Source organism: Bartonella sp. CR84HXZ (assembly GCF_042194535.1).
Taxonomy (GTDB): domain Bacteria; phylum Pseudomonadota; class Alphaproteobacteria; order Rhizobiales; family Rhizobiaceae; genus Bartonella; species Bartonella grahamii.
Genome location: NZ_JBHIMY010000009.1, coordinates 1 through 57,671, shown reverse-complemented (window position 1 = coordinate 57,671; position 57,671 = coordinate 1). Strand labels below are relative to the sequence as shown.

At 36.2% G+C, this 57,671-nt stretch carries 44 protein-coding genes and 3 tRNA genes (1 of these 47 running past the window's edge); 10 read left to right on the top strand and 37 right to left on the bottom strand.

Annotated elements, in window-relative coordinates:
- Positions 1-216, bottom strand: partial view of an enoyl-CoA hydratase/isomerase family protein gene (locus ACFIKD_RS05650; protein ID WP_375647444.1) — the 5' end (the start) only. It extends 831 nt beyond the left edge of the window; only the first 216 of its 1,047 coding nucleotides appear in the window; it begins with the start codon at positions 214-216; the stop codon falls past the left edge of the window.
- Between the two features lie 25 nt (positions 217-241).
- Positions 242-1,054, bottom strand: coding sequence for a phosphatidylcholine synthase (pcsA, locus tag ACFIKD_RS05645; protein WP_375636099.1), 813 nt, complete (start codon positions 1,052-1,054; stop codon positions 242-244).
- 182 nt (positions 1,055-1,236) lie between these two features.
- Here pcsA and ACFIKD_RS05640 point away from each other — a divergent pair, with 182 nt between their 5' ends.
- The 4 genes from ACFIKD_RS05640 to ACFIKD_RS05625 all read left to right on the top strand — a co-directional run bounded on the left by ACFIKD_RS05640 (position 1,237) and on the right by ACFIKD_RS05625 (position 4,208).
- A complete protein-coding gene (locus ACFIKD_RS05640; RefSeq protein WP_375644827.1) occupies positions 1,237-2,463 on the top strand; it encodes a UbiH/UbiF family hydroxylase in 1,227 nt (408 codons plus the stop codon).
- Positions 2,464-2,788: 325 nt separating this feature from the next.
- A complete protein-coding gene (locus ACFIKD_RS05635; RefSeq protein ID WP_015856389.1) occupies positions 2,789-3,133 on the top strand; it encodes a hypothetical protein in 345 nt (114 codons plus the stop codon).
- Complete coding sequence (locus ACFIKD_RS05630; protein WP_375644829.1) at positions 3,111-3,467, top strand: hypothetical protein; 357 nt, start codon at positions 3,111-3,113, stop codon at positions 3,465-3,467. The genes ACFIKD_RS05635 and ACFIKD_RS05630 overlap by 23 nt, the downstream gene beginning before the upstream one ends.
- A gap of 213 nt (positions 3,468-3,680) precedes the next feature.
- Positions 3,681-4,208 carry a superoxide dismutase family protein gene (locus ACFIKD_RS05625; RefSeq protein WP_375644830.1) on the top strand — a complete coding sequence of 176 codons (528 nt, stop codon included), beginning with the start codon at positions 3,681-3,683 and terminating at the stop codon, positions 4,206-4,208.
- Between the two features lie 572 nt (positions 4,209-4,780).
- Here the strand turns inward: ACFIKD_RS05625 and ACFIKD_RS05620 are convergent.
- The 9 genes from ACFIKD_RS05620 to ACFIKD_RS05580 all read right to left on the bottom strand — a co-directional run bounded on the left by ACFIKD_RS05620 (position 4,781) and on the right by ACFIKD_RS05580 (position 17,346).
- Positions 4,781-5,719 (bottom strand): COG2958 family protein, encoded by a 939-nt coding sequence (locus ACFIKD_RS05620; protein ID WP_375647443.1) that lies wholly within the window; start codon positions 5,717-5,719, stop codon positions 4,781-4,783.
- A 442-nt stretch (positions 5,720-6,161) separates the two neighbouring features.
- The gene (locus tag ACFIKD_RS05615; RefSeq protein ID WP_375647442.1) at positions 6,162-8,912 is read right to left on the bottom strand and encodes a DEAD/DEAH box helicase; all 2,751 of its coding nucleotides are present in this window, start codon (positions 8,910-8,912) and stop codon (positions 6,162-6,164) included.
- 22 nt (positions 8,913-8,934) lie between these two features.
- Entirely contained in the window at positions 8,935-10,575 is a 1,641-nt protein-coding gene (locus ACFIKD_RS05610; protein WP_375647440.1) for a site-specific DNA-methyltransferase, read from the bottom strand.
- Positions 10,576-10,658: 83 nt separating this feature from the next.
- Entirely contained in the window at positions 10,659-11,060 is a 402-nt protein-coding gene (locus ACFIKD_RS05605) for an SUF system Fe-S cluster assembly protein (RefSeq protein WP_375647439.1), read from the bottom strand.
- Entirely contained in the window at positions 11,053-12,297 is a 1,245-nt protein-coding gene (locus tag ACFIKD_RS05600; protein WP_375647438.1) for a cysteine desulfurase, read from the bottom strand. Before ACFIKD_RS05600 ends, ACFIKD_RS05605 begins: the two co-directional genes overlap by 8 nt.
- A gap of 10 nt (positions 12,298-12,307) precedes the next feature.
- Positions 12,308-13,570 carry a Fe-S cluster assembly protein SufD gene (gene sufD, locus ACFIKD_RS05595; protein ID WP_375647437.1) on the bottom strand — a complete coding sequence of 421 codons (1,263 nt, stop codon included), beginning with the start codon at positions 13,568-13,570 and terminating at the stop codon, positions 12,308-12,310.
- Between the two features lie 11 nt (positions 13,571-13,581).
- On the bottom strand, positions 13,582-14,337 hold the full coding sequence (gene sufC / locus ACFIKD_RS05590; protein ID WP_015856380.1) for a Fe-S cluster assembly ATPase SufC: 756 nt from the start codon (positions 14,335-14,337) through the stop codon (positions 13,582-13,584).
- A 159-nt stretch (positions 14,338-14,496) separates the two neighbouring features.
- Positions 14,497-16,008, bottom strand: a complete 1,512-nt coding sequence (sufB, locus tag ACFIKD_RS05585) for a Fe-S cluster assembly protein SufB (protein WP_015856379.1) — start codon at positions 16,006-16,008, stop codon at positions 14,497-14,499.
- A 192-nt stretch (positions 16,009-16,200) separates the two neighbouring features.
- Positions 16,201-17,346, bottom strand: coding sequence for a cysteine desulfurase family protein (locus ACFIKD_RS05580; RefSeq protein ID WP_015856378.1), 1,146 nt, complete (start codon positions 17,344-17,346; stop codon positions 16,201-16,203).
- A gap of 161 nt (positions 17,347-17,507) precedes the next feature.
- Between ACFIKD_RS05580 and ACFIKD_RS05575 the strand changes: the two genes are divergently transcribed.
- From ACFIKD_RS05575 to ACFIKD_RS05565, 3 genes are all read left to right on the top strand, one after another.
- Positions 17,508-18,188, top strand: a complete 681-nt coding sequence (locus ACFIKD_RS05575) for an alpha/beta hydrolase (RefSeq protein WP_375647435.1) — start codon at positions 17,508-17,510, stop codon at positions 18,186-18,188.
- 316 nt (positions 18,189-18,504) lie between these two features.
- Positions 18,505-19,758: a tyrosine--tRNA ligase gene (gene tyrS, locus ACFIKD_RS05570; protein ID WP_375647434.1), complete on the top strand. Its 1,254-nt coding sequence runs from the start codon at positions 18,505-18,507 to the stop codon at positions 19,756-19,758.
- Between the two features lie 186 nt (positions 19,759-19,944).
- A complete protein-coding gene (locus ACFIKD_RS05565; RefSeq protein WP_375636110.1) occupies positions 19,945-20,430 on the top strand; it encodes a peroxiredoxin in 486 nt (161 codons plus the stop codon).
- Between the two features lie 336 nt (positions 20,431-20,766).
- Here ACFIKD_RS05565 and prfB read toward each other — a convergent pair.
- From prfB to ACFIKD_RS05550, 3 genes are all read right to left on the bottom strand, one after another.
- A protein-coding gene (prfB, locus tag ACFIKD_RS05560; RefSeq protein WP_015856374.1) for a peptide chain release factor 2 occupies positions 20,767-21,895 on the bottom strand; the annotation gives its coding sequence in 2 pieces (ribosomal slippage) (positions 20,767-21,825 and positions 21,827-21,895; 1,128 coding nt in all).
- Between the two features lie 168 nt (positions 21,896-22,063).
- Positions 22,064-24,529: a penicillin-binding protein 1A gene (locus ACFIKD_RS05555; protein WP_375628429.1), complete on the bottom strand. Its 2,466-nt coding sequence runs from the start codon at positions 24,527-24,529 to the stop codon at positions 22,064-22,066.
- 168 nt (positions 24,530-24,697) lie between these two features.
- The gene (locus ACFIKD_RS05550; RefSeq protein WP_375647433.1) at positions 24,698-25,927 is read right to left on the bottom strand and encodes an N-acetylmuramoyl-L-alanine amidase; all 1,230 of its coding nucleotides are present in this window, start codon (positions 25,925-25,927) and stop codon (positions 24,698-24,700) included.
- A gap of 588 nt (positions 25,928-26,515) precedes the next feature.
- Here ACFIKD_RS05550 and ACFIKD_RS05545 point away from each other — a divergent pair.
- Positions 26,516-29,146 (top strand): ribonuclease E/G, encoded by a 2,631-nt coding sequence (locus ACFIKD_RS05545; RefSeq protein WP_375647431.1) that lies wholly within the window; start codon positions 26,516-26,518, stop codon positions 29,144-29,146.
- A gap of 87 nt (positions 29,147-29,233) precedes the next feature.
- Here the strand turns inward: ACFIKD_RS05545 and ACFIKD_RS05540 are convergent, their stop codons facing one another.
- From ACFIKD_RS05540 to ACFIKD_RS05430, 23 genes are all read right to left on the bottom strand, one after another.
- Positions 29,234-29,845 carry an invasion associated locus B family protein gene (locus tag ACFIKD_RS05540; protein WP_015856370.1) on the bottom strand — a complete coding sequence of 204 codons (612 nt, stop codon included), beginning with the start codon at positions 29,843-29,845 and terminating at the stop codon, positions 29,234-29,236.
- A gap of 1,623 nt (positions 29,846-31,468) precedes the next feature.
- Positions 31,469-34,969: a transcription-repair coupling factor gene (gene mfd / locus ACFIKD_RS05535; RefSeq protein WP_375647430.1), complete on the bottom strand. Its 3,501-nt coding sequence runs from the start codon at positions 34,967-34,969 to the stop codon at positions 31,469-31,471.
- 5 nt (positions 34,970-34,974) lie between these two features.
- The gene (locus ACFIKD_RS05530) at positions 34,975-35,262 is read right to left on the bottom strand and encodes a succinate dehydrogenase assembly factor 2 (RefSeq protein ID WP_375636115.1); all 288 of its coding nucleotides are present in this window, start codon (positions 35,260-35,262) and stop codon (positions 34,975-34,977) included.
- A gap of 66 nt (positions 35,263-35,328) precedes the next feature.
- Positions 35,329-36,009, bottom strand: a complete 681-nt coding sequence (locus tag ACFIKD_RS05525; RefSeq protein WP_375647429.1) for an ABC transporter ATP-binding protein — start codon at positions 36,007-36,009, stop codon at positions 35,329-35,331.
- On the bottom strand, positions 36,009-37,277 hold the full coding sequence (locus tag ACFIKD_RS05520) for a lipoprotein-releasing ABC transporter permease subunit (RefSeq protein ID WP_375647427.1): 1,269 nt from the start codon (positions 37,275-37,277) through the stop codon (positions 36,009-36,011). Before ACFIKD_RS05520 ends, ACFIKD_RS05525 begins: the two co-directional genes overlap by 1 nt.
- An 11-nt stretch (positions 37,278-37,288) precedes the next feature.
- Positions 37,289-38,614 (bottom strand): proline--tRNA ligase, encoded by a 1,326-nt coding sequence (gene proS / locus ACFIKD_RS05515; protein WP_375647425.1) that lies wholly within the window; start codon positions 38,612-38,614, stop codon positions 37,289-37,291.
- Positions 38,615-38,816: 202 nt separating this feature from the next.
- Entirely contained in the window at positions 38,817-40,493 is a 1,677-nt protein-coding gene (locus tag ACFIKD_RS05510) for a ribonuclease J (RefSeq protein WP_375647423.1), read from the bottom strand.
- 46 nt (positions 40,494-40,539) lie between these two features.
- Positions 40,540-41,349, bottom strand: a complete 810-nt coding sequence (locus tag ACFIKD_RS05505) for a biotin--[acetyl-CoA-carboxylase] ligase (protein WP_375647422.1) — start codon at positions 41,347-41,349, stop codon at positions 40,540-40,542.
- On the bottom strand, positions 41,349-42,803 hold the full coding sequence (gene nuoN, locus ACFIKD_RS05500; protein ID WP_015856362.1) for an NADH-quinone oxidoreductase subunit NuoN: 1,455 nt from the start codon (positions 42,801-42,803) through the stop codon (positions 41,349-41,351). Before nuoN ends, ACFIKD_RS05505 begins: the two co-directional genes overlap by 1 nt.
- 17 nt (positions 42,804-42,820) lie before the next feature.
- Positions 42,821-44,290 carry an NADH-quinone oxidoreductase subunit M gene (locus ACFIKD_RS05495; protein ID WP_375644846.1) on the bottom strand — a complete coding sequence of 490 codons (1,470 nt, stop codon included), beginning with the start codon at positions 44,288-44,290 and terminating at the stop codon, positions 42,821-42,823.
- Positions 44,290-46,254 carry an NADH-quinone oxidoreductase subunit L gene (nuoL, locus tag ACFIKD_RS05490; protein ID WP_375644847.1) on the bottom strand — a complete coding sequence of 655 codons (1,965 nt, stop codon included), beginning with the start codon at positions 46,252-46,254 and terminating at the stop codon, positions 44,290-44,292. Before nuoL ends, ACFIKD_RS05495 begins: the two co-directional genes overlap by 1 nt.
- A 6-nt stretch (positions 46,255-46,260) precedes the next feature.
- Entirely contained in the window at positions 46,261-46,569 is a 309-nt protein-coding gene (nuoK, locus tag ACFIKD_RS05485; protein ID WP_015856359.1) for an NADH-quinone oxidoreductase subunit NuoK, read from the bottom strand.
- A 14-nt stretch (positions 46,570-46,583) separates the two neighbouring features.
- The gene (locus ACFIKD_RS05480; protein ID WP_273723185.1) at positions 46,584-47,204 is read right to left on the bottom strand and encodes an NADH-quinone oxidoreductase subunit J; all 621 of its coding nucleotides are present in this window, start codon (positions 47,202-47,204) and stop codon (positions 46,584-46,586) included.
- A gap of 93 nt (positions 47,205-47,297) precedes the next feature.
- Positions 47,298-47,789, bottom strand: a complete 492-nt coding sequence (nuoI, locus tag ACFIKD_RS05475; protein WP_375636121.1) for an NADH-quinone oxidoreductase subunit NuoI — start codon at positions 47,787-47,789, stop codon at positions 47,298-47,300.
- A gap of 14 nt (positions 47,790-47,803) precedes the next feature.
- A complete protein-coding gene (nuoH, locus tag ACFIKD_RS05470) occupies positions 47,804-48,850 on the bottom strand; it encodes an NADH-quinone oxidoreductase subunit NuoH (protein ID WP_375644851.1) in 1,047 nt (348 codons plus the stop codon).
- A gap of 21 nt (positions 48,851-48,871) precedes the next feature.
- Positions 48,872-50,941, bottom strand: coding sequence for an NADH-quinone oxidoreductase subunit NuoG (gene nuoG, locus ACFIKD_RS05465; protein ID WP_375638962.1), 2,070 nt, complete (start codon positions 50,939-50,941; stop codon positions 48,872-48,874).
- Positions 50,942-51,004: 63 nt separating this feature from the next.
- Positions 51,005-52,312 carry an NADH-quinone oxidoreductase subunit NuoF gene (gene nuoF, locus ACFIKD_RS05460; RefSeq protein WP_375636123.1) on the bottom strand — a complete coding sequence of 436 codons (1,308 nt, stop codon included), beginning with the start codon at positions 52,310-52,312 and terminating at the stop codon, positions 51,005-51,007.
- Between the two features lie 165 nt (positions 52,313-52,477).
- A complete protein-coding gene (gene nuoE, locus ACFIKD_RS05455) occupies positions 52,478-53,131 on the bottom strand; it encodes an NADH-quinone oxidoreductase subunit NuoE (protein WP_015856354.1) in 654 nt (217 codons plus the stop codon).
- On the bottom strand, positions 53,131-54,321 hold the full coding sequence (locus ACFIKD_RS05450) for an NADH-quinone oxidoreductase subunit D (protein ID WP_375647420.1): 1,191 nt from the start codon (positions 54,319-54,321) through the stop codon (positions 53,131-53,133). Before ACFIKD_RS05450 ends, nuoE begins: the two co-directional genes overlap by 1 nt.
- Positions 54,322-54,445: 124 nt before the next feature.
- A complete protein-coding gene (locus ACFIKD_RS05445) occupies positions 54,446-55,039 on the bottom strand; it encodes an NADH-quinone oxidoreductase subunit C (protein WP_375647459.1) in 594 nt (197 codons plus the stop codon).
- Between the two features lie 17 nt (positions 55,040-55,056).
- Positions 55,057-55,638, bottom strand: a complete 582-nt coding sequence (locus ACFIKD_RS05440; RefSeq protein ID WP_273787996.1) for an NADH-quinone oxidoreductase subunit B family protein — start codon at positions 55,636-55,638, stop codon at positions 55,057-55,059.
- Entirely contained in the window at positions 55,629-55,994 is a 366-nt protein-coding gene (locus ACFIKD_RS05435) for an NADH-quinone oxidoreductase subunit A (protein ID WP_005773599.1), read from the bottom strand. Before ACFIKD_RS05435 ends, ACFIKD_RS05440 begins: the two co-directional genes overlap by 10 nt.
- 298 nt (positions 55,995-56,292) lie before the next feature.
- Positions 56,293-56,369 (bottom strand) — tRNA-Asp (locus ACFIKD_RS05430).
- Positions 56,370-56,542: 173 nt separating this feature from the next.
- Between ACFIKD_RS05430 and ACFIKD_RS05425 the strand changes: the two genes are divergently transcribed.
- A tRNA-Val gene (locus ACFIKD_RS05425) sits at positions 56,543-56,618 on the top strand.
- Between the two features lie 868 nt (positions 56,619-57,486).
- Positions 57,487-57,576: transfer RNA gene (locus ACFIKD_RS05420), tRNA-Ser, on the top strand.
- The last annotated feature ends 95 nt before the right edge of the window (positions 57,577-57,671 follow it).

Below are 57,671 nucleotides of genomic sequence, written 5' to 3'. Positions count from 1 at the left end.
AACATCTCCACCAGCACAAAAAGCACGCCCCTCCCCTTCAATTAAAACACAAGAAACATTATCATCTATTTCCCATGTCCTGAGAGCTTTTTTTAAAGCTGAAACCATTCGTTGATTCAGAGCGTTTAATGCTGAAGGGCGTGTGAGCTTTATAATACCAGCACGCCCTTCTTTCGTAAAAGAAATATCATCATCTGCTCCAAAATCAATTTGCATCTTACACCCTTCTTAAAACAACTATTTATTGTTTTTTTATATTTTTTGCCCCAAGTTGAGGAAATATTTGCATGATTGCGCCAATACAATATATATAAAATCCTGTTACTGAAATTCCTATTTTAACCCAAGAGGGAGCCTCTAGTTGATAAAAGAATGCAGAAACACCAAAAAAACACCATAAGAGAAAAATTGGAAAATTAACTCTGCGTAAACGAAGGACTCTTACTGGATGGATAAAATAAATTGGCAAAAAAGATATAATCGCCGATAAAACAATAATGATAAAAGTAATCCACTCTCCCGGTCTTACGACAAAAAGCGTAAAAATCATCATATTCCAAACAACAGGAAATCCTTTAAAAAAGTTTTCTTTGGTTTTCATGCTAGTATCTGCATAATAAATAGCAGATGAAATAACAATAATTGCACTCAATGAAAACGATAACCCTACCCCCATAAAACCACTTTGATAGAGTGCAAAAGCAGGAATTAAGACATAAGTCACGTAATCAATAATATTATCTAACAGCTCTCCAGACCATGTTGGAAGAACGTATTTAACATCAAGTTTGCGTGCAATTGGTCCATCTATACCATCGACGAGAAGTGCAAGCCCAAGCCAACAGAACATAGCTGTCCATTCTTTTTGAGAGGCTGATATAAGAGAAAGAAACGCTAAAAATGATCCCGAAGCTGTTAGTAAATGAACAGAAAAAGCCTTTGCTTGTGGCATTGTTACTTTTTTATGGCGTAATAATTTAGCATTTGTTTTGATTTTCTTTGTTAGTTTACGTTTCAAGGTTTTCTTATCCTCGTTTTTAAAGTCTTCAACCATCTATCAATACGCCATTTTTTGCCGATGATATAACCCAGCATTTAAAAAAATCATAAAAAGGTTACTTTTTTATATCGCATTATTTATTACATACTATAATAGAAGAGCTTCATATAATAAAAAGAGAGTGATCATTTGGAAATGTTAAAATATTTTCTCAATGGATAAAGGTTCAAATCGTTGTGATATTTGAAAAGAAAGAGCATAAAGATATTGCTGTTATTGGTGCAGGTCCTGTGGGAATGTTGTCCGCACTGAGTCTTGCACATGAGGGGTTTTCTGTTTTTCTTGTTGGCCCCCCTGCTCATACAGATGAATTACGGACAACTGCTCTTATGATGCCTGCAGTACGCATGCTTCAAAAACTCAATATTTGGAATAATATTCAAAAATATGCTGCTTCTTTATCCTACATGAGAATTGTAGATATAACTTCTAGAATTGTGCATGCTCCTACGGTGCATTTTTCTTCTGCTGAAATTGGTGAAAAAGCTTTTGGCTATAATATACCTAATGTAAAATTGAACAGTGCTTTAGTCGATGCTGTTACACATACGCCCAATATTACAAGATTTGTTTCGGCAGCCAAATCTTTTCATCACACAAAAAACCATGTATGTATTACTCTTGCTGATCATAGAGTCATTCAAGCACCACTTGTTGTTGCTGCTGATGGACGTCACTCTCTTACACGTGCCGCAGCAGGAATAAGTGTCAAACAGTGGAATTATCCACAAAAAGCACTTGTTCTCAACTTTTCTCATGAGTTTTCTCATCAAAATACATCAACCGAATTTCATACAGAACATGGTCCATTTACACAGGTTCCTTTACCAGGGCGAAGATCTAGTCTTGTATGGGTTGTTCATCCTTCTCGTGCTGAGGAATTGTTGAATATAGAACCAAAAGAAATTGCAAAAATGATCGAAAACCAAATGCAATCAATGCTTGGAAAGCTAAGCTTAGAAACATCAATTCAAGCATGGCCGCTTTCAGGACTTCTTTCTTATCATTTTGCTGCTAATCGAACAATTTTAGTGGGTGAAGCCGCTCATGTTTTCCCCCCTATTGGGGCACAGGGATTGAATTTAGGATTCCGTGATGTCCAAACTTTGATTGATATTTTACTCAATAAAATGTCCAATTCTAACTCTGAAATGATTGTTGCGCATTATAACAAATGCCGCAAACCAGATATATTAATCCGAAGTGGAGCTGTTCATACACTTAACTCTGCTCTACTTTCTCATATGTTGCCTGTTCATATGATACGAAGCGTTGGGCTTGGTTTGTTACATAGTTTTTCACCATTACGTAATTTATTTATGCGCGAAGGAATGTATCCCGGTTGTGGATTCAAGGAAATTATGCAAATATTTCCAACAAAATCATCTAAACAGCTCTACTGAGCAATAATGGATAATAACGTAAAATAAACAAATAATAATAAGTGAATAAGGTATCAATAACCACAGAAAAATTATTTATATTTGAGCTTTTGTAATAAAACATGTAAAATTAGTAGTACTATACATCATTTTTTATTAAAAATTATTATATATATTTAGTATACTAATATAAAATAAGAAAATAAATAATAAAAAACATTTTTATTTAATCAATAGAGTTTCAAAACTTTTTATCATTAAGTATATTATTAAAAATAAAATCATCTTGGGAACTTGTTAGTAACACAGAGGTTAATGAAGTGTTGTTTCAACAAATGGTGACAAGATGAAACTAAATAAATTTTTGAAATTAAGTATTTTTTTTATAATGATTGTATGTGTCTCGTTGACAGTCACTACTTCAATCAGTGAGGTTTTTCATCTTCCTTATTGTCAAGCCTTTACCTATAGCTCTACTCAAAATGTCACTAAAATAGGTCAGAACTCATTTACTGCTTCACAAGTTAAAAATTGTCTTATGCAAAATGGTTTTGAGAATATTAAACGATTGCGTTTAGATGACAAAGGCATCTGGCGTGCTTTAGTAAAATTTAAAAAGTCCCATTTTTTCGTATCCGTTGACTATTCAGGAACAGTTAGCATTCAAAATGAAAGAAAAAAATATGATTGATTTTAAAACTTACAGCAACGTTTTTGTTCATAGCTGTAAGGAAAAAAAATTAAAAAAGTGCTGCCATTCTATTAAAGAATTTGCTTTCATTGGCGGTTTAAATGGTAGCATATCAGGAGCTATCGCAGCAACTCTTGCAACTTATGGTTATATTGCTCTTCCAGGATTTGGTCCAGTTATCGCAATGGGTATAGGAGTAGCACTTTCTGCCGGAATGATAATAGGAACACTGATAGGATCAGGAATGGGAGGAAGTGTTGGTATATGCTGTATTTTATGGGAAATTTATATGAATCATAATAATTCTTTCTCTTGTAAATTTCATAATGAATAAAAATTTTTCGTCATTTTTTCTATGAAAAATAATTAAGTCATCAACAAATTATATGTTCTGTTTTTGATGAAATAATTATCGTGTTATAAATGAAATAATATTTCTATGTAAATTATTTTTCTTAAATTTCAATTTAATACAATCATATATATTTAATAATATAGATTATTTTTATATATAAAATTTATTTAAATATAAGTATAAAGGAATTTTATGAAAAAAATATTATTATCATTATTGGTTTTTATGGCATTTTTAATTCATAAAAATTCTGCATTAGCACTATCAACACAAGTAAATATTTATAAATTAGAATATAATAATTCAAAAAAGGCTATTGGTAGCATTAAAATTGAAGAAAACACATACGGTTTGATTTTTATCCCTAATTTATCTACTTTATCAGAAGGGATGCATGGTTTTCATATACATGTAAATCCTTCATGTGATACAAAAGATGGCATAATTGGTGGAAGCGCAGGTGGACATTATGATCCGGAACATACCGGAAAACATTTAGGACCTTATAATGTCAATGGTCATCTTGGTGATTTACCAGCACTTTATGTTGATAAGCAAGGGTATGCTATGATGAGCGTTCTTGCTCCACGATTAAAAAAAATCTCTGAAATTAAAGGGCACTCTTTAGTCATTCATTTAGGAGCAGATAATCAATCAGACAAACCATTACCGCTTGACGGAGGTGGTGCGCGTTTGGCGTGCGGTATTATTGAAAAATAAAGAGAATATTGTGGCAAACTGTGTGAATATTTTATAAGAGTAAAGTTTTTTTTGAATGTTTAATTTGGATAACAAAAAACTTAATAATAATCAAAACGAAAAACAATGAAAATTAAAGAAATAGTAGTGTATATTCTCCGTAAGAAGACTTCAATATGAGGAAGTAATATTTTCAATATTTGATGTAAACAAAGCAAGAAAATTGCATTTCACTTTCTAAAATATCAAATTTGTAATAAATTATAATTATTAAGTCTAGTATCTAATGGAATTACGCCTCACGTACAAAATAGAACGGGTCTAAAACGGAATTTTTACTCTTCCCCTACTCAAGCCCACTCATGAGATGCATGCAAACAATTTTGATTGATACAATATCAATATAAGGTGGTCTTAAAAGATTGAATGCTAGGATATTTACCCCCCTCATTTAAGTTTAAAACAAATGAATAATTATCATTATAAATCAATATATTATATCAATATAATAAGTCAAATAAAATAGTTAGAGTATTTTTTTATCACTCTGAAAAAAAGGCTTTTAAACAATAGAGTCTTTTTTAAAATACCTCTCATGGATACATATGATCCCAGTCTAGTGGACGCATCTCGCCAGTTTGATAAAATTGACGAATGAGCTTAATATAATCAAGAAAGTCTTTGTTTTCCTCCACTAGTCTATTAGCAGTATCCCAGTCAATATCACTACGTTCTTTGGCAGGAATTAAAATCTCACTCTCGGAAGAGTTTTCCTTATTAAGTCTTATAAATCCAACTCCATGCAAACTTGAAAGCATTCGAAGCTCTTTTAATGTATCAACTCCTTCAATTTCACTAGCAACTAAATAACTTAAATTAGCCCATGACGAATTACTAACTGTTTGAAAAAATGCTTTTCGTAAATTTGAACGATTGATGAGAATTTTTACTTCAAAAGACCAAAGCTTCGTTTTTTTATCAAAATATTGCAAAACACAATCTTTGATTTCACGATTCCATTCACTGCTTAAATCTTGCATTCCTACGAGATCTGGATAAAGCCATTTATTTCCGCCTGCACCATGTTTATTACGAGAACATTTCTCATTAATGCGTTTGCTATAAACTGCAAATTCTGACCATAAAAATTTAGATAATAATGGATAAAGATCATGCTCTTTAACAGAGCCATCTTCTGTTCTACTCTTTGCATTGTCCTCTATTGCATCAATTTCAGCACTATCTGTTTGTTCAGTAAAATAATATTGTCGCGGTCGTCCTTCAGTGGTTTTAATTTCTGAATAACGCTTTTGTAACTGAGGGCGTTTTGCCCCTATTTCAGCAACAATTTGCTGAATAAGAGCTGCATCACTATTAAGGGGAGTAATTATTGCCGTTGAATTCTTTTGTTTTTGACGGCATTTTTCTGGGTAATTTTCAAATATCCATTGAGCAATTTCTCGAGCTGTAAATTTTTTTGTCGGGTTTTTCTTTAAAAAATTAAAAACAGTGTTTGTTAAATTTAAAGTCATATGAAAAACTCCCCCCTTTTATCCTCTGGGTATTTCATTATATTCAGGGTTTTTAAATGAAAGAACAATAAACTATTTAAGTTTTTTTAAAAAAGCATATTTATAAAATTACCCAATGAAATTAAAATATTTTTTTAAATTTGTGACTATAAACTCAAAGATCTTTTCACATAAGGAAAGTAAGATTGTACTTTTATCAAAAATTGTAAATGTGCTAAAAATCCCCATAAAAAATCATAATCTTGTGTAACTTTTCTATACATTTTTCCTTTTATTTTAATGTTGTTAGAAAAAATATTAATTTTATGATTTAAGAACCCATTAATACTTTTAAATTAATGATGCGATAGTGCAAAAAATTAAAAATAATTATTCAAACATTTGATTGAACCTCACATTCGTCAATTAAAAAACTTATGTGTTCTATTTTTGACGCAAAAAGTTATGAGCTCTCAAGTATAGATTCTGCAATGGTAAACTCTGCACACAAACCTCCAAAACTACTATTTGCTTTAATAGCATCATGGGGAATAAGAATATAATACCATTTTTTACCGCCAGAAGTAGCCGCATAGCGCGTTGCATGACAACACCATTGAACTGCAGCTTCTCTCTTTTTTAACACAATAGGATTTTGCATTTCAGAGGCTTTTTTAGGCTCACAAAGATATTTGGCATCCTTCGTTTCTACAACAAAGTCCGGTTCATAGATTGATCCTTTATCATATTCTATCTTGAAAAAACCTCGAGCGGGTTTCATCCATTTCAATACTTGTACATCATCCTCTAATATTTGAGCAAATCGTAATTCCCCTTCTACTGAATCAAACTTTTGTAAAGGATAACAACATTTTCTAAAGCCGCTGAATACAAGTTTTTTAATATCGCTTTTAATCGCAGGAATATTACGAAAATCAAGAGGAGACGTCCCTTGCGGCAACACATAATGGATAGGTGTTAAAGTTGTAAAACCTCGTGTCACTTTAACCTCATAATCTTTTTGCGTTTCCCATTGATGTTCTCTTAATTGCGTAACAATAAAATTAGTAAGCTTATTCTGATAGTGAATTAATACGTTTTCAACAGCTGTATCATTGGGTAAATAAGATCGGAAATGTTCTACCATCTGACCAGCTAATTTTCGTAATAAGAGCGTATGGCTATCATAATCGATAAAATCATTATCAATTAAACCACGAATGATGTAGTTTTCAAGGTAAGGCTCTTTGACATATTCATTCTTAGAAGTGAGAAAAATACTTTTATGGGTACGCAATTCTCGAATTAAAAGTTCTTTACTAACAGGTTGCAAATTTAAGCTTTCTAGATTTTTCAAATCGAAATCAGAAAAACCATAAGTCACGTCACGCGAAGGTATGAATACAATATTGGGAATATCTATCATCAATTCTGCTAATTCTTTTGTCAAAATTGTAACCACTTTTGATACAAGAGACTTTTGTGATGAAGGCTTAATATTCATAACTTTATTAGCAATTTTTTCTTGTATCGGTGCAGAATAAAGCATTTGAGAACTTGGCAATTTATCATTCTCTTTGATAAGATCCCACGCGATCGCTGCAATTTCTTGCTCTTCAGGCGTTAATGTAGGGGAATCTGTATTACGTAATATGATACCTTGTAAATCAGATGCTCCATTTATATCGGAATTACGTGTTACCATCGTTTGCATCAATAAAGCTTCTACTTGACATGGAACCGTCACAATATCTGACTTTTCAGAGGGTACATCCCCCCCTCTTCCAATCTCAATATGCTTTTTTATAATTGAGTTTGGATCGTTTGCACGATCAATAATATCTTGAAAACGATCATGCGCAATAATTGTTAAACGATCAATAGATTCCACGCCTGTTCTATACCCATAAGGCAAACGCAATCCGCGCCCAATTGTTTGCTCTGTTAAAATTTCTGAAGCCGATGCACGCAACGGTACAATAGTATAAAGATTCGTAACATCCCACCCCTCCTTTAATTTATTAACGTGAATAACAATTTCTGTTGGTTCATGAGAATCTTCAATTGCAATAAGCTTTTGAATATTTTGGTCTTCTTCTATATTCGACTGTTTTGTATGAATCTCTAAAATTTTTCCCTTATAGGTACCTGAAAAAAAATCATCTGATTCCAATAAATTCCGTAGTTTTTGTGCATGAGTTGTATCTTGAGCGACAACTAAAATAAAAGGCTTAATGAACTTTTTGTTATAATCTTTGGCATAGGCAACTAAATCTGCTTTCACATTTTCATGGGCATGAATTGCATCCTGTAATTTGATATGTTCTAATTGCTCAGATGTATAATTTTGAGGTTGAAAATCTTTACGCGTAGCAACAGCAGGCTCTTTTACAAAACCATCCCTCATAGCCTCTGCAAGTGAATAGCTGTAAACAACATTTTTAAAATCTACGGGTTTTGCACCTATTGTTTTTGGTGTCGCTGTAAGCTCTATTCCTAAAACAGGTTTTAACTCATTAATTGCCGTCGCACTAGCGCAAGCACGATAACGGTGTGCTTCATCCATTAACAAAACTAAATCAGGAAGATTTGCGAGATAATCAAAATAACTTTCGCCAATCGTTTCTTGTAAGCGTTTAATTCGTGGAATACTGGATTTTAATGCACCTTTTTTGTTATCTGTTGTATTAATTTTAGAAATATTAAAAATATTGATAAAGGCCGTGTCTCTATTCTCAAACAAACGCTTTTGTCCTTGAACGTGGTGTTCATCAACGCGAATACCTTTACCACTTTCATAATCGTCACCTGTAATAATAACGGGTCTATTGGCAATGAATTCACTTATTCCACTAAAGACATACTTTGGGCTTTGGGGACTAAAATCCTGTTTTAACTTTTCATAAATAGTCAAATTTGGCGCTAAAATAAAAAAATGGCGACTGCGACCTGTTAAATAAAGATAGCTGATAAAAGCCCCCATAAGTCGCGTTTTCCCAACACCCGTTGCTAAGGCAAAACAAAAAGAGGGAAAGTTTCGTTCAAAATCTTGTACAGAAGGATAAAGATTTTTTATCACTTCTAACTCTGCAACCAAATCAGCATTTTTAGAAAGCTCTATATTTTCTAAGATTTTTACCAAAATATTTAAAGATTCACGTTGAGGATCACGTAACGATAAGCGAGCAGAAATCCTTTTTTCAACAGTGTTCATGAAAAACTCCGCTTTTTATATACTATTCAAATAAATCTAATTCTGCTTGCGCAATATCTTTATTTTTGTTGTTTTCTTTTACCACAATCACTGGTTCAAGATTGGCTACATTTAAACTGTAATCATCCCTTCCCCATTCGCATTTTTCTAATACTGCACGGGGGATTTTAGTGAGTGTCAGATTTTCAAAGGATGCTGATTTTGTATCAAAGGCTGTCCCACAAATCAGCAACGTGCGGTGAGAGCCTACCTCTTCACTCATTATACGGAGTTGTTCATGGGTCATAGCGCTTGTTGTGACATAAATATAATCTGTCTCGGTTGAATACCCTTGCATCCAATAATGATTTTCATCAGGTGCGTAGGTAAATCCCATATGTTTGCACATTGCTTCTGAAAGCATCGCAGCATTATATTCGCGACTAATAATCCATTGTCCCCATGGATCTTTTTGTAACAGAGAAGGTGCAAGGCGATAATAGCGAAATCCACCGCCACCTTGCCAATTGACACTTTTGGAAATTCCCCCTTGATCAGTTCCATCAATGACTTGTTTTAAACGAGGGATAATGTGGGTGTGACAATGTTCACCAAGTTCAATCATAATCCACTTTCTTCCCATTTTATGAGCAACAGCACCGGTTGTGCCAGAACCAGCAAAAGAATCCAGTACAAGATCACCAGGATTAGTGGCAAGTTGAATAATGCGTTCCATTAAACGCTCAGGTTTGGGAGTTGTAAAGACACTATCAGAATTAAAAATTTTGACTTCTCTTTTGGCATCTTGGTTGTGTCCCACTTCTGTGTAGGGCCAAATCGTCATTGAAACCATACCATTTTTTACTTCTGATAAAAAACGCTTAATACGTGGCACTCCATTATTATCTGTTCCAAACCAAATACGATTATCTTTCAATAATTCAAAGAATTTTTTTTCATTTATAGCCCAACTTCTACCATTAGGAGGCATCACCTTGCGTCCAGAAGGTGTGATGATTTCATAAATATCCTTAGGCGTTACTCTTTTTACGGACAAATCTCCAGATTGCCATAACCCACGCGGATCATTATCAGGATTTTTATAGCGCGCATCCATATCGCTTGAACGAGGAAGCAATTGAGGGCGCCAAATCGTTTTATCTTTGGCATAAACTATCACGAAATCATGATTGTCTGAAAGCCACTTTGCATCATTCTGCGGAGCAAATTTTTTTTGCCAAATAATGTTGTTGATGAAATTTTGGCGACCAAAAATTTCATCCATCATCACTTTAAGATAAGCTTGTTCATCATCATCAATGGAAATCCAGATACTTCCATCATCCGCCAGTAAATGATGTAACAATTCTAGCCTGTCTCTCATAAGACTTAGCCATATGGAATGCTCTAAACCATCTTCATAATGTTCAAAAGCATTACCTGTATTATAAGGCGGATCGATATAGATACATTTTACCTTCCCCATATATTCTTGTTCAAGCGCTTTGAGTGCGAGCAAATTGTCACCAAAAATAAGTTTATTATCAAAAATATCTTGGGATGATATTTGATGCGAAGCGTGATAAGATTTTTCAAGATCTTCTAATAAGATACGAGGCTCTAGTTTTGGGCGTTTTTCTTTTCCAATCCAGTTAAGTTCTAATTTTTGTTTATTATAACTCATGCGATTGTCCTTAAATTTAAACGCTTGTGAAAAGTAAACAGCTTATTCATGAATGGCTAAATTAGAGTCTCTTAACAATATTTTTAGTACCATCCGACAGCAATTTGAGCTTCTTCTGACATACAATCAGGTGTCCATGGTGGATCAAAAGTCATAGTGACTTCAACATACGAAACCCCTTCAACTGCACTGACTGCATTTTCTACCCACCCCGGCATTTCACCAGCAACAGGACATCCCGGTGCTGTAAGAGTCATTTCAATTTTTACTGAACGATCATCTTCAATATCAATACGATAAATCAGTCCTAGCTCATAAATATCAGCAGGAATCTCTGGGTCATAAACTGTTTTGAGAGCAGCAATAATATCATTCGTCATACGATCAATTTCATCTGCTGGAATTGCTGATATATAAGATTTTTTATTTTCGCTTATAGTTTCAACAGATTCTGTAGAATGACGCTTTTCAATTGATTCAGCCATTAAAAAATGTCCTTGTTTCTTTCAATGCTTCTACTAATTGATCTACATCTTCTTGAGTGTTATACATGGCTAACGATGCCCGACAAATAGATGTTAGACCAAAGCGCTGTAATAAAGGCTGTGCACAATGAGTTCCCGCGCGTATTGCAACTCCTTTTCTATCAATAAACATAGCGATATCATGGGCGTGAATCCCTTCAATTGTAAATGATATAATAGCTCCTTTATTGGGAGAATGACCATAAATACGCAATGACTCAACCATTTTAAGTTTTTCCTGCGCATAAGCTAAAAGGGACCTCTCATGGGCATGAATCGTGCTACGACCTTTCTCTTGTATATAATCAATAGCTGCAGTTAATCCAATAGCTTCAACAATAGGAGGAGTGCCTGCTTCAAAACGGTAAGGAGGAGCATTATAAAAAACCTTATCGGTTGTTACCTCCTCGATCATTTCCCCTCCCCCTTGAAAAGGACGCATTTCTTCTAATCTATCTTCCTTACCATACAAAACACCAATACCGGTGGGACCATAAAGCTTATGACCTGTAAAGACATACCAATCACAATCGAGATCTTGCACATCAACGGTTAAATGTACTGCTCCTTGAGAACCATCAACAAGAACAGGAATAGAATTTTGATGTGCGAGCTTAATAAGCTCTTTAACAGGAGGTACAGTTCCTAATATATTGGACATATGCGTAATAGCAACAAGCCGCGTTTTTTCGCTTAAAGCCTTTTGGAAATCTTCAATGTGCAGAACACCATTTTCATCTACAGGAACAAAAATAAGTTTCACACCTTTTTGTTCACGGAGAAAATGCCAAGGAATAATATTTGAATGATGTTCCATGATCGTTAGAACAATCTCATCACCTTCTTTGAGTTTGGGCATAGCCCAACCATAAGCAACGGTATTAATAGCTTCTGTTGCATTTTTCGTAAAAACAATTTCTTCAGCTTTTTGAGCATTTAGAAAAACACGAACGGTTTCACGAGAATTTTCATATGATTGTGTTGCTATGTTGGCTAAAAAATACATTCCCCTATGCACATTAGCATAACTATAGTGATAATAATTATTCATTGCATTGAGTACTGACATTGGTTTTTGGGCAGAAGCACTACTATCAAGATATGCTAATCGCTTTCCATAAACTTGATGGTGCAAAAGAGGAAAATCACGCCGAATTTCTTCGACATTATAAGTAAATGTTTTTACGTTATTTTCCATTTTTTTTACCTTAAACATTTTTTGCAAGCCATTTACTAATGATATTCTCCAAAGCAATTTGAATATTATCTTGCTTGATCTCATCAATGAGCTCAGAGATAAATCCTTTAATCAAAAGTGCACGCGCCGTTTTAAATGGGATACCACGCGCCATAAGATAAAAAAGATAATCATGATTAATATTAGCAACTGTTGCACCATGACCGCATGCAACATCATCAGCAAAAATCTCCAGTTCAGGCTTTGCATTAAATTCTGCATCATCTGAAAGAATAAGGCTATTACAAGCCATGCGTGCATCTGTTTTTTGCGCTTTTTGAGACACACGTATTATTCCTTGGAAAACACCAACAGCCTTATCTGTAACCACATTGCGTATAATTTCGGTTGATGTTGATTTTTCTTCCACGTGACGAACAGTCATTGTAAGATCACTATGTGTTTGTCCTGATAATAAATTTATAACGCGTAATTGAAAATCAGATTCTTCTCCCTGTAATTCAATATCGACTTCTTGGCGATTTAATTGGCTCCCTATATTAATGACATAAAGTGATAACTTCGCTCTTTGATCAAGAACAGCACAAAATCGACCAAATTGTGTAGAATTAAAATCACGATTGCGAATGAGAATCCACGTAACATCGCTATCAGCAGCAACATTTAATGAAAATATTGAACTGATAAAGGTATCTTTATCATTGCCAATCTGATGTTCAATAAACATAACTTGACTATTTTTATCAACTTTTATATCCGAAAAAATATGAGACTGTCCCCCCATTTGTATATTTTGTAATTCAATGGGTATATTTAACTTTGTATTTTCAGGGATGTGAAAAAGCCAACCATCTGTAACAAAAGCTGTATTTAACTGTCCAATAAAATCCTCATCAGAAATGTTTTGATTTATCTGTACAGAATTATCTTCTAATGCGTCTAAAAGGCGTTTTACTGTAATATTGTCTACCTTTGACTCTATCGATGTTTTTCCATTGTTTATGGAGAAAACAGCACTTTCTGAAAGCAATGCATCAACCAATTGATTGTCTTGAACTTGTGAAAAGTTGCTAATAGATTTCAGTAAGGTACGCAGATTGGTATAATGCCAGCTTTCGATTTTACGGGAAGGAAGCCGTGTTGTTTGAAACTGCTCAATAGTTTTCTTGCGGATTTCCTGTACAGCTTTATCACCAGGTAAGTCGTTTACACACTGATTGAAATTACTGAGTATATTTTCTTCAACTGCTAACAAGTTTTGCTGTGTATTCATATTCAATAACCTCAAACCGCTTCCCTGATAAGATCAGCATACCCATTTTGCTCTAAATAAAGCGCTAAGGATTTATCTCCGCTTTTAATAATTTGTCCTTTATAAAGAACATGTACCGTGTCAGGAATAATATAATTAAGCAGCCGTTGATAATGGGTAATCACCAAAAATGAACGTTTTGAATCCCGAAGTTTATTAACACCATCTGCAACAATTTTTAATGCATCAATATCTAAACCAGAATCCGTTTCATCTAAAATGCAAAGTCTAGGTTCAAGAAGTGCCATTTGTAAAATTTCAGCGCGTTTTTTTTCTCCACCTGAAAAACCTACATTTAATGGACGCTTTAGCATATCCATATCTATTTCAAGTTTGGCTGAAACTTCTTTAACACATTTTATAAATTCAGGAATTTTAAGCTCTTTGTCACCACGCGCTTTGCGTTGAGAATTCATCGCAACTTTTAAAAATTCCATCGTTGCTACCCCTGGTATTTCCATTGGATATTGAAATGCAAGAAAAACACCATATGTAGCACGTTCTGCTGGATCCATTTCTAAAAGCGATTTTCCATTATAGAGAATATCTCCTTCTGTTATTTCATAATCATCACGACCAGCAAGCAAATAAGACAAAGTTGATTTTCCGGCTCCATTTTGTCCCATGATAGCGGCAACTTCTCCATCTTGAACTGTCAAGTTTAAACCACGAATAACTTCTGTATCGGTCCCAGCAATACGGGCGTGCAAATTTTTTATCTCTAACATAATTTAATCCTGTTTTGGCTGTTTTTCAGATACCAATGCGTATTATTTTGCCTTAGCATCCATCTACTTTTGTAATTACCATAGAGGTCATTTTTAGCATTATTTGCTACTGTTACAGCCCTTTTACATCAAGTCTTCTATTTATCTAATTACAATAAATTATCCAACACTACCTTCAAGGCTGATACCAATAAGCTTTTGTGCTTCGACAGCAAATTCCATGGGAAGTTTTTGAATGACCTCTTTTACAAAACCATTTACAATTAATGCGATAGCTTCTTCTTCGGGAATTCCTCTCTGCATAACATAAAAAAGTTGGTCATCAGAAATTTTTGATGTTGTGGCTTCATGTTCAAACTGAGCTGTTGCATTTTTTGCTTCAATATAAGGAACTGTATGCGCACCACAATCATTTCCGATTAACAAACTATCACATTGCGTAAAATTACGCGCATTTTGTGCTTTTCGATGTGCTGTAACTTGTCCTCGATAAGTGTTATTTGAAAAACCTGCAGAAATGCCCTTGGAAATAATACGACTGGATGTATTTTTTCCCAAATGAATCATTTTTGTACCGGAATCAATTTGTTGATGACCGTTTGCAACAGCAATAGAATAAAATTCTCCACGCGCATTATCACCACGGAGTAAGCAGGATGGATATTTCCAAGTAATCGCAGAACCAGTCTCAACTTGTGTCCATGAGATTTTAGAGCTATCACCTCGACAATCTCCACGCTTCGTCACAAAATTATAAATACCGCCCTTTCCATCTTTATCGCCAGGATACCAGTTTTGTACTGTAGAATATTTAATCTCTGCATTTTTAAGGGCAATAAGTTCAACGACAGCCGCATGAAGTTGGTTTTCATCACGTTGGGGTGCTGTACACCCTTCAAGATAAGAAACATAGGAATCTTCAGCGGCGATAATCAATGTTCGTTCAAATTGGCCAGTGTTGCGTTCATTAATCCTAAAATAAGTTGAAAGCTCCATAGGACAACGAACCCCTTTGGGAATATAAACAAATGAACCATCTGTGAAGACAGCTGCATTTAAGGCCGCATAATAATTATCACTTATAGGTACAACTGTTCCTAAATATTCCTTAATAAGCTCAGAATGTTCAATAATCGCCTCTGAAATAGAACAAAAAATCACACCAGCACGTGCCAGCTCTTTTTTGAATGTTGTTACAACAGAAACAGAATCAAAGACTGCATCAACAGCCACCTGCCCCGATACAGACATACTGTCATCGAAAGTAGAGGGATCAGACTGTTTTCTTACTCCTGCCAAAATCTCTTGTTCTTTAAGGGGAATGCCAAGTTTTTCGTACGTTGCTAATAACTCAGGATCCACTTCATCCAAAGATTTTGGTCCTGTATGATTTTTTGGAGCAGCATAATAATAAAGCTCCTGAAAATCAATTTTAGGATATTCAAGACGCGCCCAATGAGGCTCTTGCATTGTCAGCCAACGTCGGTAAGCTTTTAAGCGCCATGTTAGCATCCATTCAGGCTCATGTTTTTTAGCAGAAATAAATTTGATAATATCTTCATTTAAGCCTTTTGGAGCTTTATCTGTTTCAATATTGGTTTCAAAACCATATTTATATTGGTCAACATCTATTTCACGTACTTGGCGTATTGTTTCTTGTACTGCCGGCATCAATTTTCTCCATTTTTTGGCGTCAAAAACCGGTAACTATTGGCGTCAAAAACCGGTAACTAAAAGTCTTGTTTTTTTACAAGATTAAAGTAGCAAGTTATTTCCTAGGCTATAGGTAAAGTGCAAAAATTTCAATCAAACTTATCTTATTTTTAAAATAATTCTAATTTTATAACTTTCTGATGATAAATCTTACCCTTTTTTCTTGCTTATAATTTGAGAAAAAAACGATAGAAAATCATCAATATCCTCAGAAGTTGTGTCCCGCCCTAGCGAAATGCGAATGGCACCATTTGGAACATGATACCCCATTGCCTCCAACACTTTGCTTTGTTTTACTTTTCCCGAAGAACAAGCCGAGCCGGATGATATAGAAAACCCTTCTAAATCAAAAGCAATTTGCATCGTTTCAGCTTTTATATTTTTCACGGTAAAGTAAGTTGTATTTGGCAAACGTTGAACTCTTTTGCCAAAAATTTCAACATTTTTACTTATTTTTTGTAGTCCATCTTCTAATTTATTGCGTAAATATATTAACTGTTTTATTTCTTCCTGTGTGAAACAATCAGCCATTGCTGCCCCAAAAGCAGCAATAAGGGGCAATGCTTCTGTTCCTCCACGGAGACCTTTTTCTTGTCCTCCCCCAATAATAAGAGGTTGTGGCATAAGAAGATTACCACATGAAACAAAAGCACCTATTCCTTTAGGACCACCAATTTTATGTGCAGACAGTATAAAAAAATCTCCTCCTAGCTGATTAATATCCACGAAATTTTTATCGACATATTGTGTCAAATCAACAATAAGAGTACCTCCTAAATCCCGAACAATAGCGGCGATTTCTGTTAACGGTTGAATAACACCCGTTTCACTATTTGCAGCTTGAATAGCAACAAGAGGTAAACCTTTTGTTTTATCGTGAACCGTTAAGAGTGATGTTAATTTATCTTGTTGAATGAGCCCGTCTTGATCAACAGCAATGACGCTTATCAATTCTTTAGAAAAACGCCCTCCCTCTGCAACAGAGGGATGTTCAGTCGCTCCAAGGTAAAGATGAGAAAATTGAACTTTTGCATTCCCCATATTGTAAAAGGGTGTTAACAAAGTCATCGCTGCTTCACTCGCACCAGAGGTAAATACCACGTGATCTGGATCTGTTTTAAGATTTTCAGCGATTTGTCGACGTGCCTTTTGCAACAAGGTTTTAGCCGCACGCCCTTCCTTATGAACCGATGATGGATTACCAAATATCTCTAAAGATTCCACTAACGCCATCCGTGCCATTTTTTTGAGCGGTGTTGTTGCGTTATGATCAAAATATCGGCGTCTTATAACCATTTTACATCGCAATCATTAATCTTATGAATTGATTAAAAAAATAGCGCAATTTTCTTGAAAAGTGCACTAAAAAAAGAATATCTAATAATTATTTAAGAGATTCTATGGTAAAAGTCGACCAAGGTCAATGAAAGCCTTTTATTGCATTTAAGGAGCATTTTATGCCAGAAATTATTTTTAACGGTCCCGCGGGTCGGCTCGAAGGGCGTTATCAACCTTCACAACAAAAAAATGCACCCATTGCGATCATTTTGCATCCTCATCCCCAATTTGGTGGAACTATGAATCATAAAATTGTCTATGACCTCTTTTATATGTTCCAACAACGTGGCTTTACAACTTTACGTTTTAACTTTCGTGGTATTGGTCGTAGTCAGGGTGAATTTGATTATGGAATAGGAGAACTTTCAGATGCTGCTGCTGCTCTCGATTGGGTGCAAACACAACATCCAGACTCTAAAAATTGTTGGGTAGCAGGATATTCATTTGGAGCATGGATTGGTATGCAGCTTTTAATGCGCCGACCGGAAATTGAGGGATTTATCTCAGTTGCCCCTCAGCCTAATGTTTATGACTTTTCATTTCTTGCACCTTGTCCATCTTCTGGACTTATCATTCATGGCGGTATCGATAAAGTTTCCCCCCCAAAAGATGTTCAAATACTTGTCGATAAATTGAAAACACAAAAAGGAATCATCATCACACAAGAAATATTGGAAGAGGCTAATCACTTTTTCAGTGGATGTCATGAAGAACTTATTGAACGATGTGCCCACTATTTGGATAACCATATCACCAATGAACTTCTCGCTCCTCCTCCTGAAATACTTTCACTAATTTAGGAAAACACGATGGATTTATAAAAAATCAGAAAAAATCGTCTTTGATCATAACTAAAGTAATTTTTTTAGTCTGTACTTAAAACTTTTCTAAATTTTATTCTAGGATAGAAATGAGAATAACAGAATGCATTTTTTCTATCACCTAGAAATCTCTTTTTTAGCGTAAAAAGGAAATAATACCTGTATTATTATCTTTATATTATCAATATGTCTCTTTCTCTTGTGATGTGTGCATCAGTTATGATAGATAACGCTCCATCATATAATCACCTATTATATGAAATGAATGCACTCTTAAAATTAGGAAATTGAATCTGTGTTTGCCTTTAAATCTGATTTTTTACACATTATGAGCGAACGTGGTTTTATCCACCAAATTTCAGATGAAAAAGGCTTAGATGATCTTTTTTCAAAAGAAACTGTAAGCGCTTATATTGGATTTGATCCAACAGCATCGAGTTTACATGCTGGAAGTCTTCTTCAGATTATGATGCTTTATTGGTTACAAAAAACGGGTCATCGTCCCATTGCTTTAATGGGTGGAGGAACCGGATTAATCGGTGATCCTTCCTTCAAAGATGAAGCGCGACGTCTTCTGACACAAGATGATATTGCTGCAAATATCGATGGTATTAAAAAGGTATTTGCTAACTATTTGACATTCGGTGACCGAGAAAATGATGCTTGTATTGTGAATAATGCTGAATGGTTATGCAATTTAAACTACTTAGAATTTTTGCGTGATGTGGGAAAACATTTTTCTGTCAACCGTATGTTGTCATTTGATTCTGTCAGACTCAGACTTGAGCGTGAGCACTCTTTGTCATTCTTAGAGTTTAATTATATGATTCTGCAAGCTTATGACTTTGTTGAACTTTATAAACGTTATGGGTTGCGTATGCAAATGGGGGGCTCTGATCAATGGGGCAACATTATTAACGGAATCGAATTAGGGCATCGTTTAGGAACACCACAATTATATGCGTTAACATCACCATTGTTGACAACCTCTTCCGGTGCCAAAATGGGTAAATCATTGAATGGGGCTGTATGGCTGAATGCGGATATGCTTTCACCTTATCAATTTTGGCAATATTGGCGCAATATAGAAGATGCTGATGTAATACGATTTCTAAAGCTCTATACCCCATTGCCAATGGATGAGATTCTTAAACTTTCTGTACTACAAGGGACAGAAATTAACGAAGCAAAAAAAATTCTTGCAACAGAAGTTACAGCAATGTTGCATGGACGTGCTCTTGCCAATGCAGCAGCAGAGACTGCTCGCAAAACGTTTGAAGAAAAAACTCTGGGAAAAAATCTTCCAACTGTTGAAATTAATGCCTCAGAATTAAAAAAAGGTGTTGGATTGCTCACTCTTTTAGTACAAGCAGGACTCGCTAAATCTAATAGTGAGGCACGCCGACACGTTCAAGGTGGAGGTGTACGTGTAAATGATCAAATTATTGAGGATGAAACACATCTTATTATTGAAGGGGATGTCAGTGCGGAAGGAATCATTAAGCTTTCTTTCGGTAAGAAAAAACATGTTGTGATAAAACCAGTATAATCTTTTGTTGTTTTGTTTATGTTGTTCACGCCGATCTTGTTCTTTCAATCCAATCGTTGTGATAGAGCGAGTTTTGTTAGGAAAATAAAGGTCTCTTAAAAACAATAATATTCTAGAGAGTTGAATAGTTCTTTTCTTCTGTGTACTCTGATATCTTATACTTATTACACAAGAAAGATGAAAACAATGACAAGATCAATGAAGGGTGCTCTTGCTCCTGATTTTAATTTGCCTCGCGATGGAGGAGAGACAGTATGTCTCTCTGACTTTAAAGGAAAACCTGTTGTTTTATATTTTTATCCAAAAGATGACACCAGCGGTTGCACAAGCGAAGCACTTGATTTCACAAAATTAAAGATGAAATTTGATGAAATCGGTGTTGCTGTTATTGGAATCTCTCCAGATAATGTAAAAAAACATGATAAATTTAAAGTAAAATATGAACTTGATGTCATCTTGGTTTCTGATGAAGAAAAAACAACCCTCGAAGCTTATGGTGTTTGGGTTGAGAAAAGCATGTATGGACGCAAATATATGGGTGTTGAACGGAGCACTTTTTTAATTGATGCAAATGGAATAATAGCAGAAGAATGGCGCAAAGTAAGCGTATCTGGGCATGCTGAAAATGTTTTAGCTACTGCAACACTTTTACATCATAACGCTAACTTATAAATTGAGTGTTTGATTTATCTTAAAAAGCAAAAGTCATCCTCCGAATTGATTTTAGTTTTTCAATGGATTCAATTTTTACAATATATTGATTTATAAGGATAATGAATTGTTTTATATTTATATTAGTCCTCCGAATATCGCAAATTTTTCTTATTTCAGCTTTCTATCACTTGCAATATCATAAGCAGGATTGGCGTGTGAGAAAAAATTGAAGAAAGGAACAAGAAAATCCCTCTTTGAACCTTTAAAGTATCAAGAACTATCGTAATATCACAACATCAATAAAACAAACAACTTAAGAAAAAAATCTACATGGCTTGAAGGAAGGATATATAATTAACGAATATCCTCAATTTCTTTGTCTTGTCCATAAATGCGCCGTGCGAGTGCTGCCTCTATAAATGCATCTAAATTACCATTCAGTACGGATTGTGGATCCGTATTTTCAATCCCTGTACGCAAATCTTTGACAAGCTGATAGGGTTGAAGAACATAAGATCTAATTTGATGTCCCCATCCGATTTCTGTTTTAGAAGATTCAGCAGCATTGGTTTCTTCTTCTCTTTTTTTAAGCTCTTCTTCATAAAGCCGTGCACGCAACATCGACCAAGCCGTAGCGCGATTTTTATGTTGAGAACGCTCTGTTTGACATTGAACAACAATACCCGTTTTTATATGTGTGATGCGAACAGCGGAATCTGTCGTGTTAACATGTTGTCCTCCTGCTCCTGATGCACGATATGTATCAATACGCACATCTGCCTCTGAAACATCAACTTCAATATTGTCATCAATAACTGGATAAACCCAAATGCTTGCAAAAGAGGTATGGCGCTTTGCATTCGAATCAAATGGAGAAATCCGAACCAAGCGATGAACGCCTGATTCTGTTTTTAACATTCCATAAGCATTATGCCCTTTTACAAGAATAGTCGCTGACTTTATTCCTGCTTCTTCTCCATCATGAATTTCTAAAATTTCAACCTTCATTTCATGCTGTTCAGCCCAGCGCATATACATACGTAAGAGCATAGAAGCCCAATCTTGGCTTTCTGTTCCCCCTGCTCCAGCATGAACTTCTAAATAGGTATCATTCGGATCCGCCTCTCCTGAAAGAAGTACATCAATTTGCCTTTTATCTATCTCATTTTTAAGATTACGTATTGAATTTTCTGCATCAGCGATAATTTCAACATCACTTTCTTCTTCGCCCATCGCGATAAGCTCAATGCATTCTTCAAGTGTTTTTGTAAATGATAAAAGACCATTGATTGAATCATCAAGACGTTGACGCTCACGCATCATATCCTGTGCTTGTTGTGCATCATCCCATAATGACGGATCTTCCGCTTTTTGATTAAGATATTCGAGACGTTTTAGTGATTGATCCCAGTCAAAGATGCCCCCTTAGCAATTGAATTGCTTTCTGGATTTCATCAACTAATGTTTCTATTTCTGCTCGCATAATTTAACACCGTATTTTTTAACACTCTTTCTGGTTATGTCTCTAGAATTTTATACAAATTTGATAGCTGCTGTGAGGGAATAGCACGGACTTATCATTCTATTTACAGGACCGACACTGTAAAAAAAATAAAAACTATAGACTCATGGCGAAAGGAGATTTTGTTGATTAATACAGCCCACCTGTCCCACTTTCAAGAGCTTTATTGACTTGTGGAGAAGTAGTTACTGCAGGAACACCTTCTTGAAAAGAATTTGTACTCCCAATAACTTGATATATATCAGCAGGACCAGTCCCTGGTTTAAATGCTTCTATAATGACATCTTGATCTCCTCTTTCCGCAAGCATTCCTGTTTTCCGATTAATTGGCATTAAAATCATACCCTTTGGCATCTTAAAGGGAACATCTGGCTTTCCTTTAAGAGCATTTGCCATAAACTCACCAAAAATAGGTGCAGCTAATGAACTTCCGGTTCCATTATATCCTAATGGAGCAGGTTGATCGTAGCCGATAAAAATACCAACGACAATGTCAGGAGTAAATCCCATAAACCAGACATCTTTAGAGTCATTGGTTGTCCCTGTCTTAGCGGCAATATGTCGATTAAGATAACGTAAACGTGCTGCAGTACCACGCTGAACAACCCCTTCCATCATGGAGGTAATCTGATAAGCTGTCATAGGGTCAAGAACTTGATCTCGCTCATCAATCAATGTGGGTTCACGTTGATTATTCCATGAAGGCGTATTACAATTTTCACAAATACGATCATCATGACGATAGATTGTCTTTCCATAACGATCTTGAATTCTGTCTATCAGAGAAGGCTTAATAGAGCGTCCCCCATTGGCAATAACTGAATAAGCTGTAACCATTCGTAATACTGTTGTTTCACCAGCCCCTAAAGCCATGGGAAGATAAGGCTGCAATTTGTCCACTATACCAAAGCGTTCTGCATATTCAGCGACAAGAGGCATTCCCATATCATTGGCAAGCCGTATTGTCATAAGATTACGAGAACGCTCAATACCATAACGCAACGTTGAAGGTCCTGCAAAGGTACCACCATAATTTTTGGGTTGCCAAACTTCCCCATTATATTGACGAACTTCAATGGGGCCATCTAAAACAACGGATGCTGGTGTATACCCATTATCAAGAGCTGCTGCATAAACAAAAGGCTTAAAAGCAGATCCCGGTTGGCGATAAGCTTGGGTTGCACGATTGAATTCAGATGCAGCAAAAGAAAATCCTCCCACCATAGCAAGAACGCGCCCTGTATGAGGTTCCATAGCAACAATTGCACCTTCAACCTTTGGAATTTGTTGTAAACGATAAGTGTTGTTTGTATTGGATAGTTTTTCAACAAAAATGACATCCCCAACTTGCAGAACATGAGATAAGTTCTGAACAGTTTTTCGATAACCATTTTCCTTTACAACATGGAGTGCCCATTTTGAATCAGATTCAGATAAAACAGCAATTTCCCGTTTTTTTGATAATATACCCGAAGCTTCGCGCTGTGGCTGTAAACCAATCTCTACTTTATTGGGATTAGCAGAAAGAACAACAGCTAAACGCCATTCAGGAACATCACTTAGCCCCGTGATATTTGCAAGTTCTATTCCCCAATCACCTTTTTCATCGATATGCGCATAAGCTCCACGCCATCCTTGCGAATGATCAAATCTAATTAATCCAGCGTGCAAAGCACGTCGTGCAATAAGTTGTAAATGTGGATCAAGCGTTGTACGAATGGAAAGCCCACCTTCATAAAGTGTCTTAGCCCCATAGCGATGTATTAAACGACGTCGCACTTCTTCAGTAAAATAATCAGCCGCAAAAACATAGCTATCACTCCCACGTATTGTCGCTCCTAAAGGTTTAGCTTTCGCTTTTTCACCTTGTTCACGCGTTACATATCCATTTGCAATCATCCGATCTATAACCCAATTGCGCCGATCAATAGCACGTTGTGTATTCTTAAATGGATCATAATTTGCTGGCCCTTTTGGAAGAGCAGCCAAATAAGCACATTGTTCTAGCGTCAGATCATTGACGGATTTATTGAAATAGGTCAAAGAAGCAGCGGCTATACCATAAGTACCACGACCCAAATAAATTTCATTGAGATAAAGTTCGAGAATATGATCCTTTGAATAAGTTTTCTCAATACGCATTGCTAAAATAGCTTCCTTAAATTTACGCTCTAACGTTGTTTCTGAACTTAAAAGAAAGTTTTTAGCGACTTGTTGCGTTATAGTTGATGCACCCTCTGGACGTCTTCCAGAACCAATATTACGAATATTATTGATCAAAGCTCGAGAAAGTCCTTCGGGATCTAAACCAAAATGATGATAAAAGTTTTTGTCTTCAGCCGAAATAAAAGCATTTATAACAAGCTTTGGTATTGATTGAATTGGTAAATAGAGGCGATGTTTTGTTGCAAACTCTGCCATAAGACGGCCATCAGAAGCATGGACGCGGGTCATTACCGGCGGCTCATAAAGTGAAAGAACTTCATAATCAGGGAGTGCATTTGCTTGACCACTGGTCATAACACCCCACGTTATTGCTCCACAAAGTCCAATAGCAACAAAAAAACGAAGAAGATATCTTAAAAAAATCATCATAAAAACGGCTATCGCTTTCTTAAGAATTAATCAAAGAAAAAACACGTTACTTCAAACACACCAAGCGGATATCACCACAAGATTGAGATCAAGAGAAATTGTTTTCTATCTTTTATTTATACTAAGGTACACTAGAACCCCATATTGATACTCTATTTTCTCACAAATTTAAAGAGGCTGTATCATTTTCTGCCTATAATGAGCAAATTGACGAATAGAATGAGCAATAGAGGCTGCCATTTGTTTTCTCCAATGAGGATCATTTAATAACTTTTCGTCCTCTTTATTGGATAAATAACCTATCTCTATCAAGACGGAGGGTATATCTGAAGCTCTTAAAACTTGAAAATTAGCATACCGATGTGGGTTATTAATCAAGTTAATATGATTCTTTGATAAACTTGAAATAACACTATTTGCAAAATTAACCGAAAATGTATGTGTTTCACGTCGTGTAAGATCCATCAAAATATCTGTAACTTCGAGTGTTTCATCTGCAGGCAAACCATCTAGCAAATCAACTTTATTTTCATTTTCAGCTAAAGATTTTGCAATGGCATCAGAGGCTTTGTCTGATATGGTATACACTGTAGCACCGCGAAGAGAATGTAGATCAATCGTATCTGCATGAATAGATATAAAAAGATCAGCATCGAACTCTTGCGCTTTTTTAACTCTTTCACTTAGTCTTAAAAAAATATTGGAATCTCGCGTTAAAGCAACAGTAATATGAGAATCCTTTTGTAATTCGTCTCGCAATGCACGCGCAAAGTCTAAAGTCACATCTTTTTCTAAAACTCCAGTAACACCCCGTGCACCGCCATCAATACCACCATGACCAGGATCAAGAACAACACGGAAATTATATGCTGGCATTAACTGCGTTTTTGTATCAAAATTGGTTTTTTGCTGTTTTTTTAATATTTCATCAAATTTTTCTAGTGTAGTTTTACGAATATCAATCAGCAACTGCCATAAATCATTATTTAATTTTTTTACGACACTTTTTTCAATTACAAAGGCCGTTTTACTTGTCAAAATAATGCGTGAAGTCTGTATGTCAGAAAAAGCATAACGCACATCTGAAAGCATAACGGATAATGTATTCTGTTTCTTTAAAGGCGTATTTTGCATCGAAAAGTCAATTGTAGGTAAATTGATAACCAACCGTGCTGGCCTGTCCAAAATCTGTAAACGAACATTTGGTTTTGAATTGAAAACCGCAATAATACGCGTATGAACACTATCACCAATGGTTCGAAAATTAATAAGTCTCAGAGGATCTGCGGCTTGAACACTGGTTTGGAATAGCAAAAATAATAATAAAAAGTATGTGACAAGCACAATAACATTCCCATAAGCTGTTTTCAGCTTTTTGGTAAAGAAAACTCTTATCATAAGCAAAATACTCTACATTACATTTGTAATAATTTATCTTGGTTATATAAAAACGATACACCAATTTATTCTCTATTTTTCAATAAAAGCTAAATAAACACCCAAAAACGAAATTAAGGTCATTAAAGACATTATCATTATACATGATTTACATTGTTACTTGCCAAACGCATGATATCAACATAAAAGAATATTTATGCTTCCTAGCTGATAATAGTCATCTAAATTATCTGTAACTCATATTAAGTTGTCTTTAGAGGTTTTTTGCCTATTATGCATTGAGACTTTTTTATGGATGAAAAATTTCTATGTTATAATATTAGGATTGCATTACTTAAGATTCGTTGGTTCGGATATCCGAACTGTTTTAAAGATTATTTTACCGGAGACTTTTAAGAAATATGAGTCATAAAAAACAGATGGAGATAATGATGAGAAATGGTGTAAATGCAGTCATGCCTTTGCACGTGGTGTTCCGTCCTGTTTTTCTGGTACCTCCCTTTTATGGCAGACAGCCTTTTATATTTACGAATAGTTATAGCGTTCGTTTGAGTAAAATTGTGCATGTCGCCTTCAGGATATTAGCTTATGTCAAACAAAATGCTTATAGATGCCTCCCATCCGGAGGAAACACGTGTTGTTGTTGTTCACGGCAACAAAATTGAAGAACTTGATTTTGAATCAGAACATAGAAAACAGCTCAAGGGGAATATTTATCTCGCACGTATTACGCGTGTAGAACCGTCTCTCCAAGCAGCTTTTGTTGAATATGGTGGAAACCGACATGGTTTTTTAACATTTTCTGAAATTCATCCTGATTATTATCAAATTCCTATTGCTGATCGCCTTGCTCTTCTTGAAGAAGAGGAAAAAGCAGCTGTAGGAGAAAATTCTATAGATGCCTTTACGGAAGAAGCAACTAAAAATAAAAAACGCTCCAGAAGAACAAAAAAAAATGGAAAAAACAATGTCATAGCAGCCGATATTGAAAATGATATCACATCTGAATCAACAATAATTGATAATACAGAAGAAGCATTAAATGCCGATATCTCTTATGATGAAATCGAAATGGTTGGTGCTGAGGACATCCGTGAAGAGCTCCCAATTTATCAAAGAAAACAAGGGCGCCAGTATAAAATTCAAGAAGTCATTAAACGACGTCAAATTTTGTTGGTACAAGTCATTAAAGAAGAGCGTGGTAATAAAGGTGCTGCCCTTACAACATATCTGTCTTTAGCAGGTCGTTATTCTGTTCTAATGCCCAATACAGCACGTGGTGGTGGTATTTCACGAAAAATTACGAACGTACAAGACCGTAAGCGTCTTAAAGAAATCGTAAAAGAATTAGCCGTTCCAAAAGGTATGGGTGTTATCTTACGAACCGCTGGTGCCAATAGAACAAAAGCTGAAATTAAACGTGATTATGAATATCTTATGCGGTTATGGGATACTATTCGCACTTTGACACTCGAGTCAACGGCGCCATGCCTTGTCCATGAAGAAAGTAATCTCATCAAGCGTTCTATACGAGATCTTTACAATAAGAACATTAGTGAAATTCTTGTCTCTGGAGACCAAGGATATCGTGAAGCGAAAGACTTTATGCGTATGCTTATGCCAAGTCATGCAAAAGTTGTGCAACCTTACCGTGATCCTACACCCATTTTTGCAAGAAATAATATTGAAATTCAACTTGATAAAATGTTGCAACCACAGGTTTCTTTAAAATCTGGTGGTTATCTTGTTATTAATCAAACAGAAGCACTTGTTGCTATTGACGTAAATTCTGGCCGCTCTACGAAAGAATTCTCTGTCGAAAAGACAGCTTTACAAACTAACCTTGAAGCTGCTGAAGAAGTAGCGCGTCAATTACGCTTGCGTGACCTTGCTGGTTTAATTGTGATTGATTTTATTGATATGCTTGAAGAACGCAATGTAAAGCTAGTCGAAAAAAAATTAAAAGATTGTTTAAAAAATGATCGTGCTCGTATTCAAGTAGGTCATATTTCACACTTCGGCCTTTTAGAAATGAGTCGTCAACGTATTCGCATATCGGTTTTAGAAAGTACAACACAGCCCTGCCCGCATTGCGCAGGAACAGGAAATATACGTTCTGAATCATCAATTGCGTTACATGTCATGCGCTCAATTGAAGAATATCTTCTTCATAATTCGCAATATAATATTATCGTGCGCACACCCGTAGCAACAGCGCTTTATGTATTAAATCATAAACGCAACATTCTTGTTAATTTAGAAACTCGCTTTAAGCTTAATATTAGTATTGAAGCAGATGATAGTATTGGAACGCAACATCTTGTTATTTCTAAAGGCTCAATAGCAGAGAGCATTTCTCGATCTTCATTGGAAGATGTTAATAAGCAAGAAATTGAAGATTCTGTTTTCACAGAAAGTGAATCTATTGAAAATCCTTCTCCCATTGAAACAAACCAAAAGCGTCGGCGCAAAAATCGTCACGATGAAATTACTGATCATTCTCTCTCCAACGTTCATAAAAAAGAAGATACCTTGAGTGATGATTCTTATCGTCGAGGACGTCGTCGAGGACGTCGTGGTGGTCGACGCAATCAAGATAATAGTTTTCATCAGATTCGCATTCCTTACGCAGAACCAGTGGGAGATTTTGCTAAGCAGGCTTTAGCAGAAATTAAAGCAGCACACCGCAAACATCGTGTTTCACCTGCTAAATCTTTTGAACTTGAAGAAACAAAAAATAATACACAAGCTCTAGATATACAACAACAGGGTGAATCTAAAAAAATTGATACAAGTATTAAACCTAAAAAACGTAAAACACGTTCTTCAAAAGTAGTAGAAAATCAACTTTCTTTAGATAATGATCAAAATGTCGTAGAACAAAAATCTCTTGAAGAAAAACCTAAAACTAGTTCAGTACGTAAAGCTAAAACAAAAAAGGCAGACAAATCTATTCATAAAGTAGAAGATAAAACTCTTGAAAATAGTAAAAAGTCAACACGTGGAACACGTAAAAAATCATCTTCTAAAGAGACAACGCAAATACAAAAAATATTAGAGAAAGAAACTATAATCGAGATGGAGGAAGTTGTCGAAACCTCTCCTTCCCAAATTGAAGAAACAATTAATCAACCCGTTGTTGTTTCATCAACGCCTAATGATTCTTCCAAAACTGAACGTATTGGTTGGTGGAAACGCAGAATTCTTTCGAAAAATTAAAGATTAAAAAAACCGCCACAGTTTTCTGTGGCGGTTTAAATAAATAATTATAGAAGACGTTTCAACCAATTCTATGGTGTGGGTTTATCACTTTTGTTTTGCTTTTTCTTGCTCAGCCCGCATACGATCTTCAATTTCTTTTTGCTTTGATTGAATAGCTTGCTGCATCTTTATTTGTTCTTGTTGGAAATCTTTTTCCTCCATACCAGGACCGGTATAGGCTGCTGTAAACCCATTAAGAGAAAATTCAATAGGATTAGCTGAACCACGGAAATTAACTGTGGTTACAACCATTTTTGTACCACTTTTCATAGCAGCTATAAGCTTATCATCTAAGACATCATTGGCAATACAACTTGGTCCATTACAAATAATATAAGGAATTTTTTTAGAGAAGTCGTCACCAATTTTAATGTGAACACCTTCTGGCAAAAAACGACCTGTAGGTACTTGAATACCTATACGTTTTTCATTTTGCTTCCCTTTTATTTCAACAAGATTAAAAGCCGTTAAAGGTTGTCCCGTATTCGATAATACAGTATTCATTGTATTACAAATATCAACATCATGCTGCTTACTGCAAACTTTGTACCAACCTTGTGATAAAGTTTGCGCATTTGCAGAAATACCAGCTATAAGAAAAAGGGCAGCGGCTCCAACTAATACTGAAACAGCAGAATAAACATTTTTATGCGACATGATTAAGTTAATCCTTTCAACGCGCTTTTAAGTAACTTCAAAAAAATATTAAATATAATTCCAACTTAAATTTATTAAATTATAATGAAATAACACTTAATTTTACTATTTTTACTTCAATATAAAAAAAAAAGTCAAATTTAGAGAAAAAAATACGACGAGCTATTCTAATTTTTATACACCCATATAATTCCCCTCTTTATCATATTGGTGTTTGATGCAATCTATCCATAAAACACCTCTGTGCATTTAAGCTAAGATTACACAAACGAATCAATATTGCAATATTAATTAAAATAAACTCCTATACTACTCTAAAAATCTTACTAATTAAACTTTTTACATTTATTACTCTTCATGTTAAGCTCGTAGAGCCTTAGCAACAGCTGTTGTAATGCATGAAGCTTCAAAAGATCAGATAAATTTTACTTTTTTCTTTATGTGATTCGTGTGATACACAAAAATAAAATCATTTACGGTATTATTGAAACATTTCATAAATTAAAACCACTGATTGTCTAAAATTTCTGCATAATTGTAAGAGAACTTTTTGCTAATGGACAATTTTCTGCCCTTGTTTACAAAACAAGGGCGATACATTTTTGTAATAAAAGTTTTATATTCTACAGCTTTTAACCAAAAATTTTAGTTTAAAAATACGCTACTAAAGAAGTGCTTTTTTCTTAATTAAACAACATATTTTCTTAGAGAGAAAATTTATAACTGTTGAAAATATTTTATTTATAATAATAATTTATCTTTTACATCATCAAATGTTTGTTTTTCATAGCTATTAAGAGCCTTCTGTTAGCAATTCTTTTATATTGCTAGAAACTGGGGCTTATCGAATTAATTGCCTCTTTTACTCAATAAAAATCTTTATCTTTCCAATCAAAATCTTTGCGTAAAATAGCACCTATATCACTCTGCAATATATCCGCTAAAACTTTGCAACTAATAATAAATATGAGGATAATTTTCTATTTATTAAATAATTCAGCTTTTCTTCGTATTCTCCTACTTCGTACTCTCTCGCTATATCTACCCTAGAGATAAATTTTTATTTTTTTCAAATAAATCCTGTAATTTCGAACCAAGATTATAATATTCATTCTTCAGATTTTTCAGTTCTTTTAAAAACTTATTTCGTTCCTGCAAACGCTTATAGTATTCTGCTTTAGAAAAATTTTTTCCCAAAATATCTAAATATAAATACTTATCTTCAATAAATTGTATGCTATCTTTAGTATTCTTTCTTTTGTTTTTTAATGTTGGTATTGTTCCTTAGAAGATAAATCAGCGTGAGCGTTTTTATGCCATATATTACAGGGAGTAAAAAACTATCGTTAGCAACTTTTGTAATGAAGAAAGCATGTTATCTTGGCTTAAATTTTTGCTTTTTAGAGAAGGTACTTATATGCACGTTCTATTTATTACAGTTACACCGTCTAAGCTATTTTCTTCATTGTATCAATATGTCTTATGATGAAGAACGCAAAATGAATATGTAAGAAGTTCTTTTATTATAAACTTAAATTTTATTCTTATAAAAAATCAATAACTATTTGTTTTTATAATAATTTTATAAAAATGAGTAACAATTCTGAAACAACAAAGAAGTTTTTAACCAGAATGTTGTTCTGCCATTTCGACAAGCTGTGTCATAATATTCGCTGCTCCAACAAGCCTTTCATCCGCTGTGGACCAATCACGAATAAGAGCGATACTTTGATCTGGTCGAATTTTTGCCATCGAACCTTGTTTTCCAACCCACTGAACAAGAGCAACACTATTTGCAAAATAATTATTGCGAAACTGTATAACAATCCCCTTTGGTCCAGTATCCAATTTTTCTACATGCGCTTTTCGACACAATGTTTTGATATAAAAGACTTTAAGAAGGTGTTGAACTTCAAGCGGTAAAGGACCAAAGCGATCAATTAACTCCGCTGCAAATTCATCAATTTGTTCTAAATCATCAAGTTCTGTTAAACGACGATAAAGCCCCATACGTAATGGCAAGTCAGGCACGAAACTTTCTGGTATCATCACTGTTGTACCAAGTGAAATTTGAGGAGACCATTGCTTATCTTCATTTAGCTCTCCATCTTTTAATTCAGCAACAGCTTCTTCAAGCATTTTTTGATAGAGTTCAAATCCAACTTCTTTAATATGTCCCGATTGCTCTTCACCTAAAAAATTGCCTGAACCGCGGATATCCATGTCATGGCTTGCCAATTGAAAACCGGCCCCCAAGGTGTCAAGAGATTGTAAAACTTTAAGACGGCGATCAGCAGCAGCTGTTAAAACTTTACCAGCAGGAAATGTAAAGAGTGCATAAGCACGTTGTTTTGAGCGCCCTACCCTCCCTCGTAACTGATAGAGTGCAGAAAGACCAAACATCTCAGCGCGATGCACAATTAGGGTATTGGCTGTTGGAATATCAAGACCAGATTCAATAATGGTTGTCGATAGCAAAACATCATATTGCCCATCATAAAATGCATTCATAATATCATCAAGTTGTCCAGCCGGCATTTGTCCATGAGCCACAACGAATTTCAGTTCTGGCACATGTGTTTTGAGATATTCTTCTACAAAAGCCAGATCAGAAATACGAGGACAAACATAGAAACTTTGTCCGCCACGATAATATTCTCGAAGCAGGGTCTCTCGTATAACAAGTGCATCAAAAGGTGAAATAAAAGTACGAACCGCCATTCTATCAATGGGGGGCGTTGTTATCAATGAAAGTTCACGTACACCCGATAATGCTAACCCTAAAGTGCGTGGTATGGGAGTTGCTGAAAGTGTGAGAACATGAATATCACTTTTAAGCTCTTTTAAACGCTCTTTGTGTTTGACACCAAAATGCTGCTCCTCATCAATGATGAGAAGGCCTAACCGTAAAAAATTAACTGCACCACTTAATAATGCATGGGTTCCAATGACAATATCTATTGTACCATCTGAAACACCTTTTTTTACTTGTGCAAGTTCTTTCGCTTTTACAAGCCTTGAAGCATGTCCAATTTTAACCGGTAATCCTTGAAAACGCGAAATAAATGTCTTGTAATGTTGACGTGAAAGCAAAGTTGTCGGTACAACAACAGCAACCTGATATCCATTTAATGCTGCGACAAAAGCACTTCGAATGGCTACTTCGGTTTTTCCAAAACCAACATCACCGCATATCAAGCGATCCATAGGCTTTCCTGAGGCTAAATCGTCTAAAACAGCATCAATTGCATTCATTTGATCTTCCGTTTCTTCATAGGGAAAGCAAGCAACAAACTCATCAAATGGTCCAACTGGTGGAAGTAAAGCAGGCGCAGCACGAGTCATACGCTCTGCAGCTATACGAATTAATTGCCCTGCCATTTCCAATAAATGTTTTTTAAGCCGAGCTTTACGTGCTTGCCAAGCAACACCCCCTAATTTATCTAAAGTTACCTCTGTTCCTTCTGAGCCATAACGTGAGAGAAGCTCAATATTTTCAACAGGTAAAAAGAGTAAATCACCTCCAGCATATCTAATTTCAAGACAATCTCGTAAAATTCCAGTGGTTTTGATGGTTTTAAGACCAACAAATTGGCCAATACCGTGGTCGATATGCACAATAATATCACCAGAATTTAAAGCAGAAATTTCAGAAATAAAATTTGTATTATTTTTACGCCGCTTTGGCGATCTTATAAAACGATCGCCAAGGATATCTTGCTCTGCTATAACAGCCAAATCTTCAGCCTCAAAACCATGTTCTATCATGATAACAGCTGCTAATATGCGATCTCGTGGTGTTGCTTTGACAGTTTGCAAGGATTTTGCAACATCTATTTTTTTCAATCCATGCTCATCGAGAACTTGTAGCAAACGATTGAGAGATCCTTCACTCCAACACGCTAAAAGCACTTTTTTACCAGCAGTGCGTAAAGATGCGATATGATCAACAACACTTGAAAAAACATTTTTTTCCTGCGCATTACGCTCTTTTACAAAATCATATCCCTGTTTAACATTGGTGTGAATAACAGTTTTTTCCAAACTTTGTGGAATATTAAAAGGCGAAAAATCAATACGCTGTGAAGATTGTTGCACACCCTCAAAAACACGCTCTGGCGTTAAATAGAAAAGACTAGGATCTATTGGGTGATAAGAAGTAGAATTTTTTTCATCATTTTCGCGCTCTTTGCGCGCGTTATAATAGTCCTCAATAAGACGATAGCGCTCAATGAAGGCTTCTTCTATGAGATGCTCAAAAACTATCGGTAAGTTACCACAATGGTCAAAAAAACTATCAAGGTTTTCATAAAAAAATGGAAGCCAATGTTCCATACCGGCAAAACGCCGACCTTGAGCAATTGCTTCATAAAGCATGTTATTTTTTTGTGATACACCAAATGTACGGGTATAATTGCTCTTAAAACGGCTTATGCGTTCTGGTGTAAGAACAACCTCACTCATTGCCTGTAATAAAAGTTCAGTTTTTTGACCTGTTGTCCTTTGAGTTTCTGGATCAAATATGCGGATACTTTCTAGGGTATCTCCAAAAAAATCAAGACGTAAAGGTTCAACATCCATGGGAGAAAAGATATCAAGTATTCCTCCTCTTACAGCAAACTCACCAACATCACGGACAACCGTAACGCGTTCAAAACCATTGGTTTCTAAAAACTGAATAAGATTTCCCATGTTATTGCGCTGGCCAACACGTGCGTGAATAAGCTGAGCTTCTATCATTTCACGAGGAGGTAACTTTTGCATAATCGCATTTGCTGTTGTTAATATAATTGCAGGATGTGGATCTTTACGTAAATTTGCTATGTGTGCCAATGCTGATAGTCGACGTGCCATAACAGCAATTCCTGGTGACACACGATCATAAGGCAAACAATCCCATGCAGGAAATTGAAGTATGGGTAAATTGGGCTCAATAAAATTTAAAACTTGTTGTAAATGAACAATTTTTGTTCCGTCGCGGACAACATAGATGAGTGGTTTACCTTGTGCAATTTCTGAACTTAATTTAGCAAGCGCAAAGGCTTCAAATCCATCAGGAACTCCATCAAAAATCATACGAACAGAATTATTTTTGGGAATAACAATTTTTTTAAATATAGGCATCAGGATTAATAACTTAAGCAAATACGATAATTGGCAATATCGCGAAAAAGTGGACTATCAACTTCAGAGGGTGGCAAAACTTCTCCAGTAATCCATGTGAGTAAATCACGATCATCAAAAGACATAATATATTCAAGTTCAGAGAGCGTTTTATCATTCATTTCAGCAATATGAGCATCGACATAATGTCCAAAAATGAGATCCATTTCACGAATACCGCGATGCCATGCACGAAAAATCAATCGACGACGACGCACATCTAATTGATTTTTGTCAACGACAAAAACTGTCATAAAAAATCTCCTTGAATAAAATAATATAAACTATTCAATTAGTCGTATAAAATTTGTACCTTGCTTTTAAGGAAGTTCTATAATCTTTTGTTCTTTAAGTGTAATTCGACGATGCATTTGCTTAGCCAAAGCGTAATTATGTGTTGCAATAAGAGCAGAAAGACCCGACTGACGAACAAGGATAGACAAAGCTTGAAAGACATAAGCTGAAGTTACTGGATCAAGATTTCCTGTAGGTTCATCAGCCAAAAGAACCGAAGGGCCATTTGCTACTGCACGTGCAATAGCAACACGTTGTTGTTCTCCTCCCGATAACTCTGAGGGACGATGGTTAGCGCGATGAGAAATACGCAGATACGTCAATAATTTGCGCGCACGATCTTCTGCTATGGATTTTTTTAATCCTGCTATCATTTGCGGTACCATGACATTTTCTAACGCCGTAAACTCTGGAAGTAAATGATGAAATTGATAAACAAAACCAATATCATTTCGTCTTATAGCTGTTCGCTCACTATCAGAGCGCTTTGCACAAGAAACACCCCGTAACATCACATCACCAGCTGTTGGTTTTTCTAATAATCCAGCAATATGAAGAAGTGTTGATTTTCCAGCACCAGATGGTGCAACAAGTGCGACAAGCTCTCCACGATTAAGAATAAAATTCGCTTTATCTAAAACAATAAGCGGCTTATGACTCTCGAAAAAGTGTTTTTCAATCTCTACAAGCTCTAAAATAGCTGTCATTATTCATACCTCAAAGCTTGTACGGGATCTAGCTTAGCAGCACGCCATGCCGGAATGAGAGCAGCAAGAAACGACAAAAATAAAGCCATCATAGCAACCAAGATTGTCTGTTTCCAGTCAATTTGTGCAGGCAATTTTGTTAAAAAATAAAGTTGAGGATTAAAAACGTCGACATTAAATAACCAAGATATAAAGTCTTGGATATGATTAATATTCGCGGTCGCGATAACACCTAAAACTAAACCCAATATAGTTCCAATAAAACCAATCATCATTCCTGTAATGATAAATATACGCAAAATCGCACTCTGTTGAGCCCCCATCGTGCGTAAAATCGCAATATCATGACTTTTATCTTTTACAAGCATAATCAGCCCTGAAATAATATTTAAAGCAGCAACAAGAACGATCAGAGAAAGAATGAAAAACATAACATTTCGTTCAATCTGTAAGGCTGAAAAAAAAGCCTGATTGCGTGTACGCCAATCAATTAAATAGACCTGTTGATCAACTGTTTTTTCTACAACAGGTTTTATTTGATCAACAGCATCAGGATCATTTAGAAATAATTCTAAAGACTGAACCTTATCTCCCAAATTAAAAAACATTTGTGCTTCATGGAGAGGCATAAAGATAAATATTGAATCATATTCAGACATACCAACTTCAAAAATAGCAACGACTTTATAAGCTTTCACACGTGGTGTAACGCCAAAAGGAGTCTCATCACCATCTGGAGTAATAATACGAATATCTCTTCCAACTGTCAGCCCCAATTTTTCTGCTAAGCCACTTCCAATTGCAACACCTTCTTCTTTATCAAACCGAGAAATTGATCCTAATTTAATGTTTTGAGAGACTGTTTTAAGCTTTTCTAGATCTTGTTTGCGCATACCACGAACTAATGCGCCAGAGCCACCTTGAACTTCACCTTGAACAAGCGCTTGACCTTCAATAACAGGCAAAGCAAACTTTACACCATTTGTAGATTCTAAAGAAGAAATAAGAGTCTTATAATCAGAAAAACCAGAATCAACTGTTTGAACAATAAGATGCCCATTCATACCAAGAATACGATTGAGAAGCTCTGTACGAAAGCCATTCATCACCGCCATAACAACAACCAGAGCAAATACGCCCAACATAATCCCAATAAGAGAAATAATTGAAATAACAGATGCAACGACATGTTTTTTATTGGGAATCATGTAACGAAAAGCGATCATCCACTCATAAGATGAAAACCATTTGTCTTTCAGCCTCTTCATAACATTTCCTATTAATTCATAGAAAGTTGGCTGAGTACATCTTCAACCTTTAGAGATTTTTTTACACCTGTTTTTCGATCTTTAATTTCAACTTCATTTTGTGCAATGCTGTTAGGACCAACAATGATTTGCGTTGGCAAACCAATCAAATCCATTGTTGCAAATTTTGATCCAGGACGTTCATTTCTATCATCTAATAATGGATCAAAACCAGCCTCCTTTAATCCCTGATAGAGAAACTCACATGCCTTCGTGCATTTTTCATCATCGGATTTCATATTGATAATCCCAAAATCAAACGGTGCCATCGACTTTGGCCAAATAATACCATTTTCATCATGAGAAGCCTCTATAGCGGCCGCAACAAGACGCGAAGGTCCAATACCATAAGATCCCATAGAGACTACATGCTCTTTTCCATCTTGTCCCATAACTTTTGCTCCCATTGGAGCAGAATATTTCGTGCCAAAGTGGAAAATATGCCCGACTTCAATACCACGCGCTGAAAGACGACTATGATCAGAAACTTTAGCCCACTCCTCTTCATTATGCATTTCTTCCGTCGCTGCATAAAAAGATGTCCATTGTTTAACGATATCATCTAAAACAGCTTTATCACTAAAATCGATTGAACTATCAGGAACAGTAAGTTCAAGAAATTGTTTATCACAGAAGATAGCGCTCTCTCCCGTTTCAGCCAAAATGATAAATTCATGACTGAGTTTCCCCCCTATTGGACCTGTATCTGCACGCATAGGGATTGCTTTTAAGCCAAGACGAGAAAAAGTGCGTAAATAAGCAACAAACATACGATTATAAGATGTTTTAGAGCCTTCATAATCAAGATCAAAAGAATAAGCATCTTTCATTAAAAATTCTCGTGCCCGCATCACACCAAAACGTGGGCGAATTTCATCACGAAATTTCCATTGAATATGATACAAATTAAGTGGAAGATCTTTATAAGAACGAACATATGAGCGAAAAATATCTGTTACCATCTCTTCATTGGTTGGACCATAAAGTAAATCACGCTTTTGACGATCTTTAATGCGAAGCATTTCCAAACCATAATCATCATAACGACCGCTTTCACGCCAAAGATCAGCAGATTGAATTGTAGGCATCAATATTTCTATTGCACCCGCACGTTCTTGCTCCTCACGAATAATTCTACAAACTTTATCAAGTACTTTTTTTCCCAAAGGAAGCCAAGAATAAATTCCTGATGTTTGTTGGCGAATCATACCGGCACGCGACATGAGCCGATGAGAAACAATCTCTGCTTCCTTAGGATTCTCTTTTAAAAGTGGAAGGAAATATTGAGAAAGACGCATTGAAATAATTAACTCCTAATCACACCTATCATATCGAAACAATTTATCACACCCTCTATTCATCTATATCCGCATTCTGAATACTTGCAAATATAACGATCTTACTATTTAAAAATTTATTGGGCTTTATTCTCTATTTTTCTTATTTAGCAATAAAATAAAAATGCTCTTCTCTTTTTAAATAACGTAATATGAAAGTTCCTTATTTTGACCGATGTAAAAAAACTGTACAGATAGGTTTTTTTTGCCAAATTTCATGAACAGCCGCTCTCACAGCACGTCGTGTTGCCTCTCGAATAAGTTCATTATTTTTCTGTTTCATGCGTGGGATATTATAAACTGTATTTTCTATAATATCTAAAAGAATATCTTTTAAACTTTCTCCCTTTCCATTACTTTCAGGTAACCCGAATGTTGTTAGACCTATATCCCCTAATAATTCATGCTTACTATTTATATGGAGAGAAATAGTAACATGACCAGCATAACTTAGTTTGCGACGTTCACGAATCCCTAGTTCATTTTCATCTCCAATTAGGCAACCATCCTTATAGATGCGGCCAACAGGAACTTGATCAACAACTTCTACAGGCTCTGGTGCAAAACGTAACATATGTCCATTTCTGATATCTGTAACAATTTTAATACCCGCTTGACGCGCTAAAGTTGCTTGAGCCTTAAGATGCATTGCTTCCCCATGTACAGGAACAAGTATCTGTGGCTTTACCCAATCATACATCTGCAAAAGTTCTGAACGACGAGGATGACCTGAAACATGAACAAGTGCATCTTCATTCGTGATAATTTCAATACCCAAATCAATGAAACGATTTTGTACCTCAATAATCGCTTTTTCGTTTCCTGGAATACTTCGTGATGAATAAATAACGGTATCACCAGCAGAAAGTGCAATATTTCTCATTCCATCACGTGACAGTTTAGCCAAAGCAGCACATGGCTCACCTTGGCTCCCTGTGACAATTAAAACAAGATCTTTTCGCGAGATGTAACCATAATCATCTTCCGTTACAAATGGTGCTAAACCATTCATATAACCAAGCTCTTGTGCAACCATAATACTTCGCTTAAGGGAGCGCCCAATGACAAGCACCTTACGTCCAGCAGCTTCAGCTGCAAGAGCAATAGAACGTATCCGACCAATATTAGAAGAAAAAGTTGCTATTGCAACGCGCCCTTCAGCTTTGGAAATAATCTCAGAAAGACTGGCTTGAACCTGCTGCTCTGATGGAGATATACCATCCCGACACGCATTTGTAGAATCACAAAGTAATGCTAAAACACCTTTTTTTCCTAACGCACGAAATCTTTTTTCATTCGTCACAGCCCCAAGTGAAGGAGTATGATCAATTTTCCAATCACCAGTATGAATCACAGTCCCCAAAGAGGTTGTAATTGCTAAAGATACAGATTCTGGTATTGAATGGTTAACAGCTATAGCCTCTACAGCAAAGGAACCTACCTGAAAACAATCACCAGCTTGAAAAATATTGAGTAAAATTTTTTGAGATTCAAAATCTAATTGTTTTTTAGTTTCCAATAATCCTGCTGTAAAAGGCGTACAGTAAATTGGAACTTGTAACTTTGGCCATAAATCAAGAACGGCCCCATAATGATCTTCATGTGCATGTGTTAAAACAAGACCCCGTATATTATGTTTTTCACTTTCTAGAAAACGAATATCAGGAAAAACAAGGTCGACTCCTGGTAATTCAGAACCAGCAAAACTAATTCCCATATCAACCAGCAGCCATTCACGAAGATGTTGGGGACCAAATCCGTAAGCAGCTAAATTCATCCCTATTTCACCTACACCCCCCAGAGGTAAAAAAACAAACTCATTCTTATTAGCTGCAACCATAAATATCTCCCAAAATCATTAAGGTATCTGATGGTAAAATAATTTTTTAATAACGACCTGCATTAATAGAAGCAGCCGAACCAAAATGAACATCTCCAGCTGTTATAATGGCTGTCTGACCATTTTTTTGCTTTATGATGCAGTTAAAATCACTATCAAGACCATCAAAAACACCCTCAATGACTTTTTCATCATTCACCACTTTGACATGTTTCCCAAGGTGAGCAGAATATAAAAGCCATTTTTTTCGGATTATTTCACATCCTTTTGGTTGTTTCCAAAGAAGGTAATTTCTAGAAAAACACTCCGTCAAAACCGTAAATAATTGTTCTGCTTCAATATGCAAACCGATATTCTTTAAGCTTGAAGTGGGATAGGGTGCATCTTCATAATTATATTTCACATTTATTCCAATACCAATAACCAATGCATATTGTTGTGATGACAATTTTAAAATCTCAAGCAAAACTCCAGAGCTTTTTTCTCCTCTGAGCAAAATATCGTTTGGCCATTTTAAACTCACAATATTGTTTGCCTGCTTTTCATCTTTTATCAATTGTTTTATTGCCTCTGCCACACTTATTCCAGCAACAAAACCAAGTTGAGCTGCAGTTTGATGAACAATATCATCAATTAATAAAAGACTAGAATAAAGGTTCCCTTTGGGACTAGACCAAGTCCTCCCTCTTCTTGCTCTTCCTTGTGATTGTTCTTGTGCAACAATCCAAAGATTGCCTTGATGACCAGTTTGCGCTTTTCGTTGCGCAATGAGATTTGTTGAGTCAACACTATCGTACGCTTCAATAGTGTATCCTTGTTCTTGAGCAAAATCTGATAAAATATAAACCATATTCATTAAAACAATGCAGCTGCTGCTTTTTCTGCTAATTCAGCAAACCAAACTCCAAAAAGTGTATAAAATAAAATAAACAATGCAGAAAGACCGAGACAAAATTGAAGCTCATTCGATAAAGCAACAAAATGCGCTTTTGCGTCATCAAACCACATAATTTTAATGACTCGTAAATAGTAAAAAGCTCCAACGACAGACGCTATCATCCCAACGACTGCAAGTGGCGTCAGACCAGCATGGACAGCAGCAGAAAATGTATACCACTTCCCAAAAAAACCAGCCATAGGTGGTACACTGGCTAACGAGAAAAGCTGTATTGTCATAACAATAGCCATAAACGGATTTGTTTTTGCTAACCCTGAAAGATCATAAATATTTTCAACATTGCCATTCTGAGAGCGCATTCCAAGAATAAAAGCAAACGAGCCAATCGTCATTCCAAGATAAATCGTCATATAAAGAATAACACTTTTTATTCCTAGCATATCTCCAGCAGATAAACCAACAAGTGCATAGCCCATATGACTGATCGACGAATAAGCCATTAAGCGCTTAATGTTATTTTGACCAATTGCAGCAAATGCACCAAGTATCATTGATGCAATCGCCATGAAGACCAAAATTTGTTGCCATGCAGGCATCACATTATCAACATGCCCTAGGGGAATAAAGGTCATCACAATAATACGGATGATTAAAGCCATTGCAGCAACTTTAGGGGCACCAGCAAAAAATGCTGTAATCGGTGTTGGCGCTCCTTCATAAACATCAGGTGTCCACATATGAAATGGAACAGCAGAAATTTTGAAAGCCAAACCAGCTAAAATAAAAACAATTCCAAAGATAACTCCCAATTGCAAATTTTCACTTTTTAAAGCAACAGCAATTTCGTGAAAACCAATTTGACCCGTAAAACCATAAAGCAATGAAATACCATAAAGCAGCAATCCTGAAGATAATGCTCCTAAAACAAAGTATTTTATACCGGCTTCAGAAGATTTTACATTATTACGATTAATCGCTGCTAAAACATATAAAGCTAAAGATTGCAGCTCTAACCCCATATAAAGTGACAGCATATTACCCGCTGAAATCATAAACATCATTCCAAGGGTTGCTAAAAGAACAAGCACTGGAAATTCAAATATATTAAACTTTTGTGCATTGGCAAAACCAACAGACATGATAAGAGAAAAGAGTGCACCAATAAGCATTAAAATTTTCATATAACGACTAAAGGAATCGATAACGAGCGCATTGGTTTGAAATGAACCATTTTTCGGAAAAACTATAAGAATAATAATGGTTGCCACAAGAAGTGCCATGGCTAAACCTGTCACTGTTAAAGAAGCACGTGTATTGGAATAAACACCAATCATAAGCAACACGACAGCTCCTAATGCGATTAAAAGCTCCGGAAGAATTAAGACTAATTGCGCTATTATTTCAGTTTGCATGTGCGTTCTTCCCTTATCTAGTGCAGTTTATTGATGAGGGTTTCTACGGAAAACGCCGTTGCTTTAAGAATAGGCGTTGGATAGATACCAAAGAATATTGTAAGAATAACCATTGGATAAAGGATGAATTTTTCTCTTAAAGAAAGATCTATTAATACTTTTAAATTCTCTTTATCCAAGGAACCAAAAACCACACGCCGATAAAGATAAAGGGCATAGGCTGCCGATAAGATAACACCCGTTGTTGCTAAAACAACAACCAATTTATTTACTTGAAAAACACCTATTAAGGTTAAAAATTCACCCAAAAATCCTGAGCTTCCAGGCAAACCAACATTTGCCATAGTGAAAATTAAGAAAACAACAGCATATTTAGGCATATTATTCACTAAACCACCAAACGCTGAAATTTCACGTGTATGCAAGCGATCATAGATAACCCCAACACAAAGAAACAACGCTGCTGAAACAATTCCATGGGATAGCATCTGATAAATAGCCCCTTGTATCCCTTGTTCATTCGCAGAAAAAATGCCCATTGTCACATACCCCATATGCGCTATTGAAGAATAAGCAATAAGCTTTTTGATGTCATTTTGAACAAGTGCAACCAACGACGTATAAATAATAGCGATAAGCGATAATGTAAAAATCAAAGGTGCAAAATCTGCTGAAGCGATAGGAAACATAGGCAAAGAAAAACGAAGAAAACCATACCCACCTAATTTGAGTAAGACACCAGCTAAAATAACGGAACCCGCTGTCGGTGCTTCCACGTGAGCATCAGGGAGCCATGTATGAACTGGCCACATTGGCATTTTAACTGCGAAAGAAGCAAAAAATGCAAGCCATAACCATATTTGCATATGAGCAGGAAACTGGTAATTGAGTAAAGTTGGTATATCAAGTGTCCCAGCCTCCCAATACATAGCCATAAGAGCAACCAGCATAAGCACTGAACCAAGTAAAGTATATAAGAAAAACTTTATACTTGCATAAACACGACGTGCTCCACCCCATACACCTATAATGATAAACATTGGAATAAGGCTGCCTTCAAAAAAAACATAGAATAGCATTGCATCAAGAGCACAAAAAACGCCAATAATCGCAACTTCTAGAAGAAGAAATGCAATCATATAAGCCTTTAATCTCTCTTTAACATTTTCCCAACTTGCTAAAATACAAAAAGGCAAAAGAAAAGCCGAGAGAACAACAAAAAGAATAGAAATACCATCAACCCCCATATGATAGCTAATGCCCCCTCCTAACCAACTGGACTTTTCAACCATTTGAAAATTTGGGTTGCTAGAATCAAATCCTATCCAAATAATTAAAGAAATAATAAAAACAAATAAAGTCGTAAAAAATGCGACATTACGTATATTATGGCGTGCTACTTCACTATCATCTTTGATAAACAAAATCAGAAGCACACCAACAAGTGGCAAAAATGTAACCGTAGAAAGAATAGGCCAATCGGACATTAGTTTACGCCCCCGATCATCATCCATGTAATGAGTAATGCAACGCCGATAAGCATTGCAAATGCATAGTGGTAAAGATAGCCTGTTTGCAATCGAACAATTCTATTTGTAATATCAACAACACGCGCTGCGATACCATTAGGACCTAGACCATCAATAATCTTACCGTCTCCCACTTTCCAAAGAAAAGAACCAATTCTAAAGGTAGGACGAACAAACAAAAAGTTATATAATTGATCGAAATACCATTTTTGGTAAAGAAAATTATATGCTCCTGGCATAATACGAACCATTTTCTTAGGAAGAGATGGAATAGAAACATAAAATAAATAAGCTAAAATAAACCCAAGAACCATTGCTATAAAGGGCGACCATTTTACCCAATTAAAGACATGGTGGGCATCATGAAGAATGTGATTGTGGCTGCTTGTAAATAATGCTCCCTTCCAAAAAGCATTATACAAGTCACCAAAAAAGTAAGGTTGGAAAACGACACCAGAAAATATTGCTCCAATAGATAAAAGAAAGAGTGGAATCAACATAACTGGAGGTGATTCATGAACATGATGCATAACATCAACTGTTGCCCGTGGTTTACCATGGAATGTCATAAAGATAAGCCGCCATGAATAGAAACTTGTTAATAAAGCTGAAAAAACAAGAAGATAAAAAGCATATCCTGAAGCAATATTATGGGATACAAAAGCAGACTCTATAATCGCATCTTTTGAGAAAAAACCTGCAGTTCCGAAAAGTGTTCCTGGAATTCCAACACCTGTCAATGCAATGGTCCCGACCATCATCATCCAATAGGTGACTTTTATATGTTTGCGTAACCCACCCATTTTTCGCATATCTTGTTCATCAGATACAGCATGAATGACAGAACCTGCACCAAGAAACAATAAGGCTTTAAAAAAAGCATGCGTAAAAAGATGAAAGACAGCAGCGCCATAAGCTCCAACACCTAATGCCACAAACATATAACCGAGCTGAGAGCATGTAGAATAAGCAATAACACGTTTAATATCATTCTGCACCAACCCCACAGTTGCTGCAAAAAACGCTGTTGTTGCTCCAACAATAATAATCACGGTCAAAGCAGTTGAAGAAAGTTCAAAAATTGGCGACATACGCGCAACCATAAAAACACCAGCCGTTACCATTGTAGCGGCATGAATAAGCGCTGATACAGGGGTTGGTCCTTCCATTGCATCAGGCAGCCAAGTATGTAAAAGAAATTGTGCTGATTTTCCCATCGCACCAATAAATAATAAAAGGCATGTAATGGTAATTGCCGTCTGCCCATCAAATTGCCAACCTAAAAATGTCATATTTTGTATAAGGTTATTGTTTGCAGCTTTTGCAAAAATGGAAGCAAAATCAACCGATTGGAATAAAACAAAAATACTAAAGATTCCTAAGAGAAAACCAAAGTCTCCAACACGATTAACTACAAAAGCTTTCATTGCGGCCTTATTAGCAGAATCGCGCTGAAACCAAAAACCAATGAGTAAATAAGAAGCAAGTCCGACACCTTCCCATCCAAAAAACATCTGAATCAAATTATTGGATGTGACCAACATAAGCATCATAAATGTAAACAAAGAAAGATAAGAAAAAAAACGAGACCTTGAAGGGTCATGGTGCATATAACCAATTGAATAAATATGTACCAATGCCGAAACACTATTCACAACAATAAGCATAACAGCTGTTAATGTATCAACATGTAAAGCCCAATTAAAGCTTAAGTCACCAATAGTAAGCCAATGTAATACCAAGACATCAATCGCTGGAATATGACCAAGTGCAATACTGAAAAATGCTATCCACGATAATATGGCAACAACAACCATAAAGCTACATGTTATCAATTCACTCGCACGATCTCCTATCGTTTTTCCACCTAGTGCAGCAATTAAAAAACCCAAAAGCGGAAGAAAGACAATCGTATAATACATCACTGGTTAGCCTTTCATTACATTAACATCTTCAACCGCAATGGAACCACGATTACGGAAAAAAACGACCAGAATTGCTAAACCAATGGCAGCTTCAGCAGCTGCTACGGTTAAGACAAATAAAGCGAATATCTGACCAACGAGATCATGAAGAAATGCTGAAAATGCAACAAAATTGAGATTAACTGAAAGCAATATAAGCTCAATGGACATCAATATAATAATTACGTTTTTTCTGTTGAGAAAAATTCCAGCAATACCAATTGTAAACATCAAAGCAGAAACAGTGAGATAATGTGTAATATCAATATACATCTACATAGCCCCCCTTACATACCTTTGCCTGATTCAACTTGTTTGATTTCAATGGCACTTTCTACCGTTCTAGAAACTTGCTCCGCAATAGATTGCCGCTTTACTCCTAATTTATGACGAAGTGTTAAAACAATAGCCCCAATCATTGCAACCAATAAAATCATTCCAGCAATTTGAAAATAAAAAACATAATCCGTATAGAGAATATCACCTAATGCTTGTGTATTTGTTCGCTGCGCTAAATCTGGCATTGGTTGGGTAACATGCGTTCTCAAGACTGGAGAAAAATAGCTACTCACAAAAACAACAATCAATTCTACAGCGATAATAACACCAATAAGAGCTCCAATAGGAGCATACCGAAGAGTTCCACTCTTTAACTCAGCAAAATCAACGTCAAGCATCATAACGACAAATAAAAATAAAACAGCGACAGCTCCTACATACACAACAAGCAGAATAAGCCCTAAAAACTCTGCTCCTGCAAGCAAAAATAAAGCTGCTGCATTAAAAAATGCGAGGATTAAAAACAAAACAGAATGCACTGGATTGCGTGCTGTAATAACAATAACTGCACTTGTTAGCATAATAAAAGCAAACAAATAGAAAAATGCCGCCGCTAGATCTGTTAGCATAGGCTTCTCCTTAATTATTCAAACAATTGGTATAAAATTTATACCAGATTACAATTTATCGGAAAATATCCGACACCTCATTTAACGATACACTTAACGATAAGGCGCATCCATCAATATATTTCGAGCAATTTCTCGCTCCCAACGATCTCCATTCATTAAAAGCTTTTCTTTATCATAATAGAGTTCTTCACGCGTTTCTGTTGCAAATTCAAAATTTGGACCTTCAACAATTGCCTCTACCGGACAAGCCTCTTGACAAAAACCACAGTAGATACACTTAACCATATCGATATCATAACGAACAGTTCTACGCGTACCATCATTACGTCGCGGTCCAGCCTCAATTGTAATCGCTTGCGCAGGGCAAATTGCTTCACATAATTTACAAGCAATACACCGTTCTTCACCATTTGGATAGCGACGCAATGCATGCTCACCGCGAAAACGCTGAGATACAAAACCTTTTTCATAAGGATAATTAATCGTGGGCTTTGGTGAAAAAAATTGACGCATGGCTAAGAAAAAAGCACTCACAAATTCCAATAGAAGAAGTGACTTTGCCGCATGAATAAAACCTGACATCGTAAAATCTCCTCTTAAACGAAATCCGTAAACTTTAAAAAAGCAGCAGTTATCACAACCATTGCTAGTGAGAGAGGAAGAAAAACCTTCCAACCAAGCCGCATGAGCTGATCATAGCGATAACGTGGAACAAATGCTTTAACCATAGCAAACCAAAAAAATACAAAACAGACTTTTAAAACAAACCAAATGATACCAGGAACCCAATTAAGCCACCAAACATCTAAGGGTGGCAGCCAACCGCCTAAAAATAGAATGGTTGTTAATGCGCACATTAAAACAATCGCAACATATTCACCAAGAAAGAAAAGCATGTAAGGCGTTGAAGAATATTCTACCATATGACCAGCTACAAGTTCAGATTCAGCTTCAACCAAATCAAAAGGAGGACGGTTTGTCTCTGCGAGCGCAGAAATAAAAAATATAATAAACATTGGAAAAAGGACCAACCAGTTCCAATCGAGAAAGCTGTTAAAAGGAAGACCAAGAGTTGTACCAATTCCAGAACTTTGTTTATGAACAATTGTTGTAAGATCCAATGAACCACTCACTAAAATGACGGTTACAAGCACAAAACCAATTGAAACCTCATAAGAAACCATCTGTGCCGCCGAACGAAGGGCTCCTAAGAAAGGATATTTTGAATTTGATGCCCATCCCCCCATAATAACACCATAAACCTCAAGAGATGAAATGGCTAAGATATAAAGCAAGCCAACATTAATTTTTGCAACTTCCCAGCCTTCATTAACTGGAATAACAGCCCACGTTGATAAAGCAAGTGTCGCTGAAACAAAAGGAGCCAAAAGAAAAACACCCTTATTTGCACCTGCAGGGATAATAGGCTCCTTAACAACAAATTTAATTAAATCTGCAAAAGACTGTAACAAACCCCATGGACCAACAACGTTTGGTCCACGACGCAATTGTACCGCAGCCCAAATCTTTCTATCTGCGTAAAGAAGATAAGCAACTAAGATCAAAAGAACGACCAAAAGAAGAAGTGTTTTTCCAACTATAATGAGTAATGGCAACAGCCAAGTCATAAAGAAATCATACATCATTATTCCTTTTCCTTTGCCTTACTTTACAGTTTGCGTAGCACGGTTTTTTGCAAGAGATGAACATTCAGCCATAACAGCAGAAGCACGTGCTATCGGATTTGTTAAATAAAAGTCTTTAACCATAGAAGTAAAGGTTTGACTCTCTAGAGAAACCATTTTTGAACCAAGCGCCTTAAGACCACTTATATCAGAAGGTACTATATCATCAACAGCACAAAGGTGTGGATAATCATTAAACAAGCATTGTCTTAATTGAGAAAGAGAATCAAAAGGGAGCCTTTGTCCTAAAATATCCGATAAAGCACGCAAAATAGCCCAATCTTCTTTTGCTTCACCTGGAGCAAAACCAGCCCGATTTGTCATTTGAACACGTCCTTCTGTATTCACATAAAGCCCTGATTTTTCAGTGTAAGCAGATGCAGGCAAAATAACATCAGCAGCATGTGCACCATTATCACCATGGCTACCAATATAAACTGTAAAAGCTTTTGTATCGGCTAATTCTACTTCATCAGCACCAAGTAAAAATAAAACTTCACAGGTTTTAAGAATATTTGCAACCCCAAGCTTAGAAGTAAAGCCTATGTCCAATCCTCCAACAATCGATGCTGCATTATGAAGAACCCCAAACCCATTCCATTCTTCACTAAGAGCACCAATATTGTCAGCTAATTTAGCAAGACTTTTTAAAACAGATAAACCTTCATTTCCTGAAACAGCTCCCTCTCCGATAAGAATAAGGGGCCTCTTCGCTTCTTTTAAGACATTAAAAAAAACATCCTCTCCACGAATAAGTGTCGTTAATGTATCACTCCCAGATCCAAGATAAGAATAAGGATAACGTAAATCGACTTTCTCTCCAATTAATGCAATAGGAAAATTTCCCATCCGTTGGCGCTTTAAAATACGCGCATTTAAAACAGCCGCTTCATGACGTGGATTAGATCCCACAATAAGCAGTGCATCAGCCTGTTCAATACCTGCAATTGTAGGATTAAAAATATAACTCGAACGCCCAAACTCAGGCGATAAAGCCCCCCCTCTTTGACGACAATCAAAAAGCGTTGAGCCCAAAGAACTCAATAATGCTTTAAGGGCATACATTTCCTCAACAGACGCAAGATCTCCAGCAATGGCTCCAATTTTTTCTGGAAAAATTTTAGAGATCACCATTTTAATTTTTGCAAAAGCTTCTGTCCAGCTGACAGGCTGAAGCTTTCCATCTTTGCGTACATATGGCCTATCAAGCCGCTGAGTGCGCAATCCATCCCAAATAAAACGCGTTTTATCAGAGATCCATTCCTCATTTACATCTTCATTCGTACGCGGCATAATCCGCATAACTTCACGGCCACGGCTATCAATACGGATCGCACTACCAAGCGCATCCATCACATCAATCGATTCCGTTTTTACCAATTCCCACGGACGAGCATGAAACGCATAAGGTTTTGAAGTTAAAGCTCCCACCGGACAAAGATCAATAACATTTCCCTGTAATTCAGATGTCATAGCTTTTTCAAGATACGTCGTAATTTCAGCATCTTCACCACGACCGATCAAACCAAGCTCAGAAATACCTGCAACTTCCGTTGTAAAACGAACACACCGTGTGCAATGAATACACCGTGTCATAACAGTTTTGACAAGAGGTCCAATATATTTATCTTCTACAGCACGCTTATTTTCACTATAACGAGAACAATCTCGTCCATAAAGCATTGCTTGATCTTGAAGATCGCATTCTCCCCCTTGATCACACACTGGACAATCCAAAGGATGATTAATCAGAAGAAATTCCATAACACCTTCACGTGCTTTTTTTACCATCGCCGTATTGGTAAAAATCTCAGGTGCTTCACCGTTAGGCCCTAATCGTAAATCACGAACCCCCATAGCACAAGAAGCCTGAGGTTTTGGAGGACCGCCCTTAACCTCAACCAAACACATACGACAATTTCCAGCAATTGACAAAGATTCATGAAAACAAAAACGCGGAATTTCTGCCCCAGCCGCCTCAGCAGCCTGAAGCAACGTGTAGTAATCAGGAACTTCAATCTCTTTGCCATCAACTTTGATATTTATCATCACCCATCCAACCTGCGGATAACCCACTTAAAATTTGCATTCGGCTGCTCTTTAAAAAATCTTCTATCCTACTGCTTCTAAAGCAATGTTTTTGCTTTGGACTACATTTCGCGTGTATTCATCAATTCTACGCTCGATTTCCGGACGAAAATTACGTATCAACCCCTGTACAGGCCATGCGGCAGCATCACCAAGCGCACAAATAGTGTGTCCTTCAACCTGTTTAGACACTTCAAACAAAAGATCAATCTCGCGTTTTTGTGCTCTTCCCTCAACCATACGCCCTAAAAGACGCATCATCCAACCCGTCCCCTCACGACACGGAGTACACTGACCACAACTCTCGTGCTTGAAAAAAGCAGCTATACGCCAAATTGCCTTGATAATATCGGTTGATTTATCCATAACAATCATTCCCCCCGTGCCAAAAGAAGACCCGACATCTCGCATCCCATCAAAATCCATGATCGCATCGATCATATCCTCACCACGGACGACTGGACAAGAAGCCCCCCCTGGAATAACTGCTAAAAGATTATTCCACCCACCACGAACACCACCTGTATGTTTTTCAATTAATTCACGGAATGAAACACCAAGAGCGTCTTCAAATGTACAAGGTGCATTAACATGCCCTGAAACCATAAATAATTTCGTTCCAACATTATTTGCTCGTCCGATTGACGAAAACCACGAAGCACCCCGCCGCAAAATCGTTGGAACAACAGCAATGGACTCTACATTATTTACTGTTGTTGGACAGCCATAAATCCCCATATTGGCAGGAAATGGTGGTTTAAGCCGAGGTTGTCCCTTTTTTCCCTCAAGACTTTCAAGAAGAGCTGTTTCTTCACCACAAATATAAGCACCAGCTCCATGATGAATAATAATATCACAAGCATGCCCATATTTCGTTTTTTTGCCAAGTAAACCTGCATCATAGCATTCATCAACGGCAGCTTGTAGCGCTTCACGTTCACGAATATATTCACCACGAATATAAATAAAAGCAACATTGGCTCCCATAGCAAAAGTAGCGATTGCACATCCTTCAATCAAAGTATGGGGGTCATGACGTAAAATATCACGGTCTTTACAAGTTCCAGGTTCAGATTCATCGGCATTGACAACCAAATAATGAGGACGACCATCATTCTGCTTTGGCATAAAGGACCACTTCATTCCGGTAGGAAAACCAGCACCACCACGACCGCGTAAACCCGATGCCTTCACCTCATCAATGATCCAATCACGACCTTTGTCAATCATCTCTTTTAGACCATTCCAATGCCCACGCAACATCGCAGCCTTTAATGATTTGTCTTTTAAACCATACAGATTGGTGAAGATACGATCTTTATCAGCTAGCATACCCCACCTTTTTTTCTATTACCCATAGCATTTTCCGCTTTTCCTCAAATGCAATTTTTAAATATCTTTTCAAGACTTCTTACTTTTCATTAAATGTTGTCATCATGGGTAGAATAATAAAATATTTTTTCAAGAAAAATACTTAATTATGTTCCCACTCTTTCCTTATCCTTTTTTGGTGAAGACTTGAGAGATCTTTTTTTCTTTCTCATCATCAATAAGAGAAGTTAAACCACTAATCGGTTCCGACGACTTACGGCTACTTTGCGGACCAACCGCTATCTCAGAACCTTTCCCAGCTTCAAATGCATCAATAATTTCTTCAAGACGCTCAGCTGTAAGATCTTCATAAGTATCTTTAAAAATCATAACCATCGGAGCATTCACACAAGCACCAAGACATTCTACCTCTTCCCATGATAAGGTTCCATCCTGATTGGTAACAAAAGGTTCATGATGAATTTTTTTCTGACAAACTTTAATCAATTCACCAGATCCACGTAACATACAAGGGGTCGTACCACAAACTTGAATATGCGCTTTTGTTCCAACAGGCTTAAGCTGAAACTGAGTGTAAAAAGTTGCAACTTCCAAAACACGAATATAAGCCATGGAAAGAATCTGAGCAATATGCTCAATCGCGGCACGTGTCACCCAACCATCTTGTTCTTGAGCACGCATTAATAATGGAATTACAGCAGACTGCTCACGCCCTACAGGATATTTCTCTATAGTATTTTTTACCCATATCTGATTTTCTTTTGTAAAAGAAAACTCAGCGGGCTGATAAACATCATCTGCAAGACGGCGTACGGACATTAGCGATCAACCTCCCCAAAAACAATATCAATCGAACCCAAAATAGCTGTAGCATCCGCCAGCATATGACCTCTGGTTAAAAAATCCATAGCTTGGAGATGCGCAAACCCAGGAGCACGCAACTTTACACGATAAGGCTTATTGGTTCCATCAGAAACAAGATAAACACCAAACTCACCCTTCGGAGCTTCCACAGCAACATATACTTCTCCAGGAGGCGTATGAAAACCTTCCGTATAAAGCTTGAAATGATGAATCAGTGCTTCCATCGAACTTTTCATTTCACTCCGTTTCGGTGGTACAATCTTGCGATCCAAGCTCGAAACCGGTCCATTTTTTTCAGTACTCAGCAAACGCTCCACACATTGGCGCATAATTTTTGCTGATTGACGCATTTCTTCCATACGAATTAGATAACGATCATAACAATCGCTATTCTTACCTACAGGAATATCAAATTCCATTTCATCATAACATTCGTAAGGTTGGCTTTTACGTAAATCCCATGGAACACCAGCCCCACGAATCATAACCCCAGAAAAACCACGTGCCCAAGCTTCATCAATAGTTACCACGCCAATATCCACATTACGCTGCTTAAAAATCCGATTTGGCGTTACAAGCGCATCAAGTTTACCAAGAGCAACAAGAAAAGGATCAATAAAATTACCTATATCTTCAACTAAAGATTCTGGTAAATCTTGATGCACACCACCAGGACGAAAATAATTTGCATGAAGACGTGAGCCACAGGCACGCTCATAAAAAATCATCAATCTTTCACGTTGCTCAAACCCCCAAAGAGGTGGTGTTAAAGCACCAACATCCATTGCCTGTGTCGTTACATTAAGCAAATGATTAAGAATACGCCCAATTTCAGAAAACAAAACACGTATTAATTGCCCTCTTTTAGGAACTTTAATATCCAATAACTTTTCAATAGCAAGGACAAAAGCATGTTCCTGATTCATAGGAGCAACATAATCCAAACGATCTAGATAAGGACCCGCTTGAAGATAAGTTTTTGTTTCCATTAATTTTTCGGTACCGCGATGCAATAACCCAATATGTGGATCTACACGCTCAACAACTTCACCGTCCAACTCCAAAACCATGCGCAAAACCCCATGCGCGGCAGGATGCTGCGGACCAAAATTGATATTAAAGTTTCGAACATTGACCTCAGCCACAATCAACCCCTTGCTTTTTAAAAAACTTCATATCAAATGTCAAAAAAATCTATCATACTAAAAAATATTTAATTATTTAAGAAATACAGTACTCTAATATAATGCCTTATCAAAACAAATATTATTATTTTTCATCACATGGCAAAGTATACTGTCCTCCTTCCCAAGGAGAAAGAAAATCAAAATTACGCATCTCTTGACGCAAAACAACAGGCTCATAAATTACCCTCTTTGCTTCATTATCATAACGACATTCAACAAATCCTGTCACAGGAAAGTCTTTGCGTAAAGGATATCCTTCAAACCCATAATCTGTTAAAATCCGTCTCAAATCCGGATGTCCTGAAAATAAAATCCCATACATATCATACGTTTCACGTTCATACCACTCTGCGCCAGGATAAACCGTACAAGCTGAAGCAACAGGAGTATTTTCATCCGTACGAACTTTTACACGTAAGCGTAAATTCTCACGAGGAGATAACAATTGGTAAGAAACGTCAAAGCGCTTATCGCGAGAAGGATAATCCACACCACTAATATCTGTGAGATTAATAAATTGACAGCGCGAATCATCACGAACAAACATTAAGACATCGATAATTGCATCAAGACGTGCCACAATGGTCAATTCACCAAAAGCAATAACAGTTTCTTCAAGCTTATTTTTTAACTTGTTTTCCAAATAAGCAGCAAGTTCAACCAAAGTTTCATCCATCATGACAAGAAAACTCTCTATCGCTCTATGGATCCGGTACGACGGATTTTTTTCTGTAGCAACAATATGCCGTATAATAATGCCTCTGCTGTAGGTGGACACCCTGGAACATATATATCGACAGGTACGATACGATCACATCCACGCACTACTGAATAGGAATAATGATAATATCCCCCACCGTTTGCACATGATCCCATAGAAATCACATAACGTGGCTCTGGCATCTGATCGTACACTTTTCTTAAAGCAGGAGCCATCTTATTTGTTAGAGTACCTGCAACCACCATCACATCTGACTGACGGGGTGAAGCTCGTGGCGCATATCCAAAACGCTCATTATCATAATGAGGCATTGAGCATTGCATCATTTCGATAGCACAACAAGCCAAACCAAAACTCATCCACATTAAAGAACCGGTACGTGCCCAAGTAATCAAAGCATCTGCCGAAGTAACTAAAAACCCCTTATCTGATAATTCAGCATTAATATCACGAAAAAACTTATCGTCAGACCCTATCAGCTCACCAGTATTGGGATTAATGATTCCTTTTGGTTTTGGAGCAGCAATCGTTGAATTATTAGATCTTAATTCCATTCAAGGGCTCCTTTTTTCCATTCATATATAAACCCAATAGTCAAAATTGCTAAAAACACAATCATAGACCAAAAGCCAAACATACCTATTGATTCGAATGAAACAGCCCAAGGAAAAAGAAAAGCAACTTCAAGATCAAAAATAATAAATAAAATTGATACCAAATAGAAACGAATATCAAACTTCATGCGTGCATCACTAAATGAATTAAACCCACATTCATAAGCCGATAACTTTTCAGGATCGGGGGAACGATATGCTACAATGTAAGGTGTAATCAACAAAACTCCAGCAATAACAGCTGACACAATAATGAAAATCAAGACCGGTAAATAAGAGCTCAATAAATAAGCCATAACCCTCTTCCATCGTAACGAAATGCCTGAGTTTAACACAATGATCCAATATTGCGAGACCAAACAGACAAATTTAATAATCGCTCTATTAATTATATTCATACTGCTTCAAATGCATATAGAGCGATACTCTTCTTATCGGCATAGGTAACGCAGAGCAAAGAAAGACGCAAGCCCTATTCTTATAAACCATATAAAAAGAAAGAAAAAACATATCATCCCCCAATCAAATACTCCACCACCACACTCAATACTATATGGATATTTTAAAAAGGAAATTTCACAAGGAATCACGAAATGGCGCGAGTGACGGGGCTCGAACCCGCGACCTCCGGCGTGACAGGCCAGCACTCTAACCAACTGAGCTACACCCGCGCATTTTTTTCGAACCAATTTAATTTGGTACAAGCGGTCGTGTAAGGGGTTCATGCGTTTATGTCAAGAAGGATTATGCATTTTTAAAAAAAATTATCAAATACTATCTTTATTCTTGCGTTTAGAAAAATTTTTCCTTAAAGAGTTCCCATTCAATTGCTAATCATTGCATTGGGCGATTAGCTCAGCTGGTAGAGCGCCTCGTTTACACCGAGGATGTCGGGAGTTCGAGTCTCTCATCGCCCACCATTTTATTTTGTAAATAAGTTTTTTATTTTATACATACTTATGAATGAATCGGCTTTAAAAAGCTTTTCTGTTAAAGTTTATGCTTTCTGCCTCTGCATAATTTAGCGTTTTTAAGTTCTATTCTTGAAAAACTATGCAATACCTTAACAAGCTATCTATTGATCTAAGCGTATTGTTCAATAATCTTTTCTTCTATTCCAACTAACTTTTTGCTTCTCCCACAAAAAAAGCATTATAAATATACCTAATTTCCAGTCATATCTGGAAGAGATTTTAAACTGTCGATGCAAATCTTACATAAAATTTTTTCAAATAGTGCAAACCAGCCATTCCCTCCAAGCCGCCCTTTAGACGCACTAAATATCTAAATATTTTTATTTAAAAAATTAAAATCTTTTAAAGAGCTTTCTTATCGAATTATGCTTATTTAAACTCAATAAAAACTTTCCTTGAATATATTATGTCATTCTTACAAATTTATCTCTCATAAACTGTCAGAACAATAACATTTTTTTTCGCAGATATGAACGATTTGAATAGAATAAATATCTGGAAATATAAAATAATTCAAAAATACACGCCCGCAAAGAATTTAATATAATTTATCAAATATTTTCAACCGAATATTTCTTATTATTACGAATATCGGTCGTTAAAACTTAAAAAATATTGCTTTGTGAAAAATTTTTAAACAGAAAAAAGAAATGATCATGTTTAAAAATGAAACTGTTAGATAACACACTCAAAGAATTGACTTATAAAGAATTATTTTAATTGAAATTTAAATAGTTTTACAAAGAACGCTTTAAAATGCGTATTAAAATGATTGACCTTTTGCAAGAAATTTGTCAAAAAGCATATCCAGTTTGGAGGGGTGGCCGAGCGGTTTAAGGCACCGGTCTTGAAAACCGGCGTGCAGGAGACTGTACCGTGGGTTCGAATCCCACCCCCTCCGCCACAGCACTTTTATGGTGCTTGTAGCTTGCCAGCGGGTTTTGTATATTTTGCCACTAGGTTTTGTACCAATTTATTTTTTCTCAAAGAGTTTTAAAG

Excerpts from the sequence above, each read along its gene's own strand:
- pcsA (WP_375636099.1), bottom strand. The coding sequence starts at position 1,054 with ATGGTTGAAGACTTTAAAAACGAGGATAAGAAAACCTTGAAACGTAAA.
- ACFIKD_RS05635 (WP_015856389.1), top strand. The coding sequence starts at position 2,789 with ATGAAACTAAATAAATTTTTGAAATTAAGTATTTTTTTTATAATGATT.
- ACFIKD_RS05630 (WP_375644829.1), top strand. The coding sequence starts at position 3,111 with ATGAAAGAAAAAAATATGATTGATTTTAAAACTTACAGCAACGTTTTT.
- ACFIKD_RS05625 (WP_375644830.1), top strand. The coding sequence starts at position 3,681 with ATGAAAAAAATATTATTATCATTATTGGTTTTTATGGCATTTTTAATT.
- ACFIKD_RS05620 (WP_375647443.1), bottom strand. The coding sequence starts at position 5,719 with ATGACTTTAAATTTAACAAACACTGTTTTTAATTTTTTAAAGAAAAAC.
- ACFIKD_RS05615 (WP_375647442.1), bottom strand. The coding sequence starts at position 8,912 with ATGAACACTGTTGAAAAAAGGATTTCTGCTCGCTTATCGTTACGTGAT.
- ACFIKD_RS05610 (WP_375647440.1), bottom strand. The coding sequence starts at position 10,575 with ATGAGTTATAATAAACAAAAATTAGAACTTAACTGGATTGGAAAAGAA.
- ACFIKD_RS05605 (WP_375647439.1), bottom strand. The coding sequence starts at position 11,060 with ATGGCTGAATCAATTGAAAAGCGTCATTCTACAGAATCTGTTGAAACT.
- ACFIKD_RS05600 (WP_375647438.1), bottom strand. The coding sequence starts at position 12,297 with ATGGAAAATAACGTAAAAACATTTACTTATAATGTCGAAGAAATTCGG.
- sufD (WP_375647437.1), bottom strand. The coding sequence starts at position 13,570 with ATGAATACACAGCAAAACTTGTTAGCAGTTGAAGAAAATATACTCAGT.
- sufC (WP_015856380.1), bottom strand. The coding sequence starts at position 14,337 with ATGTTAGAGATAAAAAATTTGCACGCCCGTATTGCTGGGACCGATACA.
- sufB (WP_015856379.1), bottom strand. The coding sequence starts at position 16,008 with ATGCCGGCAGTACAAGAAACAATACGCCAAGTACGTGAAATAGATGTT.
- ACFIKD_RS05580 (WP_015856378.1), bottom strand. The coding sequence starts at position 17,346 with ATGGTTATAAGACGCCGATATTTTGATCATAACGCAACAACACCGCTC.
- ACFIKD_RS05575 (WP_375647435.1), top strand. The coding sequence starts at position 17,508 with ATGCCAGAAATTATTTTTAACGGTCCCGCGGGTCGGCTCGAAGGGCGT.
- ACFIKD_RS05565 (WP_375636110.1), top strand. The coding sequence starts at position 19,945 with ATGACAAGATCAATGAAGGGTGCTCTTGCTCCTGATTTTAATTTGCCT.
- ACFIKD_RS05555 (WP_375628429.1), bottom strand. The coding sequence starts at position 24,529 with ATGATGATTTTTTTAAGATATCTTCTTCGTTTTTTTGTTGCTATTGGA.
- ACFIKD_RS05550 (WP_375647433.1), bottom strand. The coding sequence starts at position 25,927 with ATGATAAGAGTTTTCTTTACCAAAAAGCTGAAAACAGCTTATGGGAAT.
- ACFIKD_RS05545 (WP_375647431.1), top strand. The coding sequence starts at position 26,516 with ATGTCAAACAAAATGCTTATAGATGCCTCCCATCCGGAGGAAACACGT.
- ACFIKD_RS05540 (WP_015856370.1), bottom strand. The coding sequence starts at position 29,845 with ATGTCGCATAAAAATGTTTATTCTGCTGTTTCAGTATTAGTTGGAGCC.
- mfd (WP_375647430.1), bottom strand. The coding sequence starts at position 34,969 with ATGCCTATATTTAAAAAAATTGTTATTCCCAAAAATAATTCTGTTCGT.
- ACFIKD_RS05530 (WP_375636115.1), bottom strand. The coding sequence starts at position 35,262 with ATGACAGTTTTTGTCGTTGACAAAAATCAATTAGATGTGCGTCGTCGT.
- ACFIKD_RS05525 (WP_375647429.1), bottom strand. The coding sequence starts at position 36,009 with ATGACAGCTATTTTAGAGCTTGTAGAGATTGAAAAACACTTTTTCGAG.
- ACFIKD_RS05520 (WP_375647427.1), bottom strand. The coding sequence starts at position 37,277 with ATGAAGAGGCTGAAAGACAAATGGTTTTCATCTTATGAGTGGATGATC.
- proS (WP_375647425.1), bottom strand. The coding sequence starts at position 38,614 with ATGCGTCTTTCTCAATATTTCCTTCCACTTTTAAAAGAGAATCCTAAG.
- ACFIKD_RS05510 (WP_375647423.1), bottom strand. The coding sequence starts at position 40,493 with ATGGTTGCAGCTAATAAGAATGAGTTTGTTTTTTTACCTCTGGGGGGT.
- ACFIKD_RS05505 (WP_375647422.1), bottom strand. The coding sequence starts at position 41,349 with ATGAATATGGTTTATATTTTATCAGATTTTGCTCAAGAACAAGGATAC.
- nuoN (WP_015856362.1), bottom strand. The coding sequence starts at position 42,803 with ATGCAAACTGAAATAATAGCGCAATTAGTCTTAATTCTTCCGGAGCTT.
- ACFIKD_RS05495 (WP_375644846.1), bottom strand. The coding sequence starts at position 44,290 with ATGTCCGATTGGCCTATTCTTTCTACGGTTACATTTTTGCCACTTGTT.
- nuoL (WP_375644847.1), bottom strand. The coding sequence starts at position 46,254 with ATGTATTATACGATTGTCTTTCTTCCGCTTTTGGGTTTTTTAATTGCT.
- nuoK (WP_015856359.1), bottom strand. The coding sequence starts at position 46,569 with ATGTATATTGATATTACACATTATCTCACTGTTTCTGCTTTGATGTTT.
- ACFIKD_RS05480 (WP_273723185.1), bottom strand. The coding sequence starts at position 47,204 with ATGCTAACAGATCTAGCGGCGGCATTTTTCTATTTGTTTGCTTTTATT.
- nuoI (WP_375636121.1), bottom strand. The coding sequence starts at position 47,789 with ATGTCAGGTTTTATTCATGCGGCAAAGTCACTTCTTCTATTGGAATTT.
- nuoH (WP_375644851.1), bottom strand. The coding sequence starts at position 48,850 with ATGTATGATTTCTTTATGACTTGGCTGTTGCCATTACTCATTATAGTT.
- nuoG (WP_375638962.1), bottom strand. The coding sequence starts at position 50,941 with ATGATAAATATCAAAGTTGATGGCAAAGAGATTGAAGTTCCTGATTAC.
- nuoF (WP_375636123.1), bottom strand. The coding sequence starts at position 52,312 with ATGCTAGCTGATAAAGATCGTATCTTCACCAATCTGTATGGTTTAAAA.
- nuoE (WP_015856354.1), bottom strand. The coding sequence starts at position 53,131 with ATGTCCGTACGCCGTCTTGCAGATGATGTTTATCAGCCCGCTGAGTTT.
- ACFIKD_RS05445 (WP_375647459.1), bottom strand. The coding sequence starts at position 55,039 with ATGGATGAAACTTTGGTTGAACTTGCTGCTTATTTGGAAAACAAGTTA.
- ACFIKD_RS05440 (WP_273787996.1), bottom strand. The coding sequence starts at position 55,638 with ATGGAATTAAGATCTAATAATTCAACGATTGCTGCTCCAAAACCAAAA.
- ACFIKD_RS05435 (WP_005773599.1), bottom strand. The coding sequence starts at position 55,994 with ATGGCTTATTTATTGAGCTCTTATTTACCGGTCTTGATTTTCATTATT.